The following is a 54,581-nucleotide window of genomic DNA, read 5'->3' on the forward strand; positions in this document are numbered from 1 at the left end:
AGATAAAGTTACTTATTCTCCTTGTGCTGTCTGCTGGAGATATTACATTCTCATTCAGCAGAGTACGGATTCCATTTTGAAGATTTCCGGTTATGGTCTTTTGTCCCCAGACAATCCGGCGGTCAAGAATAGATTCCAATGATCTGCCAGTAACCGTGATATGGTTCCCATTCTCGGAATCAGAAGCAATTCGTATCTTTTCGATAATCATAACGTGTTCCGACTCGCGGTTCTGCAAATAATAATCCTGTCTGATGTAACTGAGAATAGTCTCTGTCATCGAGGTAAAAAGCTCGAAATCTCCATATTCATAATACCGGTCAGTCCAGATGAACGATTCGTAGACATCAACGATGGATACGGCGTCAAGATTCGTGTTAAGAACTGTTACATCCATACCTATACCCCCTCGTAAATGACTCGATTTTCAATCTTAAACTGTAGGTTTGTACTCCCTTCTTCAGCCGTATACGCAAAGACGTTATCGCCCTTTGCGAGCTGGAACCAATCGGCATTCTTGTCAAGGCAGTTGAGTATGTTCGTGGTTTTACCGTTTCTAAGCAGCGTGATTGATTTCTTGCCTTTCACAGTACAAATAGTGATTTCATCACCTGCCACAATCCCGGAACCGGTAAAAGACGCCAACTTATTTGTGTCAATCCTCATAATCTCTCTTGTGCCAGTATTGTAGATGGTAATGTTGCGTGCTTCTCCGATTGCATGAATCGTAATAGTCACACCAATTTCTGCATCACCGCTATAAACAACCACTTTTTCCATCTGGTTCTGAATCCACCCCATTTCGATCAGACACTCATAAAGGGATTCATTACTGAACGGAAACTCGAATAACGGTTCGACACCATAAAAAATAGTAGTGTTTACTCCGTCTTTTCCGGCAGAATAAAAAAAAGGATTCGGACATACGATTGAAATGTCAGAACCCTCATCCTTGCTGAATATGTTTGGATCGTTTGCTTCTGTATAGCCCTCAATCTCCGCCTGCCTGTTGTCCGTCTCGATAAGCAGGGTGAGTTTTTTCTTGATTGGGAAAAATTTATATGAGAGCTGGCGCACATCCTCGATTGTACTCTGCCATAGATATTTCAATGATATTACAATGTTACGGCTCGGGAGCCTAGACGAATTATATAGACTTCCATCGTTTGTCGCTATTTCTGTCATGTTAATATTCGCTTTTCCAGATCCCAAACCGGTAACTGAAGTGACGACGAAGCCGGATTCCTCCGGCCGCGCCAAATCAAGTTTGATACTATCGCCAAGATAGTTCGTAACAGTGATTGATTTAATCATGCTTTCACCATCCTTTCAAATGCCGAGAACTGATTGTTCGTCTGACGATAAAGTTCAACTCTCGACAATGACTTAGGCGAGTAGTTATTTTGTGTAAAGGTAAACGTACTGTTTGTGTTAGGTTTTCCACCTCCATTTTGAATTTCCGAGGTACGGTCTTTGTTCATGCTGGCGCTGATGGATAATGCCTGCGTTCTGCTCAACATAGTGTTCAGCTTGCCGATCCTCGACTCCACGTTCGACAAATCAAGAACAGGCCGGATTGTCGGCTCCGCATCAATACCATTAGTAATGAAATCCTTAATCTTGGAAATTGCATTGCCTAGACCGGTTTTAGCGGCAGTTGCCATATCAGAACTTACATCGTATGCTTTATCTTCATAGTCGCCAATAGCATTGACAAATGCTACGCCAAAGTAATCACCAATCCGATAACCTACTTTGGAAGGTGAGTGCTCATCCAGTTCCTTTTCAGCAGCTCTTGCCGCAGCCGCTGCCATCGCTCTTGCTTTTGCCTCGGCCTTATACGCATTCTCACTAATACCAGATGCAAACCCATCTACAAGGTAAGAACCAGCACTATAGAACTGGTCTCTATAACCTTTAACGGCATTAACTGCATTACTAAGGCTTGATGTAAATGAATCTTTGACATTGGCATCTTTGCTTTTTACACCCGAAATGAGTTTTTCCATGCACCCTCTGCCGACCGCCTCAAACTCAGCGTATTTGTTTTTGATAGCTGTTAAGCATCCACTGATAATCGTGGTGAATGTCGTGCGAGCCTCATTATCTTTGGACTTTACACCAGCGATAAACTTAACCATCGTCTGAGTACCCACTGTCTGAAATTCCGTATACTTGTTCTTAATAGCTGTCAGACATCCGTTCATGATGTTTGTATACGTAGTTCTGGCATTGTTGTCCTGAGATTTTACACCAGCAATGAATTTAATCATAGTTTGTGTTCCAACAGTTTGGAACTCAGCGTATTTGTTCTTGATAGCCGTTAAACACCCACTGATAATCGTGGTAAATGTCGTCCGGGCAGTATTATCCTGCGATTTCACTCCTGCAATAAATTTTACCATTAACGTAGAACCAACTGTCTGGAACTCCGGCTGCTTAGCCTTTATTGCTGTCAATACCGCCTGCACAATATTTGTGAAAGTGGTGGTTGTGTCAGACTTCTTGGCATTCGCGCCGTTGATAAAAGCCGTCAGCATATTAGAAGCTGCGGCCTTAACTTTTGATTCTGCATTATTGAACGCATTGATGAAACCTGTGACACCAGTTTCTCCGAGTTTTGTCAATGCGGAACTAAATGATGTCATTCCGCTAACATCCAGTCCCACCATCCCCTTCGCCATTTCAACCAATCGGTTTGTCTGGGTAATAACACTGGAAAGTACACCAGTATCAACACCGCTTATATAGGCATAATAAGAGCTGAAATAGGAACCAAATGAACTCATGTCCTTACCGAAATCAGCAAGGCTTACGTCTTTAGAGAACCACCCTCCTTCTTCCGGAAGACTCTTTTGTAACTCAACGATTGAGCTGGCCGCATTAGTTGTGGCTGTGACAATACCGGCGTCAACATTCTTCATGTAATCTGAATACTGTGCAAAGTTTTTACCGAACAATATCAGACTCTCTCCAAATGCACCAATATCATTACTGCCCGTAAACCAGCTTACCACTCCTCCTGTATTCGGAAGTGTATTCGCCAATTCCACTAATGCCTTGCCTGCTGTAGCCGAATTTGTGATAGCTTCTACGTCTATTCCGGATATAGCGTCGGAATAAGATTTCATCGCCTCACCAAAAGGTGTCAACTGTTCACCGAACTGGCTCATGTCCTTACCACCTGTGAACCAGCCAACGACTCCTCCCGTATTCGGAACGGTATTCGCCAATTCAATCAGCGCTTTACCTGCTGTTGTGGAGTTTATAACTGCGTCAGAATTGATACCCGTTACTGCAAGAGAATACTCTTTCATTGCCTCGCCAAAAGGTACGATCCCACTGGCAAAAGATGCCAAATCGTTTTCTCCGGTAAACCAGCCAACGACTCCGCCTGTAGTTGGAAGTGTTTTCGCCAACTCGATCAATGCCAGACCCGCCGTAGTCGAATTAACAACAGCATCTGCATTGATACCTGTTACTGCCAGAGAATATGATTTCATCGCTTCACCAAAAGGCGTAATACCTTTAGCAAATGATTCCAGATCGTTATCCCCTGCAAACCAGCTCACAACGCCGCCAGTCTTCGGAAGATTTGCTTCCAGGGCAGCTAATGCTTGTGCTGCTGTAGCAGACGCTGTTACTGCTTCCGGGTTGATTCCATTGATAGCATTGCTGTAGGACAACATTGCTTCTCCGAATGGAATTAGTCGTTCCGCAAACTCGCCCAAGTCGGTATCCCCGGTAATCCAACCTGATATGCCGCCAACATCCGGAAGATTTGCTTCCAATTCTGATAAACTTTGCGCCGCCGTAGCCGACGCTGTTACTGCACTTGGATTTACTCCAATCACGGCATCCGAATATAATTTCATTGCTTCGCCGAATGGAATCAACTCTCTTGCAAAACTCGCAAGGCTGTTTCCGCCATTCATGATTTCGGAAAGTCCACCAATAGCTGGAAGATTTCCCTCTAAAGTTGCCAAACTTTGTGCCGCAGTTGCGGATGCTGTTACTGCCGATGGGTTAATGCCGCTTACTGCATCTGAATATGATTTCATTGCCTCGCCAAAAGGTATGATACTCTTTGCAAAGCTCGCCAAATCGTTATCCCCTGCAAACCAACTCACAACGCCGCCGCTGTTATCCAGGCCATTTGACAACTCTGCCAATGCTAAACCTGCTGTCGCGGACGCCGTCACAGCTTCTGCATCAATACCGGCAACCGCATCTCCGTACTTTTTCATTGCCGCACCGAACACAACGATTTGTTCCCCGAATGTATCAAGATCATTGTTTCCAGTAAACCAGCTTACAACGCCGCCGGTATTCGGTACTGTATTGGCTAATTCCGTTAAAGCCAAGCCTGCCGTAGCAGACGCTGTTACTGCTTCTCCATCAATACCCGCAACGGCATCGCCATACGCTTTCATGGCTTCGCCAAAAGGAACAATCTGCTCCCCAAAGGTATCGAGGTCATTATTCCCGGTGAACCAACTTACAACTCCACCAGTGTTGGGAACTGTATTAGCAAGCTCTGTCAATGCCTTGCCTGCTATTGTAGAAGCCTGTATCGATTCAGAATTGATTCCTGCTACGGAATCGCCATATAACTTCATAGCTTCTCCAAAAGGCACAAGCTGTTCCGCAAAGTCCCCCAAATCATTGTTTCCAGCAAACCAACCCACTACGCCGCCGGTATTCGGTACTGTATTGGCTAATTCGGTTAAAGCCTGTCCGGCAATCGCCGAACTTTCAATGGATGCACCGTCAATTCCGGATACAGCTTCACCATACGCTTTCATCGCTTCGCCAAAAGGAACCAACTGAGCCGCAAACTGATCCATGTCGTTTTCACCCATGAACCAGCCAACAACCCCGCCACTGTTAGGAAGATTGGACGCCATTTCAGCAAGCGCTTTTGCCGCTGTTGCTGATGCCGTTACCGTTTCAGGATTTATTCCAGAAATCGCATTCGAGTAAGCTTTCATAGCCGTGCCAAAAGGCACAAGCTCTTCGGCAAAATCCGAAAGTGAAGAACCGCCAGTAAACCAAGAAGTCAACCCCTGTAAAATATCAGCAGCGGTAAGTATAAGAATTGTTTCGCTAAGTGCCTTTACACCCTCCATCATCGAAGCATCTATCGCTTTAGCTCCTTCAATGAATGGCTGAATATTCATCATAAATCCTGATAAATCAGAACCGATTTGTGGGAACTGGCTTGACACACCGCTCATGAATCCGCCAACGATACCGCCGACAAACTGACCGATAGCCGTGCCTATCCCCTGTAATAACTTGCCTCCTTCTCCAATAAGCCAAGATAATCCAGGAATCTGGGCTAACGCGCCTACTGCTGCTAATACCAAAGCTAATTCGGCAATGACAACACCCATACCGAGCACTCCAGCCATAGCTTGTGGAATAAGTCCAGCAACGGCACCTAACGCCACCATAATAGCGGAGAGTAAACCGATGCCAGCGATACCTTTTACAAGTACGTCAACATCAATTCCGCTCAGAGCATCTATAACTCCAGAGAAGAAAGCCATAAGAACATTTATCGCCGACTGAATAAGTTTCGGCAAATTCCTCTCAATTCCATCAAGAATTGCAATCAGGAACTGGAATATAGAATCCACGATTGAAGGCGTATATGCAACCAGAGCCTCCAAAACCCCTGCAATCAGTGTTAAAGCACCGTCTGCTATAGCAGGCACGCACTCGACCAGCACATCAACAAGGGTTAATACAACCGCCTTGATTGTTTCGCCGATAACAGGCGCACTGGCGGTAATTACTTTGCACAATTCAACGATTGCCTCGCCGACTTTGGCAACGATTGCCGGTATAAGACCTGCCACGCCTGTAATGATGACTGTCAAACCGGCAACAACAGCCGTAGCGCCAGCAGTAAGAGAGGCGGCAAAAGCCGTAAACCCAACCGCCAACGCAGACAGACCCAATCCTGCCGCCAAAAGCCCTGCACCGATAGCCACTACCCCAACACCAATCAGAGCAAACGCTCCGCTCAATGCGAGAATTGTTCCGACAAGTGGCGTGAGAACAGACCCGGCAACCCCGAGAACCGTAAATGCCCCGGCAATCGTAATCAAACCTTTTGCAATTCCTCCCCAACTCATAGCACCCAAAACGCTGAGAACCGGAGTCAAAACTGCCAAAGCCGTAGCCGCCACAAGCATTGCTGCCGAACCAGCCAACGTACCTTTCATGAGATTCAGACCAATCGCAAGTTCAGCTAATGCGCCTCCCATTGCCACCAGTCCTTTTGCAATCTCTTCCCAGGAGAACTTACCCATCTTGCCTAAAGCATCCGCAATAATCTCAAGAGCTGCACCAACTACGATAAGACCTGTTCCGATACCGACCATATTCTTAGGCATCAGATTTGTAGCTATAGCAACCTCCGCCAAAGCTCCGCCCATTGCTACAAGACCTTTTGCAATTTCTTGCCATGAAAATCTCGCAAAATCTCCCATCGCTGATGCAAATATCTTCATGGCAGCCGCTATCTCAACCAGAGCAAGCCCTGAAGAAATAACGTGCTTTGCATTTCCAGTAAGTTTTGTAAATGCCGCGACTTCTAAAAGCAACGCTCCAACCGCAGTAAGCCCTTTTCCTATTTCACCCCATTGCATCTGAGCAAAATCGCCACATACCGAAGCCAGCACTTTTAAAGCTGCCGACATGATAAGCATTCCCGTAGCTGTAGACATCGCCTTTCCACTGAACTTTGCAGTATTCAAGAAAACATCTACTTCAGCCAGAAGAACGCCGACTCCAAGCAATCCTTTCGCCATATCTTCCCAGCTTAAACCACTGAGACTCTTAACGGCAGAAGCCAGAACCTTAATCGCTGCGGCAAATATAACCATGGCGGTTGCATTGGACATGGCTTTCTTGTTGAACTTCGCTGTGGCCATAAAAACATCGAGTTCCGCCAACAATACACCAACACCAACCAAACCTCTTGCCAGTTCACTCCAGCTAAGACTTGCCATCTTTTTCACCGCACTTGATAAGACAAGAACCGCGCCAGCAAATACGACAAGTTTTGTGGCTCCCTTACCAGACACTCCTCCCAGCTTATTAAACGCCGCCATAGCAGCTATCAGCTCCGTCATCATGACTGCGATTGCTCCAAGAGAACCAGTAAGCTTATCACTGTCAACAAGAGAAATAGCCACGATTGACGCTGCCAAAATACCAATAGCAGTAGCAATCTTTATCAGTGTTCCAGCCTTTAACTGATTTTGGTACTCTTCAAAGCACCCCCTTACTCCATCAAGAATGCCTGTCACGTTTTCCATGATGTCGCCAAGACTATCCAACGGATTGGAAAGGCTGTTTATGAACTTGGTAAGACCAACCGCAATACTACCGAGGGATAAGCCATTCAGCAAATCGATGATTCCGCTAAAGTCAGCGTTTCCCAGTTTTTCAATAATCGTATCCGCCAAACCGCCGATAACCTGTGCGATTCCACCGACAATGGTTTTTACACCGTTCCATAAAGCCTGAAGCAACTGCAAGAATTTACACTTTGAAAGAGCTTCACCCATCGCACCGATTGCGATAATAACTCCGCCTTTCATATCCCCGGCCGCTTCCCCAACCTGGGACATTCTGATATGGATTCTTTCGAGCATGGAATGCAGTAATTCCAGACCGGGAATTTTAATTTTCTCTTTAAGAGTGTTCAGAAAATCTGTGACGGATTTCTTAATCGCATCCAAATCCGGAAGATTAAATTTATCTTTTACTTCCTTTGCGAAATCCTTGAACGCATTGGCTGCTTTCCCTACGAAGTCGATGACTCCCTGAACGGATTTTCCGAAAATATCATTCTTTTTAACGAACTCATCAATGCTTACCAGAAAATCGCCAATATTTCCTGTTACACTCAGAACTCCTCCGCCAAGAGTTTTGAAACCGCCAAATAATGGGGTGACGGCTTTGAACAAGGCCGAAAACGCCTGTTTGCCAATATCCAATACGGCAAATATACCCTTGAATGTTCTTTTCAGGTTCGCCGATGCCGTATCACTAAGCTTCAAATGGGAAGTAAACTCTCTCAGGGCAATCGTCATATTATAAAGCTGCTGAGATGTCGTAGGAGGAAATATCTCCCTGAACGCATCCTTCACGGGCTTTACGACGCTGACCAATGCTCCAAACCCATTCTTCACAGCATCAATAACCGCGGTCCTGCCGCCAAGGTCCTTCCATCCCTGTAACATGGAGTTCCGGGCATCCGACATAGCGTCAATCATGCCGCCGAAATAGTTACTGGCATCCGTCCACATGGCTTTAGCTTCATTAAAATCACCGAACAAAATTTCCCATGTCATAGCCCAGCCAGAACCAACTGCTTCTTTAAGCGTGTCCATTAACTGAGTAAATGTTTTGACTTCCTGCGCTGCTGCAAAAGCCTTTTTACCAATGTCCGTCGTCTCGTCAGCATAATCCCTCAGTGTGTTGACAAGAACATCTGTTGTCATCCACTGATACTGCAAGCTGTCGTTGAAATTCTTGGTGGCGTCAATCGCCTCATCCATTGTAGAACCCTGATTGTTTTCGGTAAGAACACGGTACATGCCATCTGTAGTCTTTTCAACTGTTCCGGCAGCCACAGCCGCTTCAAGAAGCTGCGTTTTAAACTCTACAGTTGCCATGTTAGCATTCTCAATCGACTTCCAGTCAATCAGCTTTACATAGCCTGCCGACAATGCCTGGGCAAAGTTATACATAGCTCTTGAAGCTTCATTTGCATTAGCGCCTGAAACAGCCGCCTCATTTGAGATACCCTGAATAGCCATTACAGCGTCTTCAAGTTTGACTCCCGCATTCGTAAATTTACCAATATTGGAAGTCATATCTGCAAATGAATAAATTGTCCTGTCGGCATAAGTGTTCAGTTCATTCAGATACTTATTCACATCTTCCAACGAAGCGCCGGTACTCATCATGATTGTCTGAATAGACCCCATTTTCAGTTCGTACTCGGCAAAGCCATCTTTGATAGGTTCGATGGTAAGCGAATGAAGCATCTGTTTTCCTGTATTGATAACTGAGTTCGTTATGTTCGCAAGGGCAGTTACCGCCATGACCTCCAACGCTGAGAACCTGGCCTGAACCGTTTGGACCGCGCTGGAAAGTCCAGACATATCGCAGTTTTTTGATGCCGCGTTAATACCCTCCAGACCTTTTACCGCACCGTCAAGATTCAGGCTACGCTTGAGCTTGTCGAGAGTTGACAAGCTGGTCTGAACATTACTTTCAAATTGCCTGTTGTCAAACCGCATCTCGACAACTCTTTCGTCAATCGTTGAACTCATAGCTTAGTAACCTCCCTCCATGCGTCATTTGCGATTTTGTCAAAAATAGGCTGGATAGCAGGATTGATATAATCTCGCCCCTGTACCCAGCCGCCGTTTCGGGTTCCGTGTCCATACTGCAAAATAATCGCAATCGGAACTCCATTTTGAATATTTGAATTTTTAAACGTAATTGATACTCTTCCGTTTTGGTGTTTGATTTCGTATGACCATGAGCTGGCGGTTAAGCCAGTATCAACCGGAGTTGCAGACGCAAGAGCAGCTACTCCTTCCTTGCCATACTTATCAAGGTCGCTAAGTTTAACGACCGATTTGACTTTCTCCAGATAACGTGTCAGTTTGGAGAAGTCGCCCTTTTGTCTGAACGTTATCATATGGAATTCTCCTTACTTCTTCAGATAATTACTGGAACAGAACCCAGTGTACTGAACTCCATTTAATTCAAATTGTACATACAGCCACTTTGTTCCGTTATAAGTCGTGTAGTATCCATAACATCGAACCTTCGTCCCATTTGGGATCAGGCACAGAGCCTTCTTATTTTTACCTGCATCATTGCGACAGTACAAACCACTATTTGCGGAAACGGTATAAACTCCACTCACATTCTTATCGAAAGACTTCGCGTATGCGGTTGCAGTAACTTTTCCACTTGCAGGAACATTCGGAGTAGTTGAAACGGAACCGTTCAAGATTTCAGTTACTCTGCTCTGAATCTCAGCGTAGTTGTATCCCTTTGCCTCCAAAGCCTTTTTACGAGTTTCGCCATCTCCCCAAAGTCCAGTAATAACTTCATGCACAATAGTGTTGATGCTCTTATTCTCATCCTGGGTTGGGGCTGAAACTTCGTTATCTTCATATCTGGGAGTAATAAATCCTCTGATATACTTTCCATTGATGGAAATCGTGCGCCGTTTTACAGCGTTATTGTAGTTTCCTTCAATAACGGTGATGTATCCACCGGAAACATATTCGACTGTTCCTATATGATCCGGATTACCGGTGTTTTCTCCAGAACCAGAATCGTCCCAATCATATAAAATCCCATCGGCTGGCGATGGAATATATCCATCATCTTCCACCCAACAGCCCATCTTTTTTGCTGCTTCAATGAGATAATAACAACTGATTTCAATAGGCATAATTGCCGTATAACCAAGTTTAATTGCTAAAGCCGACCATGTAGCAGCACACCATGGCCACTCATAAAGCATCTTGGTTCCTCTCGGTAATGCTCCGATAAAGGAATTATAGAGATCGATAATTTCTTTATAAGAACCATCCGATTCGTTCTTTCCGACCCAAGATTTCGCCACATCTAATACAGCTTGTCTCGAATATCTCACAATCGTTCCCTCCTTATCTTCTTTCTCATAGTAGTAGTTCATATCAACGTTGCCGCTGATTCCGGGGACACTTCCCTTACTGGTGTACTGGTGAAAATCACAAGGATAATCCGCTTCGCCAGTCCAGTCAGCCAACCATTTGATATATTGATCCAGAAGTGCGTGGTCATACCAGTTACGATAGTAGTCAATATTGAAATAGATACCGGCACGGTATCCAAGAGACTCTACCGTTTCGCAGAATGCCTTTGTGTGTGAATTACATTCTGTCTTTCCAAGTTTCACGCCAGCGGCCGCAGCCTTTGTAACCGTGTCATACTCGAAATCAAAAAATACAATGGTGTCTTTACCAAGCCCGGCTCTCTGGAGATTCGCAACCGCAGCCCGCGCCTCCTGCTTTGCCTGCTCGGTATTCAGAGCATAAGAAAAGTGGTAAACTCCCATGACGGCAAGCCCCACTTCTTTGCATTTTCTTACATTGTCGAAAAACTTGGAATCGATTGCCTGTCGATAACCCTCGCGGATAATCACAAAATCAATCCCACTATTCTTAATCTGTCCGGCATCAATGTTTCCCTGCCAGACGGATATATCTATACCTCTTTTCTTTTCAGACATTTAGGTCACCCCCTAGTGTTTAACTGTTTTTTTCTCGCCGCATTGAGAGCAGAATTGCGTTTAAAGATTTCACGTTTACTCATCTTTTTAGGCGGCGAATTCTTGATGTCGCAAACCCTGATAAGGGTCAGCAGACGGTTGAGATGCCATTTCTGGCATTCAAACGGTATATTCAAGGCAATCATCCAGTAATAAATAATCTCCGCAGTAACCTGCTCCCTGTTTGGTTTGCCGGTTTTTTCTTCCCTGAAAGTTGTGGCTGTCATCGGAGCATCTATATACTGATTGATTACATCAATATTGGAACTCGTCAAATAGCTGTAAACCTCCGGGTCTACGTTTGGCGTAATTGTCATACATTTAACGTAGTCCAGATTTTCCTCAAAAGTTTTTTCTTTCTTTGAAAGGAATGGCTTACACCATTTGGATTCCCATTTTGAAAGAGAGACGAGGGAATGCTCCAACTGTAACGTTTGTCCTTTTGGATAGATGAAGATTTCGTTTACCTCATCCCATTGCTCCTCGCCAGCCGGTATGTTAATACGAAGCATCCCTCAGTCCTCCATTGTTTTCTAATTTGTAACTGGAGCCAACGCCGGTTTTTCAGGCTGCTGTGCCGCAGGAGCATCCGCATCCTTCGGTACGATACCGTTCACAAATTCAGCCGCTGCATTGGCATCTGTAGCCAGCTCCATGTACAGGATGGAGTATGCCTCGGTCTCCGAAAATGCCTTGGAAAGCTCCTCGGACTTGACGAACCGTCGGCCGTCCGGACTCTTTTCGCCGTAAGCCTTGAGAATGATCTGCTTGAAAGTCGCAATGATAGTCGGTACATCCTGTGCTGCCACAATCTGCCGGATCATTCCGGTAAGCCCGCCGGGAATACTCAGCTCCATCTCCATTGATTCTGCTTTGGAGAGATTGAAATAAAAATCCTCAACTCTTTCCACACCGTTGTAATCTGTATAAGGTATTGTTTTCTTTAACATGTTCTTTTTCTCCTTTCAAATAAAATAGGGAGCCGCCAGTCCATCACCCTGAATACGACTCCCTACTGGTTGCACTATGCAGTTGTAAGATTAGCCCGCTGCTGCGGTAGACTCCTGATACAGCTTGAGGATCTCATCCGGAAGAGGAAGTCTTGCTTCTGTTCCATCGGAGCCATCTTCCGTGGTAGGATTGGTACCGAACAGAATATCTTCCAGCTTCGCCATGAAAGCCTTGTCAAACTTCGTGGAGTCAAAAGTCAGGCAGGCTGTAGGTTTCAGCTTCTTGCCATCAATCACGGTGTTAATCGCTACCGGGGTGGTGGTCAGCTCCCAGGACATTGAAATCGGTTCCGGACTGTCGTTGATAGTGCCATAACCTTTCTCGGAAGGGGCTGCCAAAGCACCGTAGATCAGATGCAGCTTATAGCCGTAGTCATTGTTATCAACATCGTTGCCAAGGATAGTTCTGTATGCCATACCGAACATCTTTCTGTTCTGCTGCCCGGCAAACATACCAGGAACAATCTCAACAGAGCCATCGCATTCCGCGAACTCAGGCGGATATGTATATGCCTCGACAGTAGCCCCGAACTCCTCAACAGACATGAGGTTCAGATACTTAATATTATCCGCATATACGGGAGAAGCCTCCGCACCGGACGGACTCTCTGTTACTGCGCTCAAACCATTCCACGGAACGCCTTTTGTGTAAACTCCGCCCGTCTGGATCGGATAAAGAACGCCATGATCCACGCCTGTTTCATACAAGCGTTCACCAGTTTTATCCCATTCAAGTTTCATAGATTTTGTCCTCCTTAAAAGAATATTGTGTAGACATCATGATTCAGATTGTCTTTCTCGTAATGCCGGTTAAATTTACTGGTAGGCAACAAAGCTACTTTGCCGACGATAGGACTATCCGGATCTTTGTCTATTACCGTTACTGAATATTCCATTTGAGATAAGTAAACCCCGTTATTTGCATATGTAGGTTTGATGCCATTCCGAGCATACACAATAGCGGGGTAACACATCTTAACGGATTCCGGGGGCTGAAAATAAACATTCCTACTTCCGAGAACTTCACACAGTACCTCGTGAAACAGAAGCCGTCTATCCATCATTGTAAACACCCCCTATGGTTAAAATAAGTCTTGGATACTGAACTTCAACATTTGAAATTTTCCATTTAGCACCCATAAACCCAACGTACCGCATCGAATAGAAATGTTCATTGGCAAACGGATCGGCGACTATGCTGATTTCGTTTGCAACGTTGATATCATCGTTGAGTGTTTCAGAACTTTGAAGCCGACGCGTATTGCGGGTCACATCACCGTAGTACATGCGCTCCGTAATCTGTTCCTCCCACACGCCGGGCTTGGTTTCAACTGTCTCAGCATAGCCAATCGGTCCGTAAAACTTCATTGCTCATTTCCTCCGTTTTTAGGCATAAAAAAAGAACCTAAGAGGTTCATCAATTTACACCATTTTGAATGTCTGTGGATCAACCGGCAACAACCTCATCGGTCACATCCTTTTCCAATGCGATTGCACAACGATACCTCGTCAAAGCACCGGACAGCCTTGTCTCCAGCAGATACTTCTCCTGATTGAAGTCGATATCGAACTGGTTGAATCTGGTGATCTCGCCGCCCTTGGTGGAGCCGATGGTATAGTCAGCCATATTCACAAAGATTCCGAGAAGCTCCTTTGTCTTCTTATCGGAAGTCTCTCTGGTCAGACCATCGAACTGCTCAGCCGTGTGGATCTCCCCGACATTCAGAGCCTTTGCCAAATCCGCAACTGTGTCATAGATACGGCGGCCGTTCATGTCTCTGGCAAGCAGCATGATGTTCACGAGATGAGGCGTGCAGTAGAAATCAGGCTGGCCAGTCCCTTTGTACTTCTCTCTGGAATAGAGGGCCGCACGAATGATCGCTTCTGCATAGATATAGTTCTCACTGAAATTGGCGCCGGTATTCGTACCCTGAAGCTCGGTTTTTGCGCCATTGAGATCAATGTCAACGTGCATCGTGAAGAACTCGTCATCTCCCCAGATCGGACGGATATGTGTCTCGTCAATCTTGCCCTCGGCACCGGGGATTCTCCCGTCACTGACCATGATTGCAATAGCGATCTCCTCGTTCAGCTTCTCGCGCATATCCTGATAGATGTAATCGGCAACCTCGAAGTCCGTGATATCGACAATGTCGTCCCGGTTCAGCTTGTCCTTTACGAAAACGGTCTGCGGGTCTGTGGTTCTGTTGTACAGGGTCATGTTACCGCGCTCCTCTTTCTTGGAGCCTTTCTTGTAACCTCTCGCACGAAGCTCATCAGAACGGGCATCCATCTGGCGGGTACGGATACGGCTGAACGGAGTCTTGTAAGCCTTGCTCATTACCGAAGTAACCCATCCCTGATCGCGGGTAATTCTCTCGGGAGCGCCGGGGCGTACATCCCTGAATTCAGGGAACAGTTTCTCAATGTCGGTGATTCCATGAGCCAGAACATCATCGACATCCATGCCGCTGTGCTCCAAAGTCTCTCTGTTCTGTTCCAGATAAATGTTGAGAGCTGTACGCAAAGAGCCTACGCTGTTGCTCTTGGCAAGGTTGATAATATCCACCTGGTCGGCATGGCTGAGGAAAGTGCTCTCCTGAACAGCTCCCTGGTCAAATACGTTATGTTTCATAGTTTTGTTACCTCCTTTATTGTTTTCATCATCGTCACCCAGCTCTTCTTTTTCCTCCAAAGCCGCAGCGATCATCGCATACGCAGCATTCTGCTGCTTTTCCGTCATGGTGTTCCATACATCGCCGACTGTCTCATCATCGTCGGTTTTTGTTTCCGGATCTTTCTTTTCTTCTTTCTTCTCCTTTTCCTCTTCCTTTTCCTTTTTAGCTTCCTGAGGCTCTCCTTTCTTCTCTTTCTCCGGGTCATCAGCGGAATGATAGAGCATAATATTTTCATCGTAATTGATAATCATTTCATCCTCTGCTTCTACTCCGTGAACCATCACTGTATCAATGAACGCACCGGGATTTGCACCAGCAAGAACAAGACTAAGCTCACGGATAACACCATGAACAACATCATGTCCTGTCTGTTTCAACTGATTTGCCCAAATTGACAGAGAAACCACGTCGCCATGCTGTACCAATTCTTTGGCAGTCTTGCCGGATTCTGTTTCATTGAAAGTACAGTAGGCATACACGCCTTCTTCCCTGTTTTCAAGCAATGCGTGGCCGAGTACATTATCCTGAGAACTATGCTGATGATTCCAAACAAGACTGACCGTTTTTCCGTTCTGTCCTTTGAAAGCATCTTTCCGGATAATTCGTCCATCGGCACAGCGCAAATCGTTTCTAGTGGCCCATCCACTAAAATCGCACTTTACCATTTTGAATTACCTCCTTCATTTCTTTTTACTTGACTTTTTCTTACTTTTCTTACGTTTAGACACTTTAGGCATTTCGGCTGCAATCCTGTCAAACTCCCTCTGGTAAATTTCCTCGTATGTTTGGTCAATAGATTCCTTTGCCGCTTTATAAGCTTCTCTTGCCGCCGCAATAGCCGTTTTAAGATCATTGCTGACCTGCTGCCTTTCCGCTGAAGCATTAGAAGAATTGCTCGACCTTTCGGCTTTGGTGTCTTCCGTAACCCGCTGTTTTTTGTTCGTCGCCGTGTTTCGGACATCGCCCTTATCAGAATTGGAGCGGTCGCTTAACTTATCCTTTTCCGACTTGGCATCCGAACGAAGCTTTGCGATTTTTTCATTCCTTTCCGCAATCCGTTTGGACTTTTCCGCTTTAGAAAGACCCTCAGGAATAGGGACGCTCATAAGCTTTTCGATTTCCGACTCTTTTTTCGCTTCCACCCGCTGTTTCTTTTTCTCAGTTTCAGCCGTTATCTCATCCAAATCGGATTTCTTCCTTTCGTCAATGGCCTTTTTCTTCGATGAAGCCCTTTGTGACAAAGCCTCATTCAGATCTTTCAAACGAGACGAAATTCTTTCACGCATTGCCTTTGCGTTACTTCTAAATTCATCAGTCCTCTGCTTTTTTATTTCCTGTTCAGCTTCTACCTTGGTCTTTTTCTCAGCCTTAATCTCGTTTCTCGTATAGGACCAGACTTTTTACCCTCATCGGATAATTTCCGAACGGAACGGCGTTCTTTCAGCTCGCGATTTTGCATGTAATACTCGTGTGCTTTGACGGGATCGTAGTACGGAGAGGCATAATGCTGGAGATTTGCTGTATTATCCGTCATCATCAACCACCTCTTCCCCTTCATCATCGTCCTCGGACATATATCCGTCGATTATGGAGTTTATCTCGTCTTCCAAGCTATTGAGCAAATCGTTCACAATGGAATCTTCTTCACTATCTTCTCCACCCGGTTCATCGGTTTGAGGACTTTGCCCAGTCGGATTACTCTCGTTCGGTTGGCTGATATTACTGTTCACCAATGTATCCGCTTTTGGATCAGAAGACGGGCGCATACCGATGACCTGCCTGATTTCATTAGATGTCATGATTTCGTTTCTCGTAAACTTGTCAGCAATCTCAGCAATGCTGTCTACCGGAACAAGCTTGAACGGATCTCTGAAATACATAATGTCCTGCTTCTGAGACCGAGCTGTTTTTGTGAGAAACTTCCTCTTCATTTCATCCACAATAGCCGACACAATAGGTTCTATCGTTCTGCTGTAATAATTGAGCATTGTCTTTTCGTCAGCAGTACCATCAAGAATGCTCTGGGTAATGCCGAGCTGACTAAATAACAGAGAGGTCAAATACTCGATCTGCTTCATGAGATTATTCTCAAGAGAACGGTTCAACTGAGTAATATGCTCCGTACCATCCGTATAAGCGATTCCGTATTTGGAGCCGGCTAACTGCCGCTCAATATCCTTCCTCCTGTTTTCTGCCTGTACTCTCCTAGCCTCTGTCTTAATTACATATGGAAGCTGAATAATTAAATCGAGCTTACCGGAAGCCGTTTGTTCATCTGTCACATCCAGTAAACTTAATTTTCTTATCAAGCGTTTCATAGTCGAGTTCGGCTCATTGATTACGGCATAAAGAGGATTCTCAATTATGCAGACAAATCGTTTCGGAAGAGTAATATCCTCTTTTTCCCCAGTCTGCTCATTGTATACACGAAGCCGCACATGAGCGGGATACCACTCCAGTATCTTGGCAACCCTGAGAGAATCAATATCAACAGAACCCGGCAGTCCGTCTTCCGGATCGTCATCTGTATCCGTTGGAACAAGAGCAATACACCCTTCATCCAACAACGACATAACCGCATCCTGTATAAATGCCCTACCAGTCTGATCCAGATTTGCCTCTAATGACAAACAGTTGTTAAGAGGCGAATTGATGGTTTCTTGAAACCGCCCGTTTTTGTCCAACCGGACATGCTTTATGTCTATCGCCGCCACGTCCAGCGCAATCCGATTGAAAACAGAAGTAACGATTGACCGTTCATTCCCCATAGAGAACCTCGGACGGTCCGGTCTGTATCCGTAACCGCTGCCTATATTCATATAAGCCCTCGTTGGGTCTTTATTGCTTGTAAAAGCGTTCCAAGCATGTTTCAGCCTGGAACCAAATGCAAATTCCATTTATGATCACCCCCTATGCTTTATCCAAAACGGTTTTCTTATAAGCCACTCTTCCGGATGACCATACTCCGTTTTTCAACTGCGATATGTTATAACCCTCGTCGGCGAGTGCCATCATAACTCCTACTTCTCCACGCTTCGCTACAAACTGAACGACTTTGCCAGACGGAGAACGTAAACTTGATACCGATTGACTCATAAGCTCAGCTTTCTTCCGGTTATATGCTGTTACAGTTGTAGCGCTCAGCTTACCTGATTTTGTAACCGCATCAGGGTTCTTCAGCAGCTCGTTAGCATATCTGTTAAGTTCCCTTGAAGTTTTCTTTTCAGCCTGCGCTGTAATCTTGTCACTCTTTTTTGCAATCCATGTTGAATCCTTCTTGCTAAGATTTCCAAGCTGCGCCGGTGTTCGCCGAATCCCCCATTTCATTCCGAGGATTCCGTGATGTTTAAGCTCAGACAACGCACTCACCTCCCTATCAGTTTTTAGGCAAAAAAAAAAAAGAACCGATACCGGTTCCGTTATTTCATCAAATACTACTCAAAAGCATCCCTGTTAAGTTTATACGCTATATATGCATCCATCATCGCCGCAACCGCATCAATCTTCTGGTCACCACGTTTCTTATACAATTTTCTGTTCCCGTTGGTATCTTCCAGTGTGATACAATTTCCCATGCAGAAAGTCATCAGTTCTTCGTCAAACAGCAACATCCGTTCCTCAGATAGCTTCTTCAACTCACCCAAAGGAACTGATTCTGTTTTTGCTCCCTGAATCACTTTCTCGATTCCGAATGGTCCATTTTCAGAAGCCCATCTCTCAACGAACTCTTTTGCATTATACGGATCGTACCCAAAGCAACGAATGTCATATCCGCTCTTGACAATATACTCGTCAAGATCTTCGTAAACAAGCAGCATATCCAGAACAGTGCCTTCCATAACGATAAGACTGCCTTCTTTTATGAATTGGTCATATTTGATTCTTAATGCTGCCGGAAGTTTCATAAGAGTCAGTTCAGAAATATAAGCTCTTGTTTTGACACCGAATGCGCCACCAGAAAGTGGGAAGAGAAATGAGAAATCACAGAAATCATCACCTCTTGATAAGTCTGCACCCAAAGAACAGGGCATTTGCCAGTATTCCCGCTTACGATGTGGAAGAGTTTCTTCATATGTAAAGTAATATGTATACCCTTCCATCGGAAGACCAAAACGTTTTGCAAGAATGTCGTTCCTCGCCGCAGGAGCATTTTCAGCTCTTTCCACATCTCTCTGATACGTGTCATAGCTGACGGTAACACCGAGATTAGGGTTTGCCTTTTGCCACATATCAGGATTACCGACTTCGTCAACGGAATCCAGCTTATACCACCATATGGAAGTATGGATATCGCGATACTCCCCTTTCAGGATCTTCATCAACTCCATTTTGATTGTATCGCCGCTTCCGTTACGAACCGTACCCTCGGAACTCACCGCAACAATAAGGTAGTCATCAACTTTGGATGCCCCCTGCTCGATAGCACCGACAACATCTTCCCTCACATCCCCGGAAAGCCATTCGTCAATCGTTGCGAGCTTTGGTCTCATGCCCTGAAGCTTGTCGATTGACATTGGACGGATTTCGAGAAGCGAACCTGTCAGGAAATTCTCAATTCCCTTTTTAGTGGAAGCGAGCTTCACACGGTTTGCTTTCGAACCAGTGGTATTTTGCAAAGAGCCTTCTGTAAGGAAAGAAAACAGCGGACCTCTCGAACGGGTAATGGATGTCCGTATTGGCGACATTATTTCTTCTGCCTGTTTCATGGTAGGGGCAGTAGTCATCTGATATGTTGTCGATGTGTCAATGTTGAGAAAGTAACTTTGAAGACAGGATTCGTATAATGATTTGGAAGCACCTCTCCCAACGATAAGATACTGCTTGTTGATAAGACGCTTCTTTATCCATTTATTAACATAGTGACCGCCATGTCCATCGGGGTTTGGTTCGTAGATGCTTCTTTCTTCGTAGTAATACCATCCAAAAATCTGTTCCGCCCATACTTTGAATGAATCAAGCAGAACAAGGTCTGAACCGTCCGTAAGCGTAAGCTCCCCCTCACAATATCGAATCCATCCTTCGACAGCTTCATCGTCATAATAAATTCCGGGGTCTGCAATCAACTCGTCAATTCGGTTCATTTCCAACTCTATCTCGCGACAGATTGGGATTTTGCCTCTAAGCACGGCATCTCGAAACATGCCGTAATATTTTGGAACGGCAGTATTCGATAACGCCATAAACTTATTCTCCTTTAATCGCTATTTGTTTTCCAAAACTTCCCAATCTTTTTATTATCATTTGCCTGGAAAATTCTGGTTGATTCGTCTTCTCCGACAGCCTTATCAAGCGCACGTTTCGCCTGATTTAAAACAGCTCCGGTTATGATCGCCTTTGTTGCTTTCTTAGGAGCTTCCTTGATACTTTCTTTTACCCCCTCTTTAACACCGGTAGATGCTTCCTTGATAGCCGTCTTAACATAATTTTTACCTTTTTCAACGGCTTGCTGGGAAAGGTCTTTCATCTTGATGCTCTTTACCTTATTTACCACACTCGCTATCTTTTCGGGATGCTTTGCCGCATACACTGTTCCAGCCGCAACAGTAGCCGTCATAATCGTAGCAGCCGCAACTCTTTTCACAAGTTTGGTATTCCGTTCCCGTTGTTCTGATTCAGTATTTGTTTTACGGTTTCTTCCAGCCGCTGTCAAACTACCATCCTTATTCTGATAACGGCGAACGCCCCATTTCTGGCCTAATACCCCATGATGATAAAGTTCACTATTAGCCATTTTGAATTACCTCCTTTACTGTTCCGATGGATCGACCGCAACATTTAGCCGCCATTCTAATTCTTTAATCATTTGGTTCATCGCTTCAATAACCGCAGAACTGAGCGGCGGATCGAAAAGAAGTTTAACCTTTAAATGTATATAGCTTTTTACCATCTCGATCTTATTGTCTTCGCCGATAAAATCATGCCATCCTCTATCTTCATCCTGAATCGAAAAGCCATTGGAGGGTCCGACACCAAGCTGAGTTAAGATTGAAAACACCGAGTTGATGTGCATAATAATGTCAGCATCGAACTGTTTATACTCTTCTGCGATTCCGAGAAGTTTCTTGATTGATGTCAGTATACTCTCCTCCATAATCTCACTCCTTTACGCCTTGACTGCGATAAATCGCTTCATGCAGAATCCCTCAAATCCTGAGGCAGCGCAGACATTGTAGAAATCACCGGTGGATTCGCTTTCGTCAATCATCACTTCTGCTCCGGCCGGTATAGTGCCGAGAATCTCAGCATCTTCATCCGGCTCTTTACGGACATTGAGTTTGCTGCAATCGACAACATGTCCGATAACCGGCTCACCAATTTTCATACCAGCAAGTTTTTCATTATTCATAATTGTTCTCCTTTTCTTAATGCCTCCAAGGGCATGTATCATTTTTCGTTCTTTCAACTGGGGGTCTGCTTAGAAGATTTTGATCGCCATAGTGAATGGCGTTATGCGTGGTGTGCTTTGTGCAAATGACATTATTCGGATCGAATACACATGGGTTGTTGTTGACAATATCCTCATAGGTTATTGGGTTGATATGATGAATAATGATAGAACCAAAGATTTCAAATCCATCAACACCCAAGTCGCATCCATTGTCACGAAAGATAATCTCATTACGAAATCTTTGCCATTCTCTTGAATGGTAAAATTCCTGATTGAGCCATCTCTTGAAACCAAACGTTTCTTCCCCAACAGTTCCCAAAAGACGGAGATATTGATAACGTTCTTCAAAAGTTGGTATCCGGATAAGCTCTGAATATGTTTTAATCATCAGGCTCGAAATCTCCCTGCCCACTGTAACTCCGAAATGCCTTCATTGCTTCACTATACATTTCCTCAATCCTCTTAGCAGATTGAAGAGATTGTGTTTTTGCTTCTATCAAGTCCTTCTGCTTTTCGAGAATCTCTTTTTCGATCCGTTCTTTTGTTGACCCCAACTTTAAGTAATGCGTTATGACCTGAGAAGAAGCAGTACCTTCCATCAACTGTCTCTCAGCAAGATCAATAGCCAAAGATATCATTTGGTTCTCTCTGGCTTCCGGTGATAAAGCCGGTCGCATTCTTCTCGAAGAATCAGAAGAGCTTACAGCCTTGGCTTTACCCATCCTTGCCGCCTCCTCTCATTCAGAAGTTATGTAGTTTCTTTTTACTCTCCGGGAGTTTTGAAATGGTTTTGATAACCTATTGTGTGACTTTTGAAGGAACTCCCAAGACCAGTTCTTATTCAATCCGAAAGGAGAAAACCGAAAGGAGAGAATATCCACAGCCGCAGGAGGAAGCCTAGCCCTGGAAGCTCCTTCAAGAGCCACACAAAAACCAAAGCCAAACCCAAAAAATTCCCCCGGAGAAAAAACAAAGACCGCCGCGATGAGAGAGGGGGTGCTGTTTTTGCGACCCTCCCCCTATGCCTTAAAAAGTAAGGTGATGTGGCAGTCTTAAAAATTTTGTTGAAAATTGTTTTGTGTTGTTTTTTGTAGCGAAAATGTGTTTTTAATACCAAAAACTTTCTTTTTGTTTATGCTTTTAACCGCAATTCAAGCTTTGTTAGCCATTAAATTGGCAGTCAAACCCAATCTTTGCTAATGCTGAAAGGCAAAACGAAACAAAGTGAAATTCTTCTTTCCAGCAAAGCAGACGAAACAAAGCAAAGGAAAGTTTCAGTGTAAATCATTAGTTACTGACCGAAAGATTGATTAAAGCCTGACCATTGATGACGCAGTTAATGCTAAACAGCCGATGCTTTTTCTCTAACCTTTCGATAAATGTTCCTGAAATCATACTTAATTATCTCGTCAATCGCTCTTTCTACTTCAAGATTGTTCTCTTCATCAGAGAGTTCGTCAGAAGTTCGAGCAATTCTTCCAAGATACGACGTCGAATGATAACCCTTTTCCTCATCGAACAGAAACCAAGAAGTGAACTGTTCAAATGGATCATAAGGATTGTCAACTGTCGTTAATCCAACTCTACCCATGAATCCTTATTCACTCCTTTCATTTCAAGTATTTGGATACTGTAGAGGATGATACACCAACAGCTTGAGCTATCTCCGCAATACTGTAGTTACCAGACGCCTGCATTGCTTCAATCTTACTAACTTTAGCGGGGCTGAGTGTTGATGTGCTACGAGGTGTTGCATATTGACGAACCTCATCAATGTCAGAATTGTTAAGAATCTTGATAAGCTGGCTTTCACTGATAGCTCCCGCCTGTATAGCCTCCCATCTCTTTTCATCGAGAGGTATCTTGATTCTTTCTGCACCCATCTGGATACGGGCTTCTGTAAGCGCCTGTTGGCTGGCCTTCTTTATTTCTTTTGTTGTCATATCAGGATTCGCTTTCTTCATAGCATTCACTTTAGAATTGGCGATAAGCTGGGCCTGAGTCTCTTTAGGTGCGTTACGTAGGGCTATGTTCAAATCAGCAAGCATACCGTCCACTTCTTCCTTATAGGTGGCCTTAGCCGAAGCGGAGTAGGCTATCTTACCAGTGTTGATAATCTCCAGACGTGCCTTGTTGGCGAGGTCTTTTCTCTGGTTTGCATACTCAGCATAAGCTCTTTCCTGGGGGGTATCCGCATCAGAGATAAGGAGACGGGCATCATCAACTTCAGCCATCTTTGTACTCTTCTGTGTTCTTACCTTAACCTTGCCATTCTTGTCAGTATACTCTTCCTTTACAGAATTCCAGATTAAAGCCCCCTCTGATTTGCTTGGGTCATACCAATCCTTATCTTTCTGATTGACTTTTGGACTTCCCTTACGTTTAAGAACTTCCTGTTGAGACTTTGATCTTGAAATCAGGGTTGCAGCTCCCTCATGATAACGGCCGTTCACATCTGTTGTTCCCTGATAAGTCTTCTTCAGGTATGCAATGTCATTATCTCTTTCACTCTGTTTGTAGTCGAGACCATGCTTTTCCGCATCGATTACAACCATACTGTGGCGAACGGCTTTAGCAAGCTCCTCTTCTTTAGCGCCTCTTAAAGTCATGTCTGTAATCAGATTAGAAATGATACCCATTTCAGTCTGAGTATTCTTCATAGGCTTAAATTCTCTGCCATTGCGGTAGTAATGAACAGTTCCATCCGGGTCTGTCTTCGTAGAATCGTGTCCATACTCAAGCTTACCATCAAATCCTTCCAATCCCTTTAACGGTGGAGTGGAAGTAATCTTCACACCTTTACCAGTAGGAACCACCATTACAGTATCGCCATCGAAATCTGCTCCGGAAAGTCTCTCTGCAACCTTACTATTGATACCGACAGCATCTTTGGCAAGACCGAGCTTGCTCTTTGCTTCCGCCTGTTTGTTGTTTACAGTGAGCACAGGGATTTCAAAAGTTCCACCATGAGGGAATCTGATAAGAGCTACTTTCTCGCCGTTCTCGTAACCCGGTGCATAGACTTCATCATCTTTCATCGAAGTGATTGGAAGAATGACTTTGTATTTCTGTCTCGGAAGAGATGCTGCTTTCAGATGTACTGCTGCCGCATCGCAATCATCAGCAAAAGACTGCAACAAAACTTTCTTTACTGTTGGATTGGTCAAGGAACAAATCTCATCATACTCTGCCTGAGCATCGGCCATCGTCAAACTCAACTGTCTCTTGATAAGCTTCATACTCTGCTTAGAAAGAAACTGCGATGGTAACTTATCGTCCCAATCTCCCCAATCTCCTTCTTCTGCACGTTTGTTGATTAGAGAAAGAGACTGTTTTTTACCGGTTTTTGGATCGGTAAATTTGCCATTTGGGTCATCATAAAAGCTTTGCCCGCCATGTTCCTTAATCAAAGAACCGAATGGGTTATTAGGATCTTTTTTGATTGTTTTCAAAACAGTGTTATCTTTTGGGCCGCAAACAGGAGTTCCTTCTTTCTTATTCGTGTTAAACCGAACATCCACACCATCTGGCAGGTCATCAGCATACATCGCCATACCCTTCAAATAATGTGTTCCGTCAACAAGGATTCTTACCTGTGCATAATGAGCATCACCGAGCGATAAATCATCCACGCCTCTGCGAATCTCAATAACACCATCTTTCTTTGTTCCACCGTCTTCAGCATAGACGATCTGAATTCTTTTAGAACTCATGCTCTCCGGATAATGAAAACCTTTCTGGAAACTATCGCCGCCATCATAAGAAATGCTATCGCAGACTTCTTCCAAAGGATGGATCTTGTCAAAGTCATAGATAGCACTCGATACCTTTGTAATTTTCTCATGAACTTCGCCGTTCTTATCGGTATAGGTTCTGGTGATTTCCTTATAAGGTGTATCAGGAGGACAAAGAACTCTGATATTTGTCTGCTGCCCTTTATTTGTTACCTGCGGAACACCACCACCGAAATGGTTATATCCATCAAGCTCCAAAATGTAAAGAGCCTCTTCGAGTTTTTCTCTTGAGACTCCTAAGTATCGTTCTGTTCCGGCACTAATTGCAATCATACCGTGTTCGTCAACTTGTCGTTTTAAATTTTCAGCAGTTACTCTGGCCAGATTCATACGGGCTTCCGAATCTGAGTTCAAAAGAGAACGAATAGAAGACTCACTGTTGTATCCCATCATTCTTGCAATCTCGCTCGGATTGTAACCATCTGATTGAAGCGCTTTTGCTCTCTCAACCTCCAAAGCTCTCCTCTCGTCTTTGGCTAAAGACCGCTGTGTTCGGAACTGGGTTGTGGTCAAACCCATAGCTTTGGCAATTTCTGTGTCGCTGAGTCCTTGTCCTTTCAGTTCATCAACACGACTCAAAAAATCACCATTTCTCTGATACGGATTTTCCCCACTTCCCCAGGGGTAACGTCCAGAATGTCGTGGTGTTCCGTAGTGCATTAGAATATCTTTCATTTCTTCCACAACTTGGTTCATGGCTTACCCCTCCTGTTCTTTTACTTTTTTAATTACTTTGTCAAATGTGACAATCTTGTCCATAATCGGAACAATCTCGTCGGTTTCCGGAGCATGAATTTCAATTTCATTGTTCTGGTACAGACACAATACAATATCAATCTCCGCCGGTTTCACTTTATACTCCAAACAAAAAAGAGCAGCGTAGATCATAAGCTGCTCAATGTGGGCTTTAATAGTTCCAGTCTTCAAATCGTGGATTCTCAACAACCCGTTTCTGAATGCGATGCTGTCTGCTGTTCCGAAACAGTTCTCTGAATAATACAGAATCTGTTCCGGAGTCATCTTATAGCCGATGGCATCATTTACATACATATTCAAAGTTTTTTTCGACTTCGGAAGTTTCTGCCCAAGCCTGATACACTGAGCCGCAAACTCGTGAAGTACAGTTCCTTTTTGGGTTGCCAAGAATTTTACATACGACTCCGCCACTTTGTTTTCATCGTAGTTAATCCAATGATATTTGCTTGCTCCAAGAAAAGCGTGCTGCCCTTCAAGAATTGAATGATTGTTGAAGTTCATGTAACACTTCCTCCTTATTTTTAGGATAGATGAATCTTGAGAAAGACATCTCGTTCATCTTCTCAACGTAATATGGTTGATTTGCCTGTTTCTTAGAGTTCGCACTTTGCTTACATTCCAAAGAAGCCCATTTGTCTTTATAAAGGATGAGCAAATCTGGTATACCCTGAATGTGATCCGGGTCGAGTTTTGTTACGATGCACCCAGGAAACATTTTTTTAAGTTCCTGAATCAGTTGTGCTTGGAATTTGCTCTCCAACATAACAGGACCTCCTTTCATTTTGATAAATACAAAAGAGAAAGAACAAGCATTTAAAAATGCCTATTTTAATCTCTCTCCTCATAAAAGGGCATGTTTTTTTTGCGAACTAAAAAATAGCAAAAGAAAAGAGCCGCTGTTACACGACTCTCGAATATTTTCTATATTTTGTTTTTATTGCTTAGCTGTTGTTCCTGAGATACCTCACCAATATCCAGATGAGCCAAAGACCACCAGTTGCAAAAACCAGTATCACGTCCAGAATCAATCCTGCTGTACTTCTCTTTTTCTTACCTCCACTTTTTCTACTCATATTATTTTGTCTCCTTTCGACTAAAGACTTTTATGCTGTTTTTAAATAAGCGTTTCCTTCCATATCCAAAACAAATGCAGATTCTTTTTGGAAAGACTGCAAAAAAGACTGCAACGGCTTACGTCTAATAAATTCCTCTCCGTTTCCTAACGAATCAACAAATTCTTCTACCTGTTTTTCATAAACAGTTTTATCAATCTTTTTTAACAGATTTCCTTTATACGTTTTGATGTACATTTGTATTGCCGAAAAATTGGATAACATCCGCTTCTCATATTTGTCAATGTATGACAGGATATCTTTTTCGACATACTCATGGTATAATATGTTTCCATTTTGTGAATAAGCAACCTCAAGTATATTGCTCATACAATATAACTGTATAGCCAGTTGAAGACAATCTTTAATCTGGAACGCTTTCCCGATGATTGAATTCAAATCCGGTGTGTCTTTTGCTTTAACAAGGGAATCCAAATCAGACATATAAAATTCGATGTCCTTCATTGCAACTTTCCTGGCTCCTTGAAGACTGATGATTGTTGCAGTTCTTTGATGGTCGCACTCCATGATTGAGCCGTAATTTTGAAATGCAAAATTGACAAAGCTCACTTCAGATATCAATTCTGCTTTTTTATCTCCATATAGAAATTCGAGAATCTTATCAATTTTTTGATTGATGGCTGTCAAATTGCTATTTATCTCGGAAAGGAAGTATTGCCCGGATGCTATGGACATTGCTGTAAATGCGCCCATTATAACTTGTTGCTTACCTAACAACTCTAGCGGCGCCTGTCCGGCAATTTTTCCATCTGGTCCGTAATATATATTTCCCAAACCACCATTCCCGTATTTCATCAAATCGGAAGTAGTAATACCGTCCGGCAGATGCAACACACAGGCATTTTTTGTTCCGATAGCCGCCAGAGATGGAGCCGCATTCAATAAAGCACTGGTGTGCATTTTTTGACTTGATGTTAATTCCAGCTTTATTAAATCTTTTCTGTTTGAAAAGTCGATGTTGTCCTCGAATATTTCAATCTCAAAACCACCAAACGGAATCACCTCAGCATTACTCATGTTCAATACCTCCAAAACGCTTTCAAATACTTCTGCGCAAATAAAAAGTGCGCCCCAATGTAGAGACGCACCTGCAAAAGTGAATCTCCCATTGTTGCGACACAATCTCATCCCGTCTAAGGCATAAGTAAAGAGAGAAAACACCCTTTGCCAAAAGTGGTTTCCCTTAAACGAGATTTGTGAAATTGTGTCACAGCTACAGTATACCACAACCCAAGCAAAAAATAAACAGGTTTTTAAATATCCTATTGACAGATTGACAATTTTATGCTAAGGCAGTCTGCGACATCGCAACGAAAGATGCTTTCTTGTACAGGTAGTCATAAGCCATCTGGGAACCGTCCTCAAGATATACCGTAATAGAGAGATACCCTCTCGGTTTCCAATACGTTGCTCTTTTTGATAAATTCGGCAATCGAATCTTAAAATCTTTATAAATGTCATGCCATGTGATTTTTTCTCTCATAAGAACCTCCTTTCTTGCTCTCTGGTCAAATGCCCACTTTTTCCTGCCCTATTTATAATATTATTAAATATTTTTATCATAATAGTTTGAGAAAAAAAGTGGGAAAGTGGGCAAACAGCCCTCAAACCCGCATAAAATGGGCATTCTTGCTGGCCAAAGTGCCTGGTCACTTTTCAAAAAAAGTGGGCAAAGTGGGCAAAAAATGGCCAAAATTTGTAAAAATTGTCCGTAAAAGTTCCATAATTTTCGACCAAATCTTCACAATTTTCTCCTCTGCCCACTTTTTCTGGCCAAAAGCCCACTTTTAAAAACAGGATTTGACCAGAATTTTTTAACCTAGATTAGAGTTTGTCCGGCTGAAAAGACTGGTACGGACGCCAAAATTACCGCAAATTTACGTCCGATTTCTTCTTATAATGGATACAGTTTGGGTCACTCTCCTCAATAAAAGAAGAAATATCATCCGGATAATCTTCATACATCTTCTCACATGCCCTCAAATACTCAAGGTATGTCTGTTTGTATAAACACACCTCTCTATGTATGCAACTGGTACACATTGTTTCTCTAACAGCACCGCTCATGAATCTCACCTCCAAATTCGTTCTCTTTTAACCGGATCGTATTGCGCCCTTGGTATGCCCAAGTATTTTGCAACAGCCAGCTCGTATGTAACCGATTCACCAAATCCTCCCTCATACTTAGGAATAGCCACAACCATACCCGCCTTAGCAATTCGACAAATATAATCATAGTCAATCTCAAACAATGTCTTATCACGCTGTTCGGTTGGATAATCAACAATATATCCCTGTGATTTATAATACGCCACAGCTTCTTCAATATCTGACTTCTGTGATAAAGAAGCCAGTATACATACTTTTTTAATCATCTTTTACCTCCAAACCTTTCCAGACTGGGTATCTTTGAGAACAATCCTCTCTTCAAGATGAAATCCAGACAACTCACAGATTGTAAAAATTGTGTTCAGCAACTTATGAAATCTCTCATCGTCCGCATCAGCGCTCTTAATCGCTTCGTAGGCTGTCGGATCTGAATAGCCTTCTGCGTTTTTTCTTAAATTATTAGCCACTTATTCATCCCCCTTTTTCCCGGTGCTGACTTTTCTGAGAATCAAATCCGTCCGGATACCTCTTACGAAGCTTGTCAATATTCATTTGTAAAATATCTTCCAGTTCATAGCCAATGATAGTAGCTCCAAGAGCCAGATACCAGGTCACGTCGCCAAGTTCCTTAGCCAGATGCTCCTTGTCCAACTCATGCCCCTGATGCAGATGCTTCTTCACCATATCAGCAACCTCATCAGATTCTCCACATAAACCAAGTGCCGTGTTGCTCAAACCTTTCACTGGATCATTCAGTGACTCCGGGTTTACACTTCTCATTGCTTCCTTTTGATACTCATTGATAGTCATAAATTCTTATCCTCCTTATTCTAAAAATTTTTTGAATAATTCTTTTTATAATGAGATTCAAGACATACTTGATTATCTTCCTCCCAATATTGAACCAAATCAATATCATAATCTCCATTATTATACATGTTACTGTTCGGAATCGTTACGACAGCATTTTCCGGAAGATTTTTTAATTTATTCCTTAACTGTTTTACAGTCATAAATCTTATCCTCCTTAATAATCTCTTCCGTTTCCCCAACGAAACGAATCATCCATGAATACTGCTGCCTCATTAACCGCCTTAATCACCATAACTATACCAAAAGCGACAATAAGACATAACGCCCCAATCACTACAAACCTCATAAAACATCAATCCTTTCCTTATAAATGTAAAACCCTTTCGGAAATCTCTTGAGTTCTTCCCTGATTCCAAAAGTTGGTTCCGATGTAACCGCAAGTTCTCCGAGCTACATTCATTTTGCTCTGGTCACGGTTTCCACAAACCGGGCATTCCCATACAAGCTTTCCATCGTCTTCAACCACTTTTATCTCTCCATCAAAACCACAGACATGACAATAATCGCTGCGCGTATTCAACTCGGCATACATGATGTTGTCGTAAATATAACGAATGACAGAGAGAACCGCAGGGATGTTATGGGACATATTAGGCACTTCCACATAGCTGATTGCTCCGCCAGGACTGAGTGCCTGGAATTCGGATTCAAAAGACAACTTTGTAAAAGCGTCTATAGGCTCAGTAACATGAACGTGGTAGCTGTTAGTAATATAATTCTTGTCTGTGACTCCCTCGATGATGCCGAAACGTTTCTGCAAGCACTTGGCAAACTTGTATGTAGTGCTTTCCAGTGGGGTACCATACAAAGAGAAGTCAATATCTGTTTCAGCTTTCCACTGTGCTGTATGCTCATTCAGCATCTCCATCACATGGATAGCAAAGTTCTTACCGCCGGCTGTGTGAGACTCACCAGTCATACACTTCACACATTCATACAAACCGGCATAGCCAAGGCTAATGGTAGAATATCCATGGTAGAGCAGCTCATCGATTGTCTCATTCTTATCCAATCTTGCCAATGCTCCATGCTGCCAAAGAATCGGAGCAATATTTGACGGGGTGCCTTTCAAACGGTTGTGCCGTGCCATAAGTGCTGGATAGCAGATATTATCGAGACGGTCTCTCAAAATATCATCAAAAAGGGCAAAGTCTTTATGAGAACTTAACGCCACATCCGGAAGATTGATTGTCACCACACCCTGATTGAATCGTCCGTAGTATTTGTGACCGGCTTTCCAGTTGTTGCATTTTGAGTAGTTTTCTGTAGTTCTGTCCGGTGTAAGAAACGAACGACAGCCCATGCAGGTGTAAGTATCTCCGTTCTTCAGCTCCCGCTCAATTTTGTTAGAAATATAATCCGGCACCATTCTCTTGGCCGTACACTGAGCCGCAAGCTCTGTAAGATAGAAGAATTCTGAATCTGGCTCCACATTGTTTTCATCCAGAGCATATATGAGTTTCGGAAATGCTGGCGTGATCCAGGTACCGGTTTCATTCTTTACACCCTGAATACGTTGCTTCAGAACTTCTTCTATAATATTGGCGAGATCTTTCTGCTCCTGCTCATTCTTAGCTTCGTTAATATCCATATACACCGTAATGAATGGAGCCTGCCCGTTTGTTGTCATCAACGTAACGACCTGATACTGGATGGTTTGAACCCCTTTGGTAATATCATCACGAACCAGTTTTTCGATGAAATCATTATACCGACGTATAGAATCTCCCCATTGTAAAAGATCAGAATACTTTTTTCTGAACCGTTCTCTGGTATCGTTCACAAAAGGTGCAAGGTGAGCCAGACTGATGGACTGCCCGCCATACTGAGAGCTTGCCACCTGAGCGATGATCTGCGTAGCGATGTTACAAGCTGTGCTGAACATGTGGGGCTTCTCGATAAGTGTACCGGATATCACAGTGCTGTTTTGAAGCATGTCCTCCAGATTTACGAGACAGCAGTTATGAGAGTGCTGAATGAAGTAATCGGCATCGTGAAAGTGAATGAGTCCGTCTTCATGAGCCTTTACGACATTTTCAGGAAGCAGGCGCCGCATAGTAATATCCTTGGAAATCTCTCCGGCAATATAATCCCTCTGTGTAGGAATGATTTCCGGATTTTTGTTGCTGTTCTCCTGCTTGACAGCTTCGTTCTGAAACTCCACAAGAGACATTACCTTTTTATCGGTATCCGATTCACGCTTCAGCTTATGGTCGTAGCGGTAGCGAATATAACGCTTTGCTACTTCGTAAGCTTTCATTTTCATCAACTCAGTTTCAACAATCTCCTGAATCTCCTCAACCTCAACAGCCCTTTTAAACTTATTGAGCTGCTCGACAATCATCTGCGTAGTGATTTGGAGTCCAACATTGTTAAGCTGTTCCTCTGCACTGACCTCCGCATTTGCATTTGATATTGCGTTAAATATCTTTTCAGCATCGAACGCAACCTCTGTTCCGTCCCGTTTGATGATTTTTGTAATCAATGTTATACGCCTCCGTTCTTATTTTTTAGAAAAAGAAAGAGCCCTTGTTAGGACTCCTCATTTGAAAACATTTGATTCACTTTATCAGAAGCAAATCCTCCAAAATATGCACTTTTGATAGCACCCATACAATGCTTTTTATTTGACTCTTCAGCTTTCTTATCGCTAATACAGCCAAGAGATTGCCGAATGTTACATAAATCAATCATTGCTAGATGATACTTCCAAATAGCATAGAATATAGGGTTTATTTGTTTCTTCATAAAATATCACTCTCCTTCCATTAAAGGAGTTGTATTTAATGCGATAATTCTCTGGTTTGTACTTCCATAGAATTTACCAACACATCTTTGTGATTCTATGTATGGTCCGTCTACCAATGCGTCTACAAATCGTAGCACTTCCAAACCACAAATTTCCTCATAAATATAACCTGTGTAAAGCCAGATAGTTTTCTCCGGCATTTCAGCTTTGAGTCGCCTTGCCAGCCGGGTGACCTCAGCTCGATTAAGCGGATGTAGAGGATCTCCGCCACTGAATGTTAAACCAGAAATATAACTCGGTTTCAGCAAGTCAAAAAGCCTTGTTTCTGCATCCTCGTCGAACAAATATCCTGATGTTGGGTCGTGCGTATCAGGATTATGGCAGTTGTAGCAGTTATGTTCACATCCAGATACCCACAAAACTACTCTGCATCCGATACCGTCTGCAATACTGATTGGTGTGATTTTTTGGTAGTTCATAAAATCCAGTTCTCCTTTGAAAATATCAGTCCGCCACCAGCCATCAACGTAAATAAAAAGAATGTTGCATCCCACTCGATGGGTACAGACAACGCCCCTAAACCTATCATAACAGCTCCGTAGAGCTTATTTTTCAATAATTCTCGTTTAAACATAACCTATCTCCTTAAATTTTGACAAAAGAAAGAGCCGTTGTTACGCGGCTCTCAAGGTATTGCTTAGATTATCTCCTTAACATGTTCTTTTTCTTTGTTGGCTTTTTGGATACCGGCCTCAATGTCATCCATCTTTAACTGCATTCCGCTTTCTCTGAATTTGGAATATGCTTTGGCCGTTGCACAGTGCTCAATACACTGACATACCCGGTTAATCAGCGCATAGACACAAATATAGACAATAAGAAACGCAATTACAATCTGTACAAATGTCATTTTTGTTTTCCTCCTCGATCTCTAAAAATAATACTTAACAGCAACCCAATTACAAACCACAAAACTGGATTATCAATCATTTCAAGTATCTTCATGTTTTGTCACTCCTTCCGCAAACTCAATATTTACTTCTACAACATATTTATTATGTTGCTCATCATAATTTAGAGACTGGGTAACAGAGAATAAATCTTGACCCAGCCATTGTAACTGTCCATTCATCGGATTGATGGCATCTCTAATCCACAAAAATTCTTCCGGATGTTCTATACAGTATTGCATTGTAAATCCACATCGGTTCAATGCCTTCTCGATTTGCTCGTCATATTGAGATGCTATTTCTCTACTAATTTGTTCAATTATTCCTGACATCATTTCTCTGTTCCTCCCGTAGAGATTTCAGAGAGCTTGACTCTCATCTTGTCAAGAATATCCTCCACCGTTTTTCTGGTAGCATCGCTCAGTTTTATATAAGCCTTATGCTCATCGTACCAATCGAAGATTTCAAACAGCTTTCCTTTTGACCAGCTAAATGCCCACCAATCACAAATCATTTCAAGAATATAATTGTAGGGCATATCCAGAGCAATCTCGCCCTCTTTCGGGTCATCGTTGATGAGAACCCAGTGCTGCCAGTGATGAGGATTACGATGCAGGTGTAAAAGCCAAGCCCGTCTGTAGTTCTCCATCACCTTATAAGACCTGTTTCCTCCATAGAAATATGCGTCATAAGCTTCATATTCGTCTTTCTCATTCTTAGAAGCATCATGCGCAAATTCTGTCTGCCATCCAGCACCGTCTTCATTTACTAAAAGCTCTGGGAGATTCTCACGAATCCACTCGAAGCCTTTGTAAACATTAGCGCGATGCTGCTGTAAATATAAATCATACTGTGCGCTCAAATTTTATCACCTCGATTCTTTTTTAAGAAGTATTCTTGCATTTTTGTTGGCTGATAACCACCTTGTTGGTAGTCTCTTTTATTACATTCACTGAAACAAAACCCAATAGACATTTCTGGATTATTCAGCATTACTTCTCCAATAGCCTCGTCCGAGACTTCTCCAAAATATAAATCTTTTTCTTCGTCAATTTCGGTTATTTCACCAATTTGAAAAGTACCAAAAAGTTTTATCGGTTTTCCAAGAATCTCTTTTGGATTAACTAATCCATTCGTTAATGACGATAATTTTCCTTCAATTCTCAATCAACTTTCCTCCGTAAATTAAGCAAAGCCTTTGGGTGTCGGTTTTTGCTCCTGATAATCCGGGCAGGAAAACGAAATATCCACATGTTCATGCTCCATCATAGTATCCCATCCGTAATCATCATTCGGTCCATCACCATATGTAGTATTTTTCAATTTCTCCATAGCCTGTTTGGGATGTCCATAATATTTGCACACTCGCTTGTACATACATTTATCACAATCTGTTAATAATTTAAGCATTGCTATTCTCCTTTCACGCGACGAAGTTCGTCACTTGTCATTTCCTTTTCCAAACGCTTAATTGCTCTGTCGAGAGATGATATAAGCCCGCTTCTATAAGAGCGCGACCCACATCGAATACTTCCTCTGTCATATCGAAGATTAAACCAATCCTTCTCTCGAACTGTAAGCGGTCGTTCGGCTTGTATTTCGATGCAGCGTTTTAAATCTTTCATCTGCATTTCTAACTGCTTATTATCAAAATCTCGCCAGTTCATTATTCTCCACCTATCTACACTGAATATTTTTTTGGAAGTTTACTTTTGCAATCTTCCAAAGTCATATCTTTGGTAATATACATATTGTGCCATCCATTATGAGGAAAAAAACCAATTCAACTTAACCACGCAATCATCGGCATTAGCGATATTGATAGATTTTTTTAGTTCATCGATTGTTGGTGTTCTATCGTTGCATAGATATTCTTTAACTATTTTCATTCGGTCGGTTCCTCCACATTACACGTAATAATCTCACTGTACGGAAGCTGCTCGATCCAATGGCAAAACTCCCGCCATTCATCCAGCTTGTGATTCTTACGGTAAATATAAATACCAGACAGAACTTCATAGTTCAGCATCACCGTCCGTTTCTGGTTGTAAGAGCTGGGAAGAAGCTGAATCATCTGCCACCAGTATCGTTTATCCTGCCGCTTCAGGAACTGCTCTCTGGCGCTGTTAAGAGCGACAATAGTGGCCATCAATGCGCCCATGTAATCATACATAAAGTCGCTGACTTTCTCATCCATCAAATCTCCATCAGTGTTACCTCTCGGAGCCGCACCCCAACAAGACAGATGCTCGCAACTGAAATCCTCCAGCGTAAACTCCTTTGCATGAATTTTGTGCATTGTGGAGCAGGAGTTGGCAACCGTACCGATTTTGTACGTATCAAACTCCTTCCACCAATACAATGGAGCCGTAATATCTACATATACGGCAATCATCCGGCGGAATTTTCCGTGAACTGAACCGGCTTTTGCCAGCTTCATCATCAGTTCATGATCTGCCTTGCCGAGCTGCCATGAATGGTCATATGCATGGGTACAAGGTATCTCTACTGCGCAATGTTCGCAGCCGATTCCATCTTCACCACCTTTGCAGATACCGCTGTCAGACTTATTCCAACTATTCATCGGGTTTCGCATACCACGGATAACATGTTCCCATCCCATTACCTCAAAATTTTCAATTTTAATCATCGCTCTCGTTCCTCCCTAAAACCTCTATTTTAAATCTCAATTCACGGCCATCCATATCGCTGACTTTAAGTCCGTCCAACATATCGTTTAAGGATTTAATAGAATCCTCGTCAATAATTATAGTTTCGGTTTTGTAGCGTTCAAACGTGCCGAGTTTCCTGCGAAGAATATTACACAACTCGATTCCGTAATTGTCAAAATAATGAATTGCTTTTCTGTCATCATAAGGACCAAATGCTTCCTCATAAGTGATTGGTCTACGAATGTTACATTTAAGTTCCCACGCCAAGTGACAAATATGATCGGCCGTTTTAAGCGTAGGACAAACAATAACTCCGTCGGTTTCGGAAGCTTCTTTTATAAGTCTTGTTGTTTTTCCGTTTCCTCTACCGCCAAATATAAAATGAGGTCTATTGTCTATCGGTTCTTGCTGAAACCGGCATCTCCAAACATCCATTCCTAAATTCTCCTTTCCTCACACGTTTCACAGTGACAATCAGTTGAGGGAGTCCCTTTGGAATATAATCCGCAGTAGACTCCCTCATCCGTATCAGGTATCCATTCTTTTCGCTCTTTGCACTTGTACTCACCCCATGTTTTACAAAATATAGCATTGGAGCAAGTTGTGCAGTTCTTTATATCAGGCATTTTACACCCCTTTCAATCTAACCATCGGTTATCCAGATAATAGAAGCCGTATACACATACACCGATAAAGATAATCCATAGCACCCAAAATATAATTGTTCCGCCGTTGGATTCCAGCAACTCTACTGTTTCGTCAATCGTTTTATTTTCATAAAAGGGTGTGTTGTCCGAAATAGTATTATTCTTTAACTCTGTGAATATTGTTCCGGTGTATTGTGTTGCTACGCCGTAATAGCAAAATCTAACTTTTACTCGTTCACCAGATTCCCAACTCCAAACCTTATCGCCTTCAATAGTGGTTATGTGTTGATCTGTAGGAATTCGTATTTTTTCATAAGGGAAAGAAATATCAAGAAAACTTATTTCTGAAGAATGTTGTGACCCTCTGTTTTCTACTTCCCATTCATACCAGACTTTTAGTTTTCTATGCTTGTTTCCTTCATCATCTTCTTCAGTCACATACTCTTCATGCCGCTCATAGCGTTCTTCTACTTTTTCTACATACATATATTCTCCGCCTATTTCCGGGTAGGTAACGGTGTCTACGGCTTTTAAATCACCGTAGACAAACGCATTACCGACATTGGTTCGCATACCATAGGCAAAAATATCAGAACTTTGAATCTTTACAGCCTTGTTATAGATTTCGTTTTTATCCATCTGGTACTCCGAAATCTTTCCAGAAATCAAAACACCGATCAGGAGCATTACGGCTATAATAGATACACTTGCGAGAATTTCACGCTTCGTTATCTCAAAATCCCCGAAGTCGAACCCTCTTTTTCTATGCCCGTGATAGTAACCCATACGTCAATCCTCCCCGAATAGATTTTGTGGAGCATCAACCGGGGCTTCGTAATCCAGATACTGATAGCTCTGCCTCTCATACCCAAGCATATTCAGAAATATCCTTGTCGGGAATTTTTTCACATAACGGTTGTACGCTTTTACCTGCTTGTTATAGTTGCTCCTGTACTCAGCGATAAGATTTTCAGTCATAGCCAGTTCATTCATAAGTTCTCTATAGTTCTCATCAGCTTTTAATTCCGGATATGCCTCAGAAACAGCAGCAATAGCAGTAGTAGCGTTTTCAATATCCCCGGCAGAGCCACGCCCCTCGACAATAGCCGCCAACGTTTCAGCTTCATGCTTATCGTATTGCTTAACGCAATCTGCCAAATTGTAAATCAGATCCACCCGTCGCTTTTCCTGAACCTTAATATCCGATTCAGCGGTGTTCACCTGCTCTTCAAGAGCGAAAGCTTGGTTCTGAGAGCTTTGCACTCCAAACACACACAATAAAATAACAGCCACAACTCCGGCTGCTACGATCAACATTACTTTCCAGTTTTCTTTAATAGTTTTCATACTTGTTTCTCCTTTTCATTTAATTTGTAAACCATTTCTCTCAGATAAGAACTGATCGCAATCGGATACAAATCAGATTTCATGTCTAAAAACTCGTCCATCATGAAGATGGTACTGATTCTTTTCCGCCCTTTCCCGAAGATTACTGTCATACAGTCCCTATACGAGTGTTCTTGCGGTTTTAAATTGAAATTCACCTCGTCTAAGTGTTCATCCAAAGCAACTTTACATGCCGAATCCATTATCAGTTTCTTTACAGAATCGCTATCATTCATGATTGTTCTCCTTTTCGTTTATCGTGAATTTCCGAATGCAACCGCTTAAAATGCATTGCCCGGCGGTTCTTAAACTCTTCCAGATCAATTTCTTCCCATCCATTCGGAACATCCTTGAAATATCTGTTAATTTCAACCGTCTTTCCGTCCGGTTCAATTACATTCAGGATGCCAACAGTGTCGAAGTCGCCGTTTTTGCGATCTGTCAAATACTCCTCGCACATAGCCTTGTAGGGTGTATCACTGGGAATATAAGGCATAGTGATCGGGTAGAGTTCTTCAAGAACCTGGTCTACCAATCCGGAATGCCATATCGTGTTGGTTAATGTTTCAACCATAATAAAACGATCAATATCACGATACTTAACCGTCCCATCAGCGTAAACATATTTGAACAAGCTGCTCATACGTTTACACTGATAATTCACTTCTTCTCCCTGATGTCCACTTGTATCGGCAATGTGACTCCATGTTTCTTCCGTATCCTCGATAGGACAAAGCGGCTTACCGTCAATTAAACGGTTAAGAATTCCTTTTGTAAAACCAATACTGAACCCGCTGTGGTTATCTTCTTCGAGACTTTTAAAAGCCTTTAAAGCAGATTCATAGCAGGCACACCCATAATCCCATTCTTCTTTAGGCTTGTCGCCTCTTTCGTGTTCACAGGCAAATTTTACTTCCTGCTCTGCCCATGACAGAAGACTTGATTTAGATTCATCGGGAAGTTTCCCGTTCCGATCGTCTATGTACTCGTTGGCAAATATCTTTCTGGTATCGCCTCCGAACGCGGCAACAACCTCCGGCAAATTCTCATTCACCGCGTCAAATATCAATCCCTGGTTGCGGCACCATTTAACAGCCGAGTCAAGAAGCTCATCAACCCTACAAGTCCACAGGATGAGTTTTGCTCCCTTTTTCTGCTTCTCCTTCAAATATGAAATTGTGCTGCGTCTCGGCTCACCGATTGCTGGGTACTTGTTTTCGCAAATTGTACCATCAAAATCTACTGCAATAATATACGAACTCATAATTTTCTCCTTTCTACCCTTACTGAAAATATCAAACCAGCGGTAACGAATGATCTTTTGCTATTTCTGCAATTTTCTTCGCCAGTTCTACAGATGCTTCATTTCTTGCATCCGTATCATTTTCTGCCATCTTACAAATTGTGGCGATAAAGAGGCGCATCGCTGACTGCTGCAAAGTCCTGTGTGCACCGCAAATAGTCTTCGCAAAGATTTCTTCATTGCACGCCAAGTTATTCACATAATCCAAAATATCATTGGCGAGCTTCTTCCCTTTTTCATCAGGTCTCATAACATTCTCCTTTCCATTCTTCAACATCGTATCCGTGTTTATTAAGCCACTCGGCAACCAAATGGCGATGACAAAACTTCTCAGGTTTCTCATAACAAACCAGAACGATATCCAGACCACCAGAGATATAGTTCAGTACATCTACAATTCTTGACGCATCCAACGAAACCAACTGTTTAGCAAACTTAAAACGGTAATCAGCTTCGTTATGGTTTCTATGCCATTCCGACAATAAATCGTTTAAAGGAGCAAGTAGCTTGTATTCCATCCCGCCATATCCTTTCGGTGGTTTCCGAGATATAGAAATCGGGACAATGTTCGCTGGAATGTTTTTCAAGTTAGCAAAATAACTTGTATAGATTTTCATTTATCTCCTCCTGAATTTGTCAACGCTTTTAACGGCGCCGGTCTTCTTGTTAATAACTCGGTAGCAGAAATCCGTTTCTTCAACTAACATCCAGTCATTCCAATTAAGACAATGCGCTGTCAAGCATTCTTTCTGCTTCCGTGTCAATCTTTTCGGTTGTTTCACAATTCTCCTCCTTTCCGCAAGCTTTATACAAAGCAAACAATATAGATAAACGCTCCTGGTAGGACATCCTTGCACTTCCACGAGCTATCGGATGTATCAGTTTTGCGTCTGGATGTTCTTCCAAAAATCCGGCACATTTCTTCTCCCAGTCAAATAGTGGGCGCCCAACAATCGCTTCACAAAATTTAGCAAACGTCATACACTCACCCTCTTCTCCGTTAATCTCTTATACAGTTCTTTCGCTTCATCTCCCTGAAAAGCGTTAATAATGTCAATTTCTTTTTCCTTCCCGCGTCGTCCGACAATCAGCACAGGAATATTCCCATGCGTATAGTCAAAACTCGCAAGAAAAGTATCCGATTTGTTTTCCACCTGCTTCTCCTTTCCATGCAAGAAGAAAGAGCCCTTGTTAGGACTCCTCTTCGTTTTCTTTTTTAGATTTCTGATATTTATAGATTTCCTTTAATCCTGTAATAACAAAACCGCACCCAACCCCAATAGCAAGCCATACTGCCCCAGTAATCAATCCACGTCTGTACATATCGGCGCCATAAGCAACCAAAGCTTCTGTATGCTCCGGAATAAGCTGCTCAATTTCTTTCTTTTGAATTTCAGTAATAATCATAAAATATCACTCTCCTTTCATTAAAGGGGTTGTAAATGCTGCGTGTTACCACTTCACATAGCTGCTTTCGTTGAAGTCTTTCTTATCCCGTAAAGCTCTGCCGATAGCAAGGTCAATCCCAGACTTCGATTTCAGATGATAATAATACAAATCCTTGTATGGCGTATTTAGTCTGTCAATTCGCCCGGCAGATTGCTTCATAATCTTGTAAGAGTAGTTCTGTGAGTAAAATATAATTGTATCTGTCTTGACGCAGTTCCACCCTTCAGCTCCGGCATTGTACTGGACCAGATATACCCATGCTTCTCCATCAGGAACTGGCTGATGACAATGACCATTCCATTCAGCCACTTTCATACAATTTCCTGAACATGGTTCATTAGTGCATTTCTCATAATCTCTATCACATGGACAAAAGAGAGTTTTGAGCAATTCTAACTCATAATCGAAGTTGTAAAATATAATTGCCCGTGGATGCTTTTCGAGAATCTCCAACAGAGCTACCTGTCGTGATTCTGCTGTGTTGACTATCTTTCGCCAAATATAACAAAGACCGCCAGCATTCTGAATTGGTTCATTCTTATATGGGTTCCATCTGGTTCGTCCAACATCTTTATACATCTCAATGTCATATGAAACGACAACATCTTCATGATGAGAAACCGTGGTTCGTCTGAAATCCATGTTTACCAAAATATCATTTCTATGCCGTATCAACTTCCCGGTGTTTAAATACCGATCCACTTTCGGGAACTTACTGAAGCGGCTATAAACAATATGCTCTCTGGTGAACTCAGTCCGATTCTTATAAAATCCATTGGCAATGAAAACGGGAATATAATCCTGCCAGGTGTCTCCAGGAGTAGCCGAGAGCAAAATCCATTGATTGTTTCTCGCTATCTTTAGGAATGATTTTACCCATGCCCCAGAGCCAACGACCCTCTGTTCATCAAATATAAAAAAGGCTTCTGTGATGTCTTCGTATTTTTTGATGTTGTTCCACGAATCGACGATTACCGTATTACTATACAAATTTACTTCTCTGTTAATAGAAAGAAGGAAGGGTGATAGTTCACCCTCCCATTCGCAAGTATCCCGTTTTCTGGCAGTTGTGATAATGTACAAATCCATAGGCGGATCTCCCATCGGCATATAGTTATCGCCGGCAACACCGCCAAGAAGTTCCCCACCATTCAGAAAGAAGTAATACGCAAGAGCCGTTCTTGATTTACCAGAACCGACATCACCGCAAAGAATGCAGCCGTTTTTCATCTGATTAACAGCTTTCATTTGGTAATCATATAATTCAAGTCCCATGGCTCCTGTCGCCCTCCTTCAAAATATCAATATTCATCAGGAAACAGGATAGTAGTAACGCTTCTATCCCATTCCGTAATAATCCAAATCTTGGTATTGGAGTTCTTGTGTTCATAAACCGCAAGAATCCGTTCGCCGTCTCTCAAAGACTCATCTGCTGTTTGCTTGTCCTCATTACAGGTGTCGCCCCAGTCACACTGGCTATATCTGCCGAGCGAAACCTGAACGAAATTTTTAAATGAGGAATCCTCTTTCATTTTCGTATCAACACCGATAGTTGTTACAACTCGACCGAGTTCAAATTTGGGTGTCTGTTTGATTACAATAACATCTTCCTTCAAAATAGCATTTATAGCTTCTTTTGCTGCTCCGATACCGTTATCACGATCATACAGCCACTCGTCAAATTCGTTGTCTGATGAAAGATCCACCTTCATAACTCGCCCTTTCAAGTAGTCAAAGTAAGACTGTTCTTTTAAAAGTTCAGCGGCTTCTTTCTCTGACATATCTTTAGGGTCATACTGAAGAATCCCCAACCCTAACGGTTTTGAAGCATTATATAATGCAGCAAGCACCTTTGCTTTATTCAATCCTTTAATGTTTATCATCTTTATTTTCTCCTTTCAAAATATCATCCATTCTACGAATCAACAGTCTGGTCTGCCAAACATCTGAAAAGTACATCATAGTAAACCAGTAGTTTTCAGTTGAATCACCCTCTCTAATCGGATCGCAAAACACGTCTCCGACCTTGATGTATGCGGCTACACCAAGAAGCGAGAGATGAATATAACACATCAGTGCAACAACCTCATCAATATCCTGTGCTACCACAAGAACATGGTTCTGGTAATTAAGATTCATTTTTTCTAATTGCCGCCTGACTTCATGAACACCAGCAATCAATGTAGCTCCTGCTCCGCAGCACGGATCGTGAATTGTGACATAGCCTTTCTCCTCGATTTCTTTTGAAACATCATCAACGGTAATCTTAGCCATAAGGTCACAAATATGGTATGGAGTGAAGAATTGACCATTCTTGCCATCACCCAAACCAAGTTCCATAAAAATGCCGCCCAAAAAGTCCTGCTCTGGATTTTCTTCCAAAGCCATGACCGTATGAGCGGCAAGTTCAGGAAACAGTTGCTGTTCTTCTCTGTTGTACTTATTGATGATTTTCAAATATCTTTTCTCCCGCTCATCATAGTGGCTCTTATCAACCGGATTAGATAAAGAACAAGCAAACATTACGACAAAGTCTCTCCACACATCCCATGCTCTGTGACGAGTAGTAAGCCGTCCGAACACTCTTAGAAATTCTTTTCTTGTATCCGAGTTTTTCTGCTGAACTGTTGAAGGTGTGACGGCTTTTTCGGACTTAGAACCATAAACTTGGTTAATGGCCGTCTTCAAAGCATCTTCTTTTTTCAAAATATAATCTGGCATCTTCGGTGGTTCGTACTTGGGCGGAAGAGAAGACGGTCTCTGTTTTGGTTTTACCGGACCAACAGCGGGTTTTTCTTTGGCTGTAGATTTCTGCTGTTTCGACTTCTTTTTCTTCCAAAATGGCATAATTTCTCCTTTCGTTACATGGCAGCTATTCGAGCGGCAATTCCTTCTTCAGTATGTTATTAAAATTTCCTTTATTGCCGAGCGCCTTTTTCATGAAGCAAAGAGCCAGCCCTTTCTCAGGATCATACTCATCGTTTTTCTGGCACTTCACAACTGTTTTGCTCCCGTCTTTCCAGATAACAATAGTAGCAGGCTCATTAAATATGACTTTTTCATACATCATATCGAAAGGAATATTAGATACCCCGCTTTCCATAGAAGAATACTGTTCAATAATTCCGTCCAGCTTTATTTTTATCCTCTGTTCATAAGAAAGACTACTTGTTTCCATATTTGTAACTATGATTGGTATTACTCTATCGTTCACAATTACTTTTACGTCGAGTCCTTTCTCTCTCCCTAAATATAAGCAATTAAATAATTCGTTCATTTTCAGGTCCTCCTTTCAAATATAAAAAGAGGGCGGCTACCATTTTTAAGCAACAACCCTCTCACTCAGCATCAGTTAAACGGAACCTCGTCCGGCCCTTCCATGGAATCATACTTGTCGGCAAACTCATCTTCTTCGATGGTCACATACATCGTCTTCAAATATGCCTTAACGCCGGTCTTGTCATTAACTTCCCAGTTATACGGTCTGATGGTCAAATCGACATTGCGGATCTCCGCATAATCCAAGGAAGCAATCGACTCGTCATCCAGCAGAGTCTTGGTCTTTCTGGTAACCATATATACCTTGGGCGGGATGTTCTCGTAGCTCACCTGCACCTGAAGATAATACTTCGGCTCGTCCCCCTCCTCACGGGGCTCAAGTCTGCGGATATTCCAGCCCTCATCATCAAGTTTATTCGCCAACTCCACATCATCAATGATTACGCAGAAGTTCCGGCTGCCTTTGCGGTTATACTTGGATTCTTTTCCAGAGAAGTTCCTGAATATAATTCTCGCATTCTCCATGATAATATTGTCGTTTACTCTGTTAGCCATTTTTTCGTTCTCCTTTTCTTTTTTTTTATTTAGTTAAAGGGCAGACCTTCCTCATCATCGGGTGGATTCATAAATTCCCGCTTTGCGACAATTTCGGAAATATCATACCCAAGGTCACAATCCATGTGGAACTGGTCGTCATGGAACTTCGGACAGTCAAAACACGTAGCGTACTTCATATCGCCGCACGGCGGCAGCCAAGGTTCAGGAATATCAACATCCGCATCGTTTGCTCCAAGCTCCTTGACATACGGATCATCTGATACAAACCACTCGAAATCTCCATACTCCGAGATAGTCTTTACCGCTTCATCCACAAGCTTGTCATAATAAGACCGGTCAATGTCTTCTTCCTTATTCAGCTCACGAACCATTTCTGCTTCAAGCCAACGGAACCCTGACGAGCCAGTTACCGCATAATACTTGCCGTTCTGTTCTCTGAGAAGCACACCGCCTCCAGTACCAGGTTTAACCGGACAGAAACGACCAACCTTCCCGATGAAACGATAGTTATGCCCCTTGTCGATTTCCGGCTGAAGCTCCGCACAAATTTTCTCGAAAGTTGTATCTGATAACAGTCCCTTTTTGTAGTCACTCTCTGCCTTTGCGAACTGCTTTTCAAATTCTGTTACATCCGGAAGTCCTTCGTTCATATCCAAATATATTGCCGTCTTGACCTCTTTCGTTTCCGCCATATCCTCAAAGAGAATATCTTCCTTGCTGAACAAGGTCTTAAAGACGTATGGAACCTGAAACTGCGTTCCCGTCGCCGTCCATTTACCGAGGTCGCCATTTTCATCCCTATATCTGGCAATATAAACAGCATCATTTACCAGACACATTCTGTCGTATGTAGCCTCGTGTTCAAATGTATAGCCATACCTCTTACCAAAATCCATGACAAACTGGATAATCTCCGGTGTTGCATCGGGGATCTTGATAGAGTCTGTCTTAATGTGAGCAACCGTGTACCCGCGTTTCTGTACCTCATGCTTCAAGTCTACCATGAACAAAGCGCCACGCTTCGCCACAATATTGTCAATGTTTCTCGGATCGCGGAACGCATTCTCAAAGGATGCCGAGGTCAGACCATAAACCGAATTGATAGCTGTCTTCAAAGCATCTGCAAGCTGCTTAGATGTCATTTCGCCATTTATTACTTTCTGAATATAAGGCGTGAGCTTGCCATCCAGCATCTTGTTCACGATATCCCATGCCTCATGCTTGATGCTGACACGCCCCTCAACAATATCACGGAACGCCGTTGTGAATTTTACACCAAACAGAACCTCGGCAATCGCACTGTGCGGATGCATAGAAGCAATATCCAACAACGCATCATTTCCGTGCATACCAGGCTCGGAATATACATATCCGCCTTCTCCAACTTCCTCTTCACGATACACGGACTTCCCGTTTTCAAAGGTATATCCCGGAAAATATGGAAGAAGACTTCCTGCTTCACCATGCGTTTGCTCCATCATCTCAGGGCAAGCTTCTGCCAGGAAATTATAGGTTTCAGCATCAATGTTATGCACCGGCTCCGCGAGATTCCGATAATGGAATTGGTCTTGTGGCTTCCGCTCATTGCCAAATATAATCTTGGTTGTGAGCGTGTTTGTTGTGTCATTGACCGTCATGCCTGCCAAATCAGCCAGAATCTGCCTAGCCGTCCAGTCCGCTTTCAAATAAACAAAGGTTGCCTCTGTTGCAATAACATCGTTATCACAATACTCGGCAACCTTAGTCCAAAGTTCTTCAGGAACCGGCTCATCCCACGGAAGTCCCAACTCCTGATGATGTGTCCCCGCCTTTATGATGCGAATTTCCGTATCTGAGAAGCCTTTCTTTTCCAGTTCTTTTTCAGAAATGTTACCCATCTCGATTTCCAGCTTTTTCAGGCTCTTTTTATTCCCGGCAGAAGCGAAATCGTACACGTCCGTATAAGACACATTATATGCTTCACCAAAGAAACAATCGCGGTTAGCGCCTTTCTTCGCCCCGACAATTTTCTGAGACAAATTATAGAGCTGCTCGTTCGTATAACCCATCAGCCTCGCATATAAAATATGGTTATCGTAGCGCCGGCAGTTAAAACCAACCAGCCGGAACCTCATCAATTCCTCGATTTCGGTAGGTGTCGGGTTAATCATCCTTACAACAGGCTTTCCCTCACCCTCAATCTTCCAGTTTACGAGAAACAGGTTCGGAAATACCTCCACATCATAAAATATAAGTTTTGCATCATCGTTCTTAACGCCAACAGATGTATCCGCAGACTTGAACTGCATCTTATTGACAAGCTTGATACAGTAGTCTGCCTGATTGGTGCTGCTGGCTGCAAAAGCTAATACCGCATTTCGCATATCTGTAACGTCATAATTCAGGTCACTGGCATATGCATCCTCCAGTATTTTGTAGATAAAATCGATACTGGGCTTAGTTCCGGGGTGTATTTCTTTCTCCAGATTACGCTTAATAAGTGTTCTAAGCCCTTTCTCGCTTTTAATCGCATCAAAATTTACCATCTTGTTTTCTCCTTTCATCGGTAAACCAGAGCTAATCGTTGCGATAGGCAAATCATTACACTTCGACAATTTACGTCTAAGAGAACTCTTGCCACTGAACACCTTAACTTCTATATGGTCATCGTATATTCGACTTAACATTGCCGGATCGCCAGTATAAATATAATGCAGATGAATACCGGCTCCGCTCTTGCTCAACTCTGCATAAGTCGGCGGCCATTTACTTGCCGCTTCAAAATTCTTTTCAAAGGATTTATTGCCATCCTTATCGGGAATATCAAAGTCGATAACTATGTGATTCTCCGGAACTTTAACATAATGAAGTTTGAATGTATCAAGTTCCGAAAGATACGTTTTGCAATCGTCCCATTTCCCAGTAGGAGTTTCCTTGGCTGTGGCATACTGGGCGGGACATTCCTCACATTGTTTATCAAATATGTTTGGACACTCCCTGGCATCGTTAAAAGATAACCAGGAATTTGGTTTTGATTTCTGATTTTCACCTCCCGGCTTTTTTTCGGGTTCAAATTTGTCTGATCTAAACCCGGAATAGTAACTGCGAACTCTTGAACCATCGTCAAGATTAAACCGTTCGTCATAGTTCCTGAAATAATTCTTGAGTTCTTCCTTAAATGCCCTTTGCGGCAGAGAATATAAAACCTTTGCTTCATCGCAGTAAGTCTTATACATTTCCCAAGCCGCTTTTAAAGTTGTCCCGTCCTCTCTCTTGAACACATGGTATGAATCGATAATATAGTTGTAAAAATCATTCGATGCCCCGAGCATACTTATCGGAATATAATCATCGAACATACCAGGGTCACTCAAATATACCTCCTGACAGTGGTACGCAATCGCACCAAGTTCAAACCCAACCTGTTTTACGATAGTCTTGTACTCCTTTGGATTCAGCTTATTGCCGCTCGGAGATACATCAATCAGTCTTCTAATAAGACCTGATTTCGCATCCGTAATCTTCACCGGCTTATTTGTACCCATAAAAAGAAAACACTTAAACCGATTGGCGTAAGTGGATTTGAACTTTTCATTTACTGTCATTAACTCATGAGAGACCAAGCTGTTCAGCCTTGTGTTGTCCTCTATCCGCGACAAATCGCCATCGTGCTGAATTGCTACAAGAGGATTGCTCTTAAATGCCTCCAATGCAAATGAATTGCTGGCAGAACCAAGAGCCTTAGCGTCAAACACGGAATAATATCCCTCGAAAAGCTGCTGAATGATATTCAGAACAGTAGACTTACCTGTTCCGGCTGCTCCGTATAAAACCATAAACTTCTGCAATTTCTTTGAATCACCGGATACAACAGAGCCAATCGCCCATTCAATTTTGCGCCTTTCTTCCTCGGAATATAATACAGACATCAGCTTATCGTAAGCAGACAAATCGCCAGCTTCAAGCGGATAGTTCAGCTTTTTACTGGCGTAATCTTTTTTATTTGTAGGCGTGTTTGAAAATATAAGTTTCTCGTCCAGCATATGGAAAGAATCCCTTAACTGCTTTTGGCAATATTTATGCCACGAATCAATCATGCCGGACTCAGCATCCCACATATGAAGGACTTTGATAATATCGGAGTCAAAGCGTTGGCGGTTCTCTTCAGCATATCTATCCAGTTCGCGGTCGATGAGCTGTAACGCATCCTGCTCATCCGTAGACCATAAACCGCGTTCTTCAATCCAGATAGCGTAGAAATCACCGCCTCTTATCATAAGATCGCCGCTTTTCTTGATAATGAACTTTGGATAGATTTCTATAACACCACGCTTTTTACTACGTGTCGAAATCGTTAAAAAGTCGATCATTTCATTACCTTTTCTCCTTTCCTCCATTGATAAAGCTTTTGACCGTTTCAAACCTCCAGTCATCTTTTCCGTTACAGGTGAACACAAATTCCTGTTTATTTGTCTGTCTCACACGTATACTGTTCTTACCATTCGGAAACCATACTTCTGTCTTCTCACCTGCATATTGCGGAAAATATAATTCAAACCATTTGTATACATCTCCATGTGCCATTCGGTACCTCCAAACTCATACAAATTGATCCAGATACCAGCACATCTGATACCAAATCTCAACCGTTCGCAAATCCCGGCTGCAATGCTCTACGGTGAACAAACCGCCCTCGCCATTCCGTGCATATCGCCGATTCAGAAACCGTTCAATCACTTCGTTTGCATAATCCTCATCAAACTTTGCGTCCGTCATAGAACCTAAACCGAGATTTACAATCATGTTCCAGAACCACTGGCCTGTCCTGTTGCCAATATCCGGATCATCCATGATATGTTCTTCACAACGAATAGCGAGGGCGATCATCATCTCCAAAACACTACAAGGCCGATTATCCAAATATGTTGCGATTTCGGAATTCTCGTATGAATTCTCGTAACCGAAACGATATCGTAAGTCTATCCCATCGCCCTCACGGTTTCCGTCCATAGGAATCGTATAAGAAAACTCCACACGATTCAGGAACCGTAAAAGTTTACGATAAGACAGACTTTTGAAATATCGCCGATCCAATACGAGCTGGCACATCCATTTAAAATACTTGTTATTCAGCTCGCTCCTTGTCATTTATGCCTCCCTCTGGTGCGGACGTTCTTTCTGGGCTTCAGAATAAGTCCGTTCGTCCATAAGAATCTCGTAGTCGCATCTCAATCTGTCATTTCTTACAAAGACAGAGTCATCCTCAAACTCACCAAAGTGAGTCAAAGATTCCATGCCGACTACATCGTCCACATCCTCAATTTTGTCGCCCCCATCATCTACCAGAACCTGATCCGCATAGTATGTAAGGCTTATTGTGTCGTAATCTTCAAACTCGCCAAACTCATCCGGCGAGATTACATAAGGCTTGTTTTCCGCCATCTCTGTTCCCTCCGGTACATAACCCTCATTCCTCAATATCCCCGCATAGGTGGAAATATCAGGCTTCGCTTCAAATTTCTCCACCCTTGCCTCTGTACTCGGCTGCGGTTCAACGGTTATTTCAACATCAGCGCCGCTCTGTTCTCGCTTTGAAAATATCTCTTTTACAGAGTTAATTTCCTCCTCGGCAATCCGCTCATATTTCTTTTTCGCAAACTGCCACGTAACGACAGAACCCGCCGCTGCTCCGAGGACAAATATAACAAGTCCTGTTACTTTACTCATCACTCATGTCCTCCCTTCTTATTGTCATCACCGTGAGTGCCAGCCCGGTAAACAACATAGACACACTCAAAAGGATACCCCCGGTGATGTGTCTTTTCTTAGGGGTATCCAGTACATAATCCAATATAGAAATTGTTCTTTCAAATCCTTCCATCATCTTACACCCTCCTGCCATCTGATAAGAGCGCAACGCCCCCAACAAAGCAAACCCCGGCCAGCGCCGCAAGGGTATAAGATACGATTGCTGATAAAAAATTACTCATAATTTTCTCCTTTCATTCATAGCTTGAAAAATAGTGGTTTCCTAGTTGAAACATTGGAACGCCATACTTGCTGTACTCCCCGGCTGTGAAGAATATAACATCGGTATTTGTGCGAGACAGTAATTCTTCTTCAACGAGTTGACAAATATCATCCCTCACTTCGCACCGGTCAACACGTCCGTTCCAGATTGACGAGAATTGGTTTCTCTGATAGATAACATCGTAAACGTTATCCGGGAAATGCTCGGAATCCATACGGTTGAGAATCGCATCGATTACAAGACGTTTTCCATCTTCACATTCGCCCTCGGCTTCTGCCATCGTAACGAGAGCAATCAAAGAAATATCCTCATATGGCAATAATGATTCTTCCTCTTCTTCCAAAGGTTTTATAGTTACTATCGGTGATGCATCGATAAATATAGGTTCAGGAACCACATTATGCACCGTAACATTACCTGCATACACAACTTCGTCTTCCACAGAGATATCACTATGAAAAAACATAATAACCGATAAAAGAAGAGCAGCGATCATGGTTACTTTACGCATGTGAAAACTCCCTTCAAAATATAATTAGACTATCCTCATCTCTTTTGGGCCAAGACAAGGATAGTCTGTCATTGCCCGGCACCAATCGTCTCCTGAACCGATACCATCGAGCCCATCCATTCACATCATCTCCCAGATGTTGCCGTCAACATTGAAATCCAACAGAATCGCCGGATCGAGTCCGTTCGCAAAATCGGAATAGCTCAGATTGTCCGTATACAGTCCGAAATCAACGTAATTGTCACCGACCGGATTGTCTTTGTCATAAACCCAACCCACGACCTGACCTGCTTTGGTGCGAGGAAGTCCAAGCATCTCATATACATCATTCAGAAACAGACGCTTTTTCGCCCTGAGCAGATCATTGGCATAGTTCTCCTGCGCCTTGATGAACATGATGTTATATTCGTTGTTCGGCTCCCAGTGGGGATTCAGGATCGAATTTCCGTCCTCATCAACCGTGTACTTCTCGAAGAACCGGGCATACCCGCTTACATCGGACGGGTTCACCACAAAGGCATTCTTCTTGACCTTTTTCTCTTTTCCGGTTTCCGCGTCCACCTCGGTAGCCGATACCTTTTCGGCTTTGATGTTGTACTTCAGTTCACGGTCAATCTCCTTACCAAACTTTTCGATCACACGACTTCTGTAATTCTTAAAATCGGTATCAAGAACTGTATAAGCCGCTGTCAATGCCACATTCCTCTTACGAAGAATATTGTTAGATGCCAGAATGCTGGCGATCGATAAAGCCCCGATTGCAACCGCAGGAGCATACGTCTTTGCAAGCTGGAGACCGGTCTGTGCATAGACAATCACCGTGTCTTTCTTCGCATCTTCCTTGGAATAATCCTCTCCGGCCTCCGTGGTGCCATTCTCCTCTGCCGTATGGATCTTATCCATCTTCTCTTTAGTTTCATCCATGACCGCATCGACTTTAAGAGTCGCTTTGCACGCCATAACGGCACTCACAATCACACCAGCAACACCCGCTGCCATAAGAATTTCTGGGCTGTGCTTTTTCATCTTGAAGCTAACATTACCGAAAACTCCGCTCACCTTATTCATGATTTCATCTTTTTTCATTTCTGCTTATTCTCCTTTTCCTGAATTTCTCCGCCTAATGCGGCATATCCACAAATATCAATCCAGTTGTCTTCCTTATAGACGCCGGACGCATTACGAGCTACCTTCATCAATATCATCATGTTGGCAACGTCCGTAGGAGTGACATTATAGTTCAAATACGCACTCCACAGCGCTCCGATAGAGGCAAAGCTGTCCTCCGCCTTTCCGTATGTACCCTCACGTTCGCCGTTGATGATGATCTTGGCAGTATCCAAAATCTGGTCTCGCCTTAACGTGGTTTCTTTCATCATAGAAATATCCTGTTTCATTGCACATTTCCTCCTAATTCAGCGGGTATGCTTTCGGCAGTTTAAGAACATAACCATCGCGCACTCTAACCGCCTTACATCCAGCAATATCCGTCCAGCCATATTTATTTACTGCGAAGTTATCTGTAGACACGTCTGCAAGATCGTACAAATCACCAACGCTCACAACCCCGTACTGGCTGATGATCTCATTCATAGCATCCAGAACTGACTCAGCATCACCACGGGTTTCAAATATAATTTCATCGTAGTCGAAACCGTTTCGCCCGGACTGTCTGTAGCTGCTGCTCCGGCGTTCCTGCTCTCCGCTGTTCCCATAATACTTCCCGTATGAAACCTTCGTTGTTGTATTCTTTTTCTGCCTGGTTTCCCCGTAAAGAATCATGTCAACGCCGTTTGTCACGATGTCGGAGATTGCCTTTTTCACCGCCGGCACAAGCACCTCCATAAAAATATAAGATTTTACATTGCCGACATCTTCCGAAATGAAAACATCTGCAAATTTCTGCATCTCGCCCTTTTTCTTAGACTTAGCAGAACCGCTGATGACTTTTCCGACTTTCTTTTCTTCTGATGATTTCTCGGGGAGAGCTTTTTGCTCATCTTTCATTTTGTGTGAGTTCCCTCCGTACTGTTCCATTGTTCTTCTCCTTTCTACACCATTTTAAACATTACATCCCGCGCATTCTGTGTTCCGGCGATAGTCTGCGCAATAGATCTGTAAATTCTCGAAACATTGCTGAGGTTCGAGTTGAAGTCCGCTAAAATATCATCAAGTTTATTGTCAAATTTGGCAGCTATCTGTTCCTTTGCCTTATTGACAACGTCCTTGCGAAGCTCATCCTCATCAATCTTAGATACCCTCTCTGCGATCGTATCCGTGACCTTTTCCGAAATCTTCTTGCGCTCATCTGATACAGCCGAGGATACTTCACTGTGAATATCAGACTTCATTTTACTGATGATATCTGCCGCGGCGTTATCTACAGCATAACGAGCCCGTCTCTCGGCTGCTCTTTCTACCGCCTGATCGATAACCTCTTTTGGAATATCAATAGGAACATCGTTCGACAAATCATCAATCGTTGTGTCCAGCTTTTCGCAAAGCTTTTTCATCTTACAATGGACGCCGAGTCCGTACCCAACTCCGATAAGACCAGCCACCATCATCCCAAAACCAAATATCCAATCACAATCAATTTTGCTCATGATTTTTCTCCTTTCCAAACCTCAACCAGTTTTCCCGGAAGAGTTATTCTTGTTGCGGCTATTTTGTTGTATTGCCTTTTATATTGATAAGCCAGATTGCTCCTTGCTTTCTTTTCAGATGCGGCATAGGTAGTCCCTTCCCAGTTATTTGAAACGCACTGTTCAAATTCCATGACAGGTCCCTTGTAACAATATCTGTTCATAAAACACCTCCAGTCCGTTCCAAACAACAAAAGAGAAAGCACCTTGTTACAGATGCTTCCCCTCAGTCAGAACGACTATTATTCTGTTCTTCAGTTACTCCTCAGAATCCTCCTCATTGGTTCCCTGCTCGGTGTCGTCATCAGCCACTTCTTCA

The 54,581-nt window shown here is 43.0% G+C and carries 71 protein-coding genes (2 of these 71 running past the window's edge); all 71 read right to left on the reverse strand.

What is annotated here, in order from left to right; genetic code table 11:
• Positions 1-397, reverse strand: partial view of a siphovirus ReqiPepy6 Gp37-like family protein gene (locus AC6I2O_RS08600; RefSeq protein ID WP_279115264.1) — the 5' end (the start) only. Its footprint begins 677 nt before the window's first position; 397 of the gene's 1,074 nt are visible here — the first part of the coding sequence; it begins with the start codon at positions 395-397; its stop codon lies beyond the left edge, outside the window.
• Between the two features lie 2 nt (positions 398-399).
• Positions 400-1,314 (reverse strand): phage distal tail protein, encoded by a 915-nt coding sequence (locus AC6I2O_RS08605; RefSeq protein ID WP_289225371.1) that lies wholly within the window; start codon positions 1,312-1,314, stop codon positions 400-402.
• Positions 1,311-9,359 carry a tape measure protein gene (locus AC6I2O_RS08610; protein ID WP_497742409.1) on the reverse strand — a complete coding sequence of 2,683 codons (8,049 nt, stop codon included), beginning with the start codon at positions 9,357-9,359 and terminating at the stop codon, positions 1,311-1,313. The genes AC6I2O_RS08605 and AC6I2O_RS08610 overlap by 4 nt, the downstream gene beginning before the upstream one ends.
• Positions 9,356-9,733 (reverse strand): HK97 gp10 family phage protein, encoded by a 378-nt coding sequence (locus AC6I2O_RS08615; protein WP_288878335.1) that lies wholly within the window; start codon positions 9,731-9,733, stop codon positions 9,356-9,358. Before AC6I2O_RS08615 ends, AC6I2O_RS08610 begins: the two co-directional genes overlap by 4 nt.
• A gap of 12 nt (positions 9,734-9,745) precedes the next feature.
• Positions 9,746-11,323, reverse strand: coding sequence for a GH25 family lysozyme (locus AC6I2O_RS08620; protein ID WP_288878334.1), 1,578 nt, complete (start codon positions 11,321-11,323; stop codon positions 9,746-9,748).
• Positions 11,324-11,328: 5 nt separating this feature from the next.
• Positions 11,329-11,874: a hypothetical protein gene (locus AC6I2O_RS08625; protein WP_288878333.1), complete on the reverse strand. Its 546-nt coding sequence runs from the start codon at positions 11,872-11,874 to the stop codon at positions 11,329-11,331.
• A 21-nt stretch (positions 11,875-11,895) separates the two neighbouring features.
• Positions 11,896-12,312, reverse strand: a complete 417-nt coding sequence (locus AC6I2O_RS08630) for a hypothetical protein (protein ID WP_288878331.1) — start codon at positions 12,310-12,312, stop codon at positions 11,896-11,898.
• A 90-nt stretch (positions 12,313-12,402) separates the two neighbouring features.
• A complete protein-coding gene (locus AC6I2O_RS08635; RefSeq protein ID WP_288878330.1) occupies positions 12,403-13,113 on the reverse strand; it encodes a hypothetical protein in 711 nt (236 codons plus the stop codon).
• A gap of 14 nt (positions 13,114-13,127) precedes the next feature.
• Complete coding sequence (locus AC6I2O_RS08640; protein ID WP_497742410.1) at positions 13,128-13,436, reverse strand: hypothetical protein; 309 nt, start codon at positions 13,434-13,436, stop codon at positions 13,128-13,130.
• A complete protein-coding gene (locus tag AC6I2O_RS08645) occupies positions 13,426-13,740 on the reverse strand; it encodes a DUF7253 family protein (protein ID WP_288878328.1) in 315 nt (104 codons plus the stop codon). Before AC6I2O_RS08645 ends, AC6I2O_RS08640 begins: the two co-directional genes overlap by 11 nt.
• 79 nt (positions 13,741-13,819) lie before the next feature.
• Positions 13,820-15,715 (reverse strand): HK97 family phage prohead protease, encoded by a 1,896-nt coding sequence (locus tag AC6I2O_RS08650; RefSeq protein ID WP_288878327.1) that lies wholly within the window; start codon positions 15,713-15,715, stop codon positions 13,820-13,822.
• A 15-nt stretch (positions 15,716-15,730) separates the two neighbouring features.
• Positions 15,731-16,336, reverse strand: a complete 606-nt coding sequence (locus AC6I2O_RS08655) for a hypothetical protein (protein WP_497742411.1) — start codon at positions 16,334-16,336, stop codon at positions 15,731-15,733.
• Between the two features lie 237 nt (positions 16,337-16,573).
• Positions 16,574-17,947, reverse strand: coding sequence for a phage portal protein (locus AC6I2O_RS08660; protein WP_288878325.1), 1,374 nt, complete (start codon positions 17,945-17,947; stop codon positions 16,574-16,576).
• 13 nt (positions 17,948-17,960) lie between these two features.
• Entirely contained in the window at positions 17,961-18,410 is a 450-nt protein-coding gene (locus AC6I2O_RS08665; RefSeq protein WP_497742412.1) for a DUF7211 domain-containing protein, read from the reverse strand.
• Between the two features lie 74 nt (positions 18,411-18,484).
• Positions 18,485-20,230, reverse strand: a complete 1,746-nt coding sequence (locus AC6I2O_RS08670) for a terminase TerL endonuclease subunit (RefSeq protein WP_288878323.1) — start codon at positions 20,228-20,230, stop codon at positions 18,485-18,487.
• A 14-nt stretch (positions 20,231-20,244) separates the two neighbouring features.
• Positions 20,245-20,781, reverse strand: coding sequence for a hypothetical protein (locus tag AC6I2O_RS08675; protein WP_288878322.1), 537 nt, complete (start codon positions 20,779-20,781; stop codon positions 20,245-20,247).
• A gap of 15 nt (positions 20,782-20,796) precedes the next feature.
• Positions 20,797-21,141 carry a phage head-tail connector protein gene (locus AC6I2O_RS08680; RefSeq protein ID WP_288878321.1) on the reverse strand — a complete coding sequence of 115 codons (345 nt, stop codon included), beginning with the start codon at positions 21,139-21,141 and terminating at the stop codon, positions 20,797-20,799.
• 12 nt (positions 21,142-21,153) lie between these two features.
• Complete coding sequence (locus AC6I2O_RS08685) at positions 21,154-21,396, reverse strand: SH3 domain-containing protein (protein WP_289186930.1); 243 nt, start codon at positions 21,394-21,396, stop codon at positions 21,154-21,156.
• 16 nt (positions 21,397-21,412) lie between these two features.
• Positions 21,413-21,826, reverse strand: a complete 414-nt coding sequence (locus AC6I2O_RS08690; protein WP_288878319.1) for a hypothetical protein — start codon at positions 21,824-21,826, stop codon at positions 21,413-21,415.
• The gene (locus tag AC6I2O_RS08695; protein WP_288878318.1) at positions 21,819-22,160 is read right to left on the reverse strand and encodes a hypothetical protein; all 342 of its coding nucleotides are present in this window, start codon (positions 22,158-22,160) and stop codon (positions 21,819-21,821) included. Before AC6I2O_RS08695 ends, AC6I2O_RS08690 begins: the two co-directional genes overlap by 8 nt.
• A gap of 620 nt (positions 22,161-22,780) precedes the next feature.
• Positions 22,781-23,029 (reverse strand): hypothetical protein, encoded by a 249-nt coding sequence (locus AC6I2O_RS08700; RefSeq protein ID WP_289225374.1) that lies wholly within the window; start codon positions 23,027-23,029, stop codon positions 22,781-22,783.
• 19 nt (positions 23,030-23,048) lie between these two features.
• Complete coding sequence (locus AC6I2O_RS08705; protein ID WP_288878317.1) at positions 23,049-25,928, reverse strand: helix-turn-helix domain-containing protein; 2,880 nt, start codon at positions 25,926-25,928, stop codon at positions 23,049-23,051.
• 3 nt (positions 25,929-25,931) lie between these two features.
• Positions 25,932-26,489, reverse strand: coding sequence for a PD-(D/E)XK nuclease family protein (locus AC6I2O_RS08710; protein ID WP_289620669.1), 558 nt, complete (start codon positions 26,487-26,489; stop codon positions 25,932-25,934).
• Entirely contained in the window at positions 26,461-26,751 is a 291-nt protein-coding gene (locus AC6I2O_RS08715) for a hypothetical protein (RefSeq protein ID WP_290095374.1), read from the reverse strand. The genes AC6I2O_RS08710 and AC6I2O_RS08715 overlap by 29 nt, the downstream gene beginning before the upstream one ends.
• Before the next feature lie 178 nt (positions 26,752-26,929).
• On the reverse strand, positions 26,930-27,061 hold the full coding sequence (locus AC6I2O_RS08720) for a hypothetical protein (RefSeq protein WP_288878314.1): 132 nt from the start codon (positions 27,059-27,061) through the stop codon (positions 26,930-26,932).
• 30 nt (positions 27,062-27,091) lie between these two features.
• Complete coding sequence (locus AC6I2O_RS08725; RefSeq protein ID WP_288878313.1) at positions 27,092-28,138, reverse strand: hypothetical protein; 1,047 nt, start codon at positions 28,136-28,138, stop codon at positions 27,092-27,094.
• A 265-nt stretch (positions 28,139-28,403) separates the two neighbouring features.
• Positions 28,404-28,604: a hypothetical protein gene (locus tag AC6I2O_RS08730; RefSeq protein ID WP_289620668.1), complete on the reverse strand. Its 201-nt coding sequence runs from the start codon at positions 28,602-28,604 to the stop codon at positions 28,404-28,406.
• A gap of 589 nt (positions 28,605-29,193) precedes the next feature.
• Positions 29,194-29,496 (reverse strand): hypothetical protein, encoded by a 303-nt coding sequence (locus AC6I2O_RS08735; RefSeq protein WP_288878310.1) that lies wholly within the window; start codon positions 29,494-29,496, stop codon positions 29,194-29,196.
• 3 nt (positions 29,497-29,499) lie between these two features.
• Positions 29,500-29,697 carry a hypothetical protein gene (locus AC6I2O_RS08740; protein WP_497742414.1) on the reverse strand — a complete coding sequence of 66 codons (198 nt, stop codon included), beginning with the start codon at positions 29,695-29,697 and terminating at the stop codon, positions 29,500-29,502.
• A 4-nt stretch (positions 29,698-29,701) separates the two neighbouring features.
• Complete coding sequence (locus AC6I2O_RS08745) at positions 29,702-30,040, reverse strand: nucleoside triphosphate pyrophosphohydrolase family protein (RefSeq protein WP_497742416.1); 339 nt, start codon at positions 30,038-30,040, stop codon at positions 29,702-29,704.
• Positions 30,041-30,060: 20 nt separating this feature from the next.
• Complete coding sequence (locus tag AC6I2O_RS08750) at positions 30,061-30,243, reverse strand: hypothetical protein (RefSeq protein ID WP_497742417.1); 183 nt, start codon at positions 30,241-30,243, stop codon at positions 30,061-30,063.
• Positions 30,244-30,257: 14 nt separating this feature from the next.
• Positions 30,258-30,389, reverse strand: a complete 132-nt coding sequence (locus tag AC6I2O_RS08755; RefSeq protein WP_497742418.1) for a hypothetical protein — start codon at positions 30,387-30,389, stop codon at positions 30,258-30,260.
• Between the two features lie 18 nt (positions 30,390-30,407).
• Positions 30,408-32,588, reverse strand: a complete 2,181-nt coding sequence (nrdD, locus tag AC6I2O_RS08760; protein WP_497742419.1) for an anaerobic ribonucleoside-triphosphate reductase — start codon at positions 32,586-32,588, stop codon at positions 30,408-30,410.
• A 47-nt stretch (positions 32,589-32,635) separates the two neighbouring features.
• Complete coding sequence (locus tag AC6I2O_RS08765) at positions 32,636-32,851, reverse strand: hypothetical protein (RefSeq protein ID WP_288878306.1); 216 nt, start codon at positions 32,849-32,851, stop codon at positions 32,636-32,638.
• A gap of 6 nt (positions 32,852-32,857) precedes the next feature.
• Positions 32,858-33,331: an anaerobic ribonucleoside-triphosphate reductase activating protein gene (gene nrdG, locus AC6I2O_RS08770; protein WP_288878305.1), complete on the reverse strand. Its 474-nt coding sequence runs from the start codon at positions 33,329-33,331 to the stop codon at positions 32,858-32,860.
• Positions 33,328-33,486 (reverse strand): hypothetical protein, encoded by a 159-nt coding sequence (locus AC6I2O_RS08775; protein ID WP_288878304.1) that lies wholly within the window; start codon positions 33,484-33,486, stop codon positions 33,328-33,330. The genes nrdG and AC6I2O_RS08775 overlap by 4 nt, the downstream gene beginning before the upstream one ends.
• A 63-nt stretch (positions 33,487-33,549) precedes the next feature.
• Positions 33,550-33,762 carry a hypothetical protein gene (locus AC6I2O_RS08780; protein WP_289620667.1) on the reverse strand — a complete coding sequence of 71 codons (213 nt, stop codon included), beginning with the start codon at positions 33,760-33,762 and terminating at the stop codon, positions 33,550-33,552.
• An 81-nt stretch (positions 33,763-33,843) separates the two neighbouring features.
• Entirely contained in the window at positions 33,844-34,137 is a 294-nt protein-coding gene (locus AC6I2O_RS08785; protein ID WP_288878303.1) for a hypothetical protein, read from the reverse strand.
• Complete coding sequence (locus AC6I2O_RS08790) at positions 34,134-34,664, reverse strand: DUF5662 family protein (RefSeq protein ID WP_288878302.1); 531 nt, start codon at positions 34,662-34,664, stop codon at positions 34,134-34,136. Before AC6I2O_RS08790 ends, AC6I2O_RS08785 begins: the two co-directional genes overlap by 4 nt.
• The gene (locus AC6I2O_RS08795) at positions 34,661-34,969 is read right to left on the reverse strand and encodes a hypothetical protein (protein ID WP_288878301.1); all 309 of its coding nucleotides are present in this window, start codon (positions 34,967-34,969) and stop codon (positions 34,661-34,663) included. Before AC6I2O_RS08795 ends, AC6I2O_RS08790 begins: the two co-directional genes overlap by 4 nt.
• 18 nt (positions 34,970-34,987) lie before the next feature.
• Entirely contained in the window at positions 34,988-35,212 is a 225-nt protein-coding gene (locus AC6I2O_RS08800) for a hypothetical protein (RefSeq protein WP_288878300.1), read from the reverse strand.
• A 2-nt stretch (positions 35,213-35,214) separates the two neighbouring features.
• Entirely contained in the window at positions 35,215-35,469 is a 255-nt protein-coding gene (locus AC6I2O_RS08805) for a hypothetical protein (RefSeq protein WP_497742420.1), read from the reverse strand.
• A gap of 218 nt (positions 35,470-35,687) precedes the next feature.
• Positions 35,688-36,452 carry a hypothetical protein gene (locus AC6I2O_RS08810; RefSeq protein WP_288878299.1) on the reverse strand — a complete coding sequence of 255 codons (765 nt, stop codon included), beginning with the start codon at positions 36,450-36,452 and terminating at the stop codon, positions 35,688-35,690.
• Positions 36,445-36,909, reverse strand: coding sequence for a hypothetical protein (locus AC6I2O_RS08815; RefSeq protein WP_288878298.1), 465 nt, complete (start codon positions 36,907-36,909; stop codon positions 36,445-36,447). The genes AC6I2O_RS08810 and AC6I2O_RS08815 overlap by 8 nt, the downstream gene beginning before the upstream one ends.
• Before the next feature lie 203 nt (positions 36,910-37,112).
• Positions 37,113-37,907, reverse strand: a complete 795-nt coding sequence (locus AC6I2O_RS08820; RefSeq protein ID WP_288878297.1) for a hypothetical protein — start codon at positions 37,905-37,907, stop codon at positions 37,113-37,115.
• 3 nt (positions 37,908-37,910) lie between these two features.
• Positions 37,911-38,468, reverse strand: coding sequence for a LemA family protein (locus AC6I2O_RS08825; protein ID WP_288878296.1), 558 nt, complete (start codon positions 38,466-38,468; stop codon positions 37,911-37,913).
• Positions 38,465-38,743, reverse strand: coding sequence for a hypothetical protein (locus AC6I2O_RS08830; RefSeq protein ID WP_288878295.1), 279 nt, complete (start codon positions 38,741-38,743; stop codon positions 38,465-38,467). Before AC6I2O_RS08830 ends, AC6I2O_RS08825 begins: the two co-directional genes overlap by 4 nt.
• The gene (locus tag AC6I2O_RS08835; RefSeq protein WP_288878294.1) at positions 38,740-39,771 is read right to left on the reverse strand and encodes a hypothetical protein; all 1,032 of its coding nucleotides are present in this window, start codon (positions 39,769-39,771) and stop codon (positions 38,740-38,742) included. The genes AC6I2O_RS08830 and AC6I2O_RS08835 overlap by 4 nt, the downstream gene beginning before the upstream one ends.
• A 31-nt stretch (positions 39,772-39,802) precedes the next feature.
• Complete coding sequence (locus tag AC6I2O_RS08840; protein WP_288878293.1) at positions 39,803-40,060, reverse strand: hypothetical protein; 258 nt, start codon at positions 40,058-40,060, stop codon at positions 39,803-39,805.
• Positions 40,050-40,427, reverse strand: a complete 378-nt coding sequence (locus AC6I2O_RS08845) for a DUF488 family protein, N3 subclade (RefSeq protein ID WP_288878292.1) — start codon at positions 40,425-40,427, stop codon at positions 40,050-40,052. Before AC6I2O_RS08845 ends, AC6I2O_RS08840 begins: the two co-directional genes overlap by 11 nt.
• On the reverse strand, positions 40,428-40,592 hold the full coding sequence (locus tag AC6I2O_RS08850) for a DUF6906 family protein (RefSeq protein ID WP_434532885.1): 165 nt from the start codon (positions 40,590-40,592) through the stop codon (positions 40,428-40,430). It abuts the gene before it with no gap.
• Complete coding sequence (locus tag AC6I2O_RS08855; RefSeq protein WP_288878291.1) at positions 40,531-40,791, reverse strand: hypothetical protein; 261 nt, start codon at positions 40,789-40,791, stop codon at positions 40,531-40,533. Before AC6I2O_RS08855 ends, AC6I2O_RS08850 begins: the two co-directional genes overlap by 62 nt.
• Complete coding sequence (locus AC6I2O_RS08860) at positions 40,788-40,964, reverse strand: hypothetical protein (protein WP_288878289.1); 177 nt, start codon at positions 40,962-40,964, stop codon at positions 40,788-40,790. The genes AC6I2O_RS08855 and AC6I2O_RS08860 overlap by 4 nt, the downstream gene beginning before the upstream one ends.
• 37 nt (positions 40,965-41,001) lie before the next feature.
• The gene (locus AC6I2O_RS08865; protein ID WP_288878288.1) at positions 41,002-41,217 is read right to left on the reverse strand and encodes a hypothetical protein; all 216 of its coding nucleotides are present in this window, start codon (positions 41,215-41,217) and stop codon (positions 41,002-41,004) included.
• A 45-nt stretch (positions 41,218-41,262) separates the two neighbouring features.
• Complete coding sequence (locus tag AC6I2O_RS08870; protein ID WP_288878287.1) at positions 41,263-42,534, reverse strand: DEAD/DEAH box helicase family protein; 1,272 nt, start codon at positions 42,532-42,534, stop codon at positions 41,263-41,265.
• A gap of 26 nt (positions 42,535-42,560) precedes the next feature.
• Positions 42,561-43,142 carry a hypothetical protein gene (locus AC6I2O_RS08875; RefSeq protein ID WP_288878286.1) on the reverse strand — a complete coding sequence of 194 codons (582 nt, stop codon included), beginning with the start codon at positions 43,140-43,142 and terminating at the stop codon, positions 42,561-42,563.
• Positions 43,129-44,106: an N-6 DNA methylase gene (locus AC6I2O_RS08880; protein WP_288878285.1), complete on the reverse strand. Its 978-nt coding sequence runs from the start codon at positions 44,104-44,106 to the stop codon at positions 43,129-43,131. Before AC6I2O_RS08880 ends, AC6I2O_RS08875 begins: the two co-directional genes overlap by 14 nt.
• A gap of 25 nt (positions 44,107-44,131) precedes the next feature.
• Positions 44,132-44,536, reverse strand: a complete 405-nt coding sequence (locus tag AC6I2O_RS08885) for a hypothetical protein (protein ID WP_288878284.1) — start codon at positions 44,534-44,536, stop codon at positions 44,132-44,134.
• 71 nt (positions 44,537-44,607) lie between these two features.
• The gene (locus AC6I2O_RS08890) at positions 44,608-45,093 is read right to left on the reverse strand and encodes a hypothetical protein (RefSeq protein ID WP_288878283.1); all 486 of its coding nucleotides are present in this window, start codon (positions 45,091-45,093) and stop codon (positions 44,608-44,610) included.
• A gap of 29 nt (positions 45,094-45,122) precedes the next feature.
• The gene (locus AC6I2O_RS08895; RefSeq protein ID WP_497742421.1) at positions 45,123-49,445 is read right to left on the reverse strand and encodes a DUF5906 domain-containing protein; all 4,323 of its coding nucleotides are present in this window, start codon (positions 49,443-49,445) and stop codon (positions 45,123-45,125) included.
• A 4-nt stretch (positions 49,446-49,449) separates the two neighbouring features.
• Complete coding sequence (locus AC6I2O_RS08900) at positions 49,450-49,659, reverse strand: hypothetical protein (RefSeq protein WP_289602558.1); 210 nt, start codon at positions 49,657-49,659, stop codon at positions 49,450-49,452.
• Between the two features lie 15 nt (positions 49,660-49,674).
• On the reverse strand, positions 49,675-50,223 hold the full coding sequence (locus AC6I2O_RS08905) for a hypothetical protein (protein ID WP_288878280.1): 549 nt from the start codon (positions 50,221-50,223) through the stop codon (positions 49,675-49,677).
• On the reverse strand, positions 50,224-50,802 hold the full coding sequence (locus AC6I2O_RS08910; protein WP_288878279.1) for a hypothetical protein: 579 nt from the start codon (positions 50,800-50,802) through the stop codon (positions 50,224-50,226).
• Positions 50,795-50,959 (reverse strand): hypothetical protein, encoded by a 165-nt coding sequence (locus AC6I2O_RS08915; RefSeq protein ID WP_288878278.1) that lies wholly within the window; start codon positions 50,957-50,959, stop codon positions 50,795-50,797. Before AC6I2O_RS08915 ends, AC6I2O_RS08910 begins: the two co-directional genes overlap by 8 nt.
• Before the next feature lie 118 nt (positions 50,960-51,077).
• Complete coding sequence (locus tag AC6I2O_RS08920) at positions 51,078-51,617, reverse strand: cell wall hydrolase (RefSeq protein ID WP_288878277.1); 540 nt, start codon at positions 51,615-51,617, stop codon at positions 51,078-51,080.
• A 120-nt stretch (positions 51,618-51,737) separates the two neighbouring features.
• The gene (locus AC6I2O_RS08925; RefSeq protein ID WP_289225497.1) at positions 51,738-52,703 is read right to left on the reverse strand and encodes a DUF6353 family protein; all 966 of its coding nucleotides are present in this window, start codon (positions 52,701-52,703) and stop codon (positions 51,738-51,740) included.
• The gene (locus tag AC6I2O_RS08930; protein WP_289620659.1) at positions 52,700-53,014 is read right to left on the reverse strand and encodes a DUF6378 domain-containing protein; all 315 of its coding nucleotides are present in this window, start codon (positions 53,012-53,014) and stop codon (positions 52,700-52,702) included. The genes AC6I2O_RS08925 and AC6I2O_RS08930 overlap by 4 nt, the downstream gene beginning before the upstream one ends.
• A 13-nt stretch (positions 53,015-53,027) precedes the next feature.
• Positions 53,028-53,654, reverse strand: a complete 627-nt coding sequence (locus tag AC6I2O_RS08935) for a hypothetical protein (RefSeq protein WP_279115311.1) — start codon at positions 53,652-53,654, stop codon at positions 53,028-53,030.
• A 14-nt stretch (positions 53,655-53,668) separates the two neighbouring features.
• Complete coding sequence (locus tag AC6I2O_RS08940; protein WP_288878275.1) at positions 53,669-54,223, reverse strand: hypothetical protein; 555 nt, start codon at positions 54,221-54,223, stop codon at positions 53,669-53,671.
• Positions 54,220-54,426 carry a hypothetical protein gene (locus AC6I2O_RS08945; RefSeq protein WP_289620657.1) on the reverse strand — a complete coding sequence of 69 codons (207 nt, stop codon included), beginning with the start codon at positions 54,424-54,426 and terminating at the stop codon, positions 54,220-54,222. The genes AC6I2O_RS08940 and AC6I2O_RS08945 overlap by 4 nt, the downstream gene beginning before the upstream one ends.
• A gap of 94 nt (positions 54,427-54,520) precedes the next feature.
• Positions 54,521-54,581, reverse strand: partial view of a hypothetical protein gene (locus AC6I2O_RS08950; RefSeq protein WP_279115305.1) — the 3' end only. Its footprint extends 224 nt past the window's final position; 61 of the gene's 285 nt are visible here — the last part of the coding sequence; its start codon lies beyond the right edge, outside the window — the gene reads right to left on this strand; it ends in the stop codon at positions 54,521-54,523.

It is taken from the genome of Blautia sp. St.27G3 (assembly GCF_059728505.1).

What these genes read in the sequence shown, in the direction of transcription:
- AC6I2O_RS08945 (WP_289620657.1), bottom strand. Translation starts at nt 54,426, where the DNA reads ATGAACAGATATTGTTACAAGGGACCTGTCATGGAATTTGAACAGTGC.
- AC6I2O_RS08780 (WP_289620667.1), bottom strand. Translation starts at nt 33,762, where the DNA reads ATGACATTTGTACAGATTGTAATTGCGTTTCTTATTGTCTATATTTGT.
- AC6I2O_RS08670 (WP_288878323.1), bottom strand. Translation starts at nt 20,230, where the DNA reads ATGGCGTTATCGAATACTGCCGTTCCAAAATATTACGGCATGTTTCGA.
- AC6I2O_RS08730 (WP_289620668.1), bottom strand. Translation starts at nt 28,604, where the DNA reads ATGAGAGAAAAAATCACATGGCATGACATTTATAAAGATTTTAAGATT.
- AC6I2O_RS08800 (WP_288878300.1), bottom strand. Translation starts at nt 35,212, where the DNA reads ATGCTTAAATTATTAACAGATTGTGATAAATGTATGTACAAGCGAGTG.
- AC6I2O_RS08915 (WP_288878278.1), bottom strand. Translation starts at nt 50,959, where the DNA reads ATGATGGAAGGATTTGAAAGAACAATTTCTATATTGGATTATGTACTG.
- AC6I2O_RS08685 (WP_289186930.1), bottom strand. Translation starts at nt 21,396, where the DNA reads ATGAATAATGAAAAACTTGCTGGTATGAAAATTGGTGAGCCGGTTATC.
- AC6I2O_RS08830 (WP_288878295.1), bottom strand. Translation starts at nt 38,743, where the DNA reads ATGAATGATAGCGATTCTGTAAAGAAACTGATAATGGATTCGGCATGT.
- AC6I2O_RS08835 (WP_288878294.1), bottom strand. Translation starts at nt 39,771, where the DNA reads ATGAGTTCGTATATTATTGCAGTAGATTTTGATGGTACAATTTGCGAA.
- AC6I2O_RS08875 (WP_288878286.1), bottom strand. Translation starts at nt 43,142, where the DNA reads ATGATAAACATTAAAGGATTGAATAAAGCAAAGGTGCTTGCTGCATTA.
- AC6I2O_RS08725 (WP_288878313.1), bottom strand. Translation starts at nt 28,138, where the DNA reads ATGAGTAATGCTGAGGTGATTCCGTTTGGTGGTTTTGAGATTGAAATA.
- AC6I2O_RS08820 (WP_288878297.1), bottom strand. Translation starts at nt 37,907, where the DNA reads ATGGGTTACTATCACGGGCATAGAAAAAGAGGGTTCGACTTCGGGGAT.
- AC6I2O_RS08650 (WP_288878327.1), bottom strand. Translation starts at nt 15,715, where the DNA reads ATGGTAAAGTGCGATTTTAGTGGATGGGCCACTAGAAACGATTTGCGC.
- AC6I2O_RS08925 (WP_289225497.1), bottom strand. Translation starts at nt 52,703, where the DNA reads ATGAAAAAAGATGAAATCATGAATAAGGTGAGCGGAGTTTTCGGTAAT.
- AC6I2O_RS08815 (WP_288878298.1), bottom strand. Translation starts at nt 36,909, where the DNA reads ATGGATGTTTGGAGATGCCGGTTTCAGCAAGAACCGATAGACAATAGA.
- AC6I2O_RS08610 (WP_497742409.1), bottom strand. Translation starts at nt 9,359, where the DNA reads ATGAGTTCAACGATTGACGAAAGAGTTGTCGAGATGCGGTTTGACAAC.
- AC6I2O_RS08900 (WP_289602558.1), bottom strand. Translation starts at nt 49,659, where the DNA reads ATGGCACATGGAGATGTATACAAATGGTTTGAATTATATTTTCCGCAA.
- AC6I2O_RS08910 (WP_288878279.1), bottom strand. Translation starts at nt 50,802, where the DNA reads ATGAGTAAAGTAACAGGACTTGTTATATTTGTCCTCGGAGCAGCGGCG.
- AC6I2O_RS08865 (WP_288878288.1), bottom strand. Translation starts at nt 41,217, where the DNA reads ATGATTATTACTGAAATTCAAAAGAAAGAAATTGAGCAGCTTATTCCG.
- AC6I2O_RS08655 (WP_497742411.1), bottom strand. Translation starts at nt 16,336, where the DNA reads ATGCGTGAAAGAATTTCGTCTCGTTTGAAAGATCTGAATGAGGCTTTG.
- AC6I2O_RS08855 (WP_288878291.1), bottom strand. Translation starts at nt 40,791, where the DNA reads ATGACGTTTGCTAAATTTTGTGAAGCGATTGTTGGGCGCCCACTATTT.
- AC6I2O_RS08805 (WP_497742420.1), bottom strand. Translation starts at nt 35,469, where the DNA reads ATGAACTGGCGAGATTTTGATAATAAGCAGTTAGAAATGCAGATGAAA.
- AC6I2O_RS08715 (WP_290095374.1), bottom strand. Translation starts at nt 26,751, where the DNA reads ATGTTGGAGAGCAAATTCCAAGCACAACTGATTCAGGAACTTAAAAAA.
- AC6I2O_RS08645 (WP_288878328.1), bottom strand. Translation starts at nt 13,740, where the DNA reads ATGAAGTTTTACGGACCGATTGGCTATGCTGAGACAGTTGAAACCAAG.
- AC6I2O_RS08750 (WP_497742417.1), bottom strand. Translation starts at nt 30,243, where the DNA reads ATGACTGTAAAACAGTTAAGGAATAAATTAAAAAATCTTCCGGAAAAT.
- AC6I2O_RS08690 (WP_288878319.1), bottom strand. Translation starts at nt 21,826, where the DNA reads ATGATTAAAACATATTCAGAGCTTATCCGGATACCAACTTTTGAAGAA.
- AC6I2O_RS08635 (WP_288878330.1), bottom strand. Translation starts at nt 13,113, where the DNA reads ATGAAACTTGAATGGGATAAAACTGGTGAACGCTTGTATGAAACAGGC.
- AC6I2O_RS08625 (WP_288878333.1), bottom strand. Translation starts at nt 11,874, where the DNA reads ATGCTTCGTATTAACATACCGGCTGGCGAGGAGCAATGGGATGAGGTA.
- AC6I2O_RS08660 (WP_288878325.1), bottom strand. Translation starts at nt 17,947, where the DNA reads ATGGAATTTGCATTTGGTTCCAGGCTGAAACATGCTTGGAACGCTTTT.
- AC6I2O_RS08720 (WP_288878314.1), bottom strand. Translation starts at nt 27,061, where the DNA reads ATGAGTAGAAAAAGTGGAGGTAAGAAAAAGAGAAGTACAGCAGGATTG.
- AC6I2O_RS08895 (WP_497742421.1), bottom strand. Translation starts at nt 49,445, where the DNA reads ATGATCGACTTTTTAACGATTTCGACACGTAGTAAAAAGCGTGGTGTT.
- AC6I2O_RS08755 (WP_497742418.1), bottom strand. Translation starts at nt 30,389, where the DNA reads ATGAGGTTTGTAGTGATTGGGGCGTTATGTCTTATTGTCGCTTTTGGT.
- AC6I2O_RS08605 (WP_289225371.1), bottom strand. Translation starts at nt 1,314, where the DNA reads ATGATTAAATCAATCACTGTTACGAACTATCTTGGCGATAGTATCAAA.
- AC6I2O_RS08810 (WP_288878299.1), bottom strand. Translation starts at nt 36,452, where the DNA reads ATGATTAAAATTGAAAATTTTGAGGTAATGGGATGGGAACATGTTATC.
- AC6I2O_RS08845 (WP_288878292.1), bottom strand. Translation starts at nt 40,427, where the DNA reads ATGAAAATCTATACAAGTTATTTTGCTAACTTGAAAAACATTCCAGCG.
- AC6I2O_RS08745 (WP_497742416.1), bottom strand. Translation starts at nt 30,040, where the DNA reads ATGACTATCAATGAGTATCAAAAGGAAGCAATGAGAAGTGTAAACCCG.
- AC6I2O_RS08885 (WP_288878284.1), bottom strand. Translation starts at nt 44,536, where the DNA reads ATGAACGAATTATTTAATTGCTTATATTTAGGGAGAGAGAAAGGACTC.
- AC6I2O_RS08935 (WP_279115311.1), bottom strand. Translation starts at nt 53,654, where the DNA reads ATGGAACAGTACGGAGGGAACTCACACAAAATGAAAGATGAGCAAAAA.
- AC6I2O_RS08840 (WP_288878293.1), bottom strand. Translation starts at nt 40,060, where the DNA reads ATGAGACCTGATGAAAAAGGGAAGAAGCTCGCCAATGATATTTTGGAT.
- AC6I2O_RS08920 (WP_288878277.1), bottom strand. Translation starts at nt 51,617, where the DNA reads ATGCGTAAAGTAACCATGATCGCTGCTCTTCTTTTATCGGTTATTATG.
- AC6I2O_RS08880 (WP_288878285.1), bottom strand. Translation starts at nt 44,106, where the DNA reads ATGCCATTTTGGAAGAAAAAGAAGTCGAAACAGCAGAAATCTACAGCC.
- AC6I2O_RS08930 (WP_289620659.1), bottom strand. Translation starts at nt 53,014, where the DNA reads ATGAAACAGGATATTTCTATGATGAAAGAAACCACGTTAAGGCGAGAC.
- AC6I2O_RS08620 (WP_288878334.1), bottom strand. Translation starts at nt 11,323, where the DNA reads ATGTCTGAAAAGAAAAGAGGTATAGATATATCCGTCTGGCAGGGAAAC.
- AC6I2O_RS08890 (WP_288878283.1), bottom strand. Translation starts at nt 45,093, where the DNA reads ATGGCTAACAGAGTAAACGACAATATTATCATGGAGAATGCGAGAATT.
- nrdG (WP_288878305.1), bottom strand. Translation starts at nt 33,331, where the DNA reads ATGAACTACCAAAAAATCACACCAATCAGTATTGCAGACGGTATCGGA.
- AC6I2O_RS08675 (WP_288878322.1), bottom strand. Translation starts at nt 20,781, where the DNA reads ATGGCTAATAGTGAACTTTATCATCATGGGGTATTAGGCCAGAAATGG.
- AC6I2O_RS08735 (WP_288878310.1), bottom strand. Translation starts at nt 29,496, where the DNA reads ATGATTAAAAAAGTATGTATACTGGCTTCTTTATCACAGAAGTCAGAT.
- AC6I2O_RS08640 (WP_497742410.1), bottom strand. Translation starts at nt 13,436, where the DNA reads ATGATGGATAGACGGCTTCTGTTTCACGAGGTACTGTGTGAAGTTCTC.
- AC6I2O_RS08825 (WP_288878296.1), bottom strand. Translation starts at nt 38,468, where the DNA reads ATGAAAACTATTAAAGAAAACTGGAAAGTAATGTTGATCGTAGCAGCC.
- AC6I2O_RS08705 (WP_288878317.1), bottom strand. Translation starts at nt 25,928, where the DNA reads ATGAACCAAGTTGTGGAAGAAATGAAAGATATTCTAATGCACTACGGA.
- AC6I2O_RS08765 (WP_288878306.1), bottom strand. Translation starts at nt 32,851, where the DNA reads ATGAAGAAACAAATAAACCCTATATTCTATGCTATTTGGAAGTATCAT.
- AC6I2O_RS08700 (WP_289225374.1), bottom strand. Translation starts at nt 23,029, where the DNA reads ATGGGTAGAGTTGGATTAACGACAGTTGACAATCCTTATGATCCATTT.
- AC6I2O_RS08695 (WP_288878318.1), bottom strand. Translation starts at nt 22,160, where the DNA reads ATGGGTAAAGCCAAGGCTGTAAGCTCTTCTGATTCTTCGAGAAGAATG.
- AC6I2O_RS08870 (WP_288878287.1), bottom strand. Translation starts at nt 42,534, where the DNA reads ATGGGACTTGAATTATATGATTACCAAATGAAAGCTGTTAATCAGATG.
- AC6I2O_RS08775 (WP_288878304.1), bottom strand. Translation starts at nt 33,486, where the DNA reads ATGTTTAAACGAGAATTATTGAAAAATAAGCTCTACGGAGCTGTTATG.
- AC6I2O_RS08680 (WP_288878321.1), bottom strand. Translation starts at nt 21,141, where the DNA reads ATGGAGGAGAGTATACTGACATCAATCAAGAAACTTCTCGGAATCGCA.
- AC6I2O_RS08905 (WP_288878280.1), bottom strand. Translation starts at nt 50,223, where the DNA reads ATGACAAGGAGCGAGCTGAATAACAAGTATTTTAAATGGATGTGCCAG.
- AC6I2O_RS08710 (WP_289620669.1), bottom strand. Translation starts at nt 26,489, where the DNA reads ATGAACTTCAACAATCATTCAATTCTTGAAGGGCAGCACGCTTTTCTT.
- AC6I2O_RS08615 (WP_288878335.1), bottom strand. Translation starts at nt 9,733, where the DNA reads ATGATAACGTTCAGACAAAAGGGCGACTTCTCCAAACTGACACGTTAT.
- AC6I2O_RS08785 (WP_288878303.1), bottom strand. Translation starts at nt 34,137, where the DNA reads ATGATGTCAGGAATAATTGAACAAATTAGTAGAGAAATAGCATCTCAA.
- AC6I2O_RS08940 (WP_288878275.1), bottom strand. Translation starts at nt 54,223, where the DNA reads ATGAGCAAAATTGATTGTGATTGGATATTTGGTTTTGGGATGATGGTG.
- AC6I2O_RS08630 (WP_288878331.1), bottom strand. Translation starts at nt 12,312, where the DNA reads ATGTTAAAGAAAACAATACCTTATACAGATTACAACGGTGTGGAAAGA.